General features: G+C 45.8%; 56 protein-coding genes, 1 tRNA gene, 1 pseudogene and 1 riboswitch (1 of these 59 running past the window's edge). Of the genes and pseudogenes, 12 read left to right on the top strand and 46 right to left on the bottom strand.

Going from position 1 to position 57,671, the window contains the following annotated elements; genetic code table 11:
• From AC6EJC_RS22375 to AC6EJC_RS22335, 9 genes are all read right to left on the bottom strand, one after another.
• Window positions 1-966, bottom strand: the 5' portion of a protein-coding gene (locus tag AC6EJC_RS22375) for an ABC transporter substrate-binding protein (RefSeq protein WP_444955853.1). The gene continues 327 nt to the left of window position 1, outside the view; only the first 966 of its 1,293 coding nucleotides appear in the window; the start codon lies at window positions 964-966; its stop codon lies beyond the left edge, outside the window.
• A 175-nt stretch (window positions 967-1,141) separates the two neighbouring features.
• Window positions 1,142-2,701, bottom strand: a complete 1,560-nt coding sequence (locus AC6EJC_RS22370; RefSeq protein WP_444955852.1) for a response regulator transcription factor — start codon at window positions 2,699-2,701, stop codon at window positions 1,142-1,144.
• On the bottom strand, window positions 2,679-4,526 hold the full coding sequence (locus AC6EJC_RS22365; protein ID WP_498475314.1) for a sensor histidine kinase: 1,848 nt from the start codon (window positions 4,524-4,526) through the stop codon (window positions 2,679-2,681). The genes AC6EJC_RS22370 and AC6EJC_RS22365 overlap by 23 nt, the downstream gene beginning before the upstream one ends.
• A 49-nt stretch (window positions 4,527-4,575) precedes the next feature.
• The gene (locus tag AC6EJC_RS22360; protein ID WP_076293115.1) at window positions 4,576-4,818 is read right to left on the bottom strand and encodes a hypothetical protein; all 243 of its coding nucleotides are present in this window, start codon (window positions 4,816-4,818) and stop codon (window positions 4,576-4,578) included.
• Window positions 4,819-4,857: 39 nt separating this feature from the next.
• Entirely contained in the window at window positions 4,858-5,724 is an 867-nt protein-coding gene (locus tag AC6EJC_RS22355) for an inositol monophosphatase family protein (protein WP_444955851.1), read from the bottom strand.
• A 174-nt stretch (window positions 5,725-5,898) separates the two neighbouring features.
• Window positions 5,899-6,900, bottom strand: coding sequence for a UV DNA damage repair endonuclease UvsE (gene uvsE / locus AC6EJC_RS22350; RefSeq protein WP_444955850.1), 1,002 nt, complete (start codon window positions 6,898-6,900; stop codon window positions 5,899-5,901).
• Between the two features lie 145 nt (window positions 6,901-7,045).
• Window positions 7,046-7,363, bottom strand: coding sequence for a hypothetical protein (locus tag AC6EJC_RS22345; protein WP_229523693.1), 318 nt, complete (start codon window positions 7,361-7,363; stop codon window positions 7,046-7,048).
• Window positions 7,364-7,460: 97 nt separating this feature from the next.
• Window positions 7,461-8,549, bottom strand: a complete 1,089-nt coding sequence (locus AC6EJC_RS22340; RefSeq protein WP_444955849.1) for a D-alanine--D-alanine ligase — start codon at window positions 8,547-8,549, stop codon at window positions 7,461-7,463.
• Between the two features lie 73 nt (window positions 8,550-8,622).
• Window positions 8,623-9,618 (bottom strand): amidase domain-containing protein, encoded by a 996-nt coding sequence (locus tag AC6EJC_RS22335; protein WP_444955848.1) that lies wholly within the window; start codon window positions 9,616-9,618, stop codon window positions 8,623-8,625.
• 418 nt (window positions 9,619-10,036) lie between these two features.
• On the opposite strand from AC6EJC_RS22335, the gene acnA reads away from it, so the two are divergent.
• Window positions 10,037-12,748, top strand: coding sequence for an aconitate hydratase AcnA (acnA, locus tag AC6EJC_RS22330; RefSeq protein ID WP_444955847.1), 2,712 nt, complete (start codon window positions 10,037-10,039; stop codon window positions 12,746-12,748).
• A 66-nt stretch (window positions 12,749-12,814) separates the two neighbouring features.
• Here the strand turns inward: acnA and AC6EJC_RS22325 are convergent, their stop codons facing one another.
• From AC6EJC_RS22325 to AC6EJC_RS22290, 8 genes are all read right to left on the bottom strand, one after another.
• The gene (locus tag AC6EJC_RS22325; protein WP_444955846.1) at window positions 12,815-13,171 is read right to left on the bottom strand and encodes a DUF1648 domain-containing protein; all 357 of its coding nucleotides are present in this window, start codon (window positions 13,169-13,171) and stop codon (window positions 12,815-12,817) included.
• Between the two features lie 151 nt (window positions 13,172-13,322).
• Window positions 13,323-14,324, bottom strand: a complete 1,002-nt coding sequence (locus AC6EJC_RS22320; protein WP_444955845.1) for an ABC transporter ATP-binding protein — start codon at window positions 14,322-14,324, stop codon at window positions 13,323-13,325.
• Window positions 14,237-14,971: an ABC transporter transmembrane domain-containing protein gene (locus AC6EJC_RS22315; RefSeq protein WP_444955844.1), complete on the bottom strand. Its 735-nt coding sequence runs from the start codon at window positions 14,969-14,971 to the stop codon at window positions 14,237-14,239. The genes AC6EJC_RS22320 and AC6EJC_RS22315 overlap by 88 nt, the downstream gene beginning before the upstream one ends.
• A 21-nt stretch (window positions 14,972-14,992) precedes the next feature.
• Entirely contained in the window at window positions 14,993-15,625 is a 633-nt protein-coding gene (locus AC6EJC_RS22310; RefSeq protein WP_444955843.1) for an SdpI family protein, read from the bottom strand.
• Between the two features lie 16 nt (window positions 15,626-15,641).
• Window positions 15,642-15,905, bottom strand: a complete 264-nt coding sequence (locus AC6EJC_RS22305; RefSeq protein WP_444955842.1) for an ArsR/SmtB family transcription factor — start codon at window positions 15,903-15,905, stop codon at window positions 15,642-15,644.
• 223 nt (window positions 15,906-16,128) lie between these two features.
• Entirely contained in the window at window positions 16,129-16,848 is a 720-nt protein-coding gene (locus AC6EJC_RS22300) for a hypothetical protein (RefSeq protein WP_444955841.1), read from the bottom strand.
• A 14-nt stretch (window positions 16,849-16,862) separates the two neighbouring features.
• Window positions 16,863-17,906 carry a radical SAM protein gene (locus AC6EJC_RS22295; RefSeq protein WP_444955840.1) on the bottom strand — a complete coding sequence of 348 codons (1,044 nt, stop codon included), beginning with the start codon at window positions 17,904-17,906 and terminating at the stop codon, window positions 16,863-16,865.
• Between the two features lie 332 nt (window positions 17,907-18,238).
• On the bottom strand, window positions 18,239-19,075 hold the full coding sequence (locus tag AC6EJC_RS22290) for a YitT family protein (protein WP_444955839.1): 837 nt from the start codon (window positions 19,073-19,075) through the stop codon (window positions 18,239-18,241).
• A gap of 508 nt (window positions 19,076-19,583) precedes the next feature.
• On the opposite strand from AC6EJC_RS22290, the gene AC6EJC_RS22285 reads away from it, so the two are divergent.
• Window positions 19,584-19,736, top strand: a complete 153-nt coding sequence (locus AC6EJC_RS22285) for a hypothetical protein (RefSeq protein WP_010348453.1) — start codon at window positions 19,584-19,586, stop codon at window positions 19,734-19,736.
• 124 nt (window positions 19,737-19,860) lie between these two features.
• Here the strand turns inward: AC6EJC_RS22285 and thiC are convergent, their stop codons facing one another.
• Together thiC and AC6EJC_RS22275 are read right to left on the bottom strand one after the other, a co-directional pair.
• Complete coding sequence (thiC, locus tag AC6EJC_RS22280; protein ID WP_444955838.1) at window positions 19,861-21,705, bottom strand: phosphomethylpyrimidine synthase ThiC; 1,845 nt, start codon at window positions 21,703-21,705, stop codon at window positions 19,861-19,863.
• 186 nt (window positions 21,706-21,891) lie between these two features.
• Window positions 21,892-22,004: riboswitch (TPP riboswitch) on the bottom strand.
• 151 nt (window positions 22,005-22,155) lie between these two features.
• The gene (locus tag AC6EJC_RS22275) at window positions 22,156-22,899 is read right to left on the bottom strand and encodes an IclR family transcriptional regulator (RefSeq protein ID WP_444955837.1); all 744 of its coding nucleotides are present in this window, start codon (window positions 22,897-22,899) and stop codon (window positions 22,156-22,158) included.
• A gap of 298 nt (window positions 22,900-23,197) precedes the next feature.
• On the opposite strand from AC6EJC_RS22275, the gene AC6EJC_RS22270 reads away from it, so the two are divergent.
• Together AC6EJC_RS22270 and AC6EJC_RS22265 are read left to right on the top strand one after the other, a co-directional pair.
• On the top strand, window positions 23,198-24,235 hold the full coding sequence (locus AC6EJC_RS22270) for an alpha/beta hydrolase (protein ID WP_444955836.1): 1,038 nt from the start codon (window positions 23,198-23,200) through the stop codon (window positions 24,233-24,235).
• Between the two features lie 255 nt (window positions 24,236-24,490).
• Entirely contained in the window at window positions 24,491-25,870 is a 1,380-nt protein-coding gene (locus AC6EJC_RS22265) for a Fe-Mn family superoxide dismutase (RefSeq protein WP_444955875.1), read from the top strand.
• A 13-nt stretch (window positions 25,871-25,883) separates the two neighbouring features.
• Here AC6EJC_RS22265 and AC6EJC_RS22260 read toward each other — a convergent pair whose 3' ends face one another.
• The 7 genes from AC6EJC_RS22260 to AC6EJC_RS22230 all read right to left on the bottom strand — a co-directional run bounded on the left by AC6EJC_RS22260 (window position 25,884) and on the right by AC6EJC_RS22230 (window position 31,414).
• Window positions 25,884-26,729, bottom strand: coding sequence for a lipoate--protein ligase family protein (locus tag AC6EJC_RS22260; RefSeq protein ID WP_444955835.1), 846 nt, complete (start codon window positions 26,727-26,729; stop codon window positions 25,884-25,886).
• A 174-nt stretch (window positions 26,730-26,903) separates the two neighbouring features.
• Window positions 26,904-27,497 carry a GTP cyclohydrolase I FolE gene (gene folE, locus AC6EJC_RS22255; RefSeq protein ID WP_013308743.1) on the bottom strand — a complete coding sequence of 198 codons (594 nt, stop codon included), beginning with the start codon at window positions 27,495-27,497 and terminating at the stop codon, window positions 26,904-26,906.
• Window positions 27,498-27,551: 54 nt separating this feature from the next.
• Window positions 27,552-27,806, bottom strand: coding sequence for a YneF family protein (locus AC6EJC_RS22250; protein ID WP_444955834.1), 255 nt, complete (start codon window positions 27,804-27,806; stop codon window positions 27,552-27,554).
• A 107-nt stretch (window positions 27,807-27,913) separates the two neighbouring features.
• Window positions 27,914-29,647 (bottom strand): tRNA epoxyqueuosine(34) reductase QueG, encoded by a 1,734-nt coding sequence (queG, locus tag AC6EJC_RS22245; protein WP_444955833.1) that lies wholly within the window; start codon window positions 29,645-29,647, stop codon window positions 27,914-27,916.
• Window positions 29,648-29,742: 95 nt separating this feature from the next.
• On the bottom strand, window positions 29,743-30,180 hold the full coding sequence (gene rnhA / locus AC6EJC_RS22240; protein ID WP_023986996.1) for a ribonuclease HI: 438 nt from the start codon (window positions 30,178-30,180) through the stop codon (window positions 29,743-29,745).
• A gap of 93 nt (window positions 30,181-30,273) precedes the next feature.
• A complete protein-coding gene (gene lepB, locus AC6EJC_RS22235) occupies window positions 30,274-30,858 on the bottom strand; it encodes a signal peptidase I (RefSeq protein WP_444955832.1) in 585 nt (194 codons plus the stop codon).
• Between the two features lie 130 nt (window positions 30,859-30,988).
• Window positions 30,989-31,414: a GNAT family N-acetyltransferase gene (locus AC6EJC_RS22230; protein WP_013369410.1), complete on the bottom strand. Its 426-nt coding sequence runs from the start codon at window positions 31,412-31,414 to the stop codon at window positions 30,989-30,991.
• Window positions 31,415-31,935: 521 nt separating this feature from the next.
• Here AC6EJC_RS22230 and AC6EJC_RS22225 point away from each other — a divergent pair.
• On the top strand, window positions 31,936-32,550 hold the full coding sequence (locus tag AC6EJC_RS22225) for a superoxide dismutase (RefSeq protein ID WP_226003260.1): 615 nt from the start codon (window positions 31,936-31,938) through the stop codon (window positions 32,548-32,550).
• A gap of 135 nt (window positions 32,551-32,685) precedes the next feature.
• Window positions 32,686-33,177: a DinB family protein gene (locus AC6EJC_RS22220; protein WP_444955831.1), complete on the top strand. Its 492-nt coding sequence runs from the start codon at window positions 32,686-32,688 to the stop codon at window positions 33,175-33,177.
• A gap of 99 nt (window positions 33,178-33,276) precedes the next feature.
• On the opposite strand, the pseudogene AC6EJC_RS22215 reads toward AC6EJC_RS22220, so the two are convergent.
• From AC6EJC_RS22215 to acpS, 3 genes and pseudogenes are all read right to left on the bottom strand, one after another.
• Window positions 33,277-33,369, bottom strand: a pseudogene (locus tag AC6EJC_RS22215) (AraC family transcriptional regulator); the annotation flags it as partial.
• A 226-nt stretch (window positions 33,370-33,595) separates the two neighbouring features.
• Entirely contained in the window at window positions 33,596-34,834 is a 1,239-nt protein-coding gene (gene mutY, locus AC6EJC_RS22210) for an A/G-specific adenine glycosylase (protein ID WP_444955830.1), read from the bottom strand.
• Window positions 34,835-34,838: 4 nt separating this feature from the next.
• Window positions 34,839-35,243, bottom strand: a complete 405-nt coding sequence (acpS, locus tag AC6EJC_RS22205) for a holo-ACP synthase (RefSeq protein WP_444955829.1) — start codon at window positions 35,241-35,243, stop codon at window positions 34,839-34,841.
• A gap of 195 nt (window positions 35,244-35,438) precedes the next feature.
• On the opposite strand from acpS, the gene AC6EJC_RS22200 reads away from it, so the two are divergent.
• Complete coding sequence (locus tag AC6EJC_RS22200; RefSeq protein WP_444955828.1) at window positions 35,439-36,266, top strand: alpha/beta hydrolase family protein; 828 nt, start codon at window positions 35,439-35,441, stop codon at window positions 36,264-36,266.
• A 212-nt stretch (window positions 36,267-36,478) separates the two neighbouring features.
• Here AC6EJC_RS22200 and nadE read toward each other — a convergent pair whose 3' ends face one another.
• The 3 genes from nadE to AC6EJC_RS22185 form a co-directional block, all read right to left on the bottom strand.
• Entirely contained in the window at window positions 36,479-37,288 is an 810-nt protein-coding gene (gene nadE / locus AC6EJC_RS22195; RefSeq protein WP_444955827.1) for an NAD(+) synthase, read from the bottom strand.
• 101 nt (window positions 37,289-37,389) lie between these two features.
• Window positions 37,390-37,824, bottom strand: coding sequence for a BrxA/BrxB family bacilliredoxin (locus tag AC6EJC_RS22190; protein WP_444955826.1), 435 nt, complete (start codon window positions 37,822-37,824; stop codon window positions 37,390-37,392).
• A 141-nt stretch (window positions 37,825-37,965) separates the two neighbouring features.
• Window positions 37,966-39,708: a two-component system sensor histidine kinase NtrB gene (locus AC6EJC_RS22185; RefSeq protein WP_444955825.1), complete on the bottom strand. Its 1,743-nt coding sequence runs from the start codon at window positions 39,706-39,708 to the stop codon at window positions 37,966-37,968.
• Between the two features lie 291 nt (window positions 39,709-39,999).
• Here AC6EJC_RS22185 and AC6EJC_RS22180 point away from each other — a divergent pair, with 291 nt between their 5' ends.
• A complete protein-coding gene (locus AC6EJC_RS22180; RefSeq protein ID WP_444955824.1) occupies window positions 40,000-41,265 on the top strand; it encodes a BaiN/RdsA family NAD(P)/FAD-dependent oxidoreductase in 1,266 nt (421 codons plus the stop codon).
• Window positions 41,266-41,490: 225 nt separating this feature from the next.
• Here the strand turns inward: AC6EJC_RS22180 and AC6EJC_RS22175 are convergent, their stop codons facing one another.
• From AC6EJC_RS22175 to AC6EJC_RS22150, 6 genes are all read right to left on the bottom strand, one after another.
• Window positions 41,491-43,161 (bottom strand): ribonuclease J, encoded by a 1,671-nt coding sequence (locus AC6EJC_RS22175; protein WP_348625242.1) that lies wholly within the window; start codon window positions 43,159-43,161, stop codon window positions 41,491-41,493.
• A gap of 132 nt (window positions 43,162-43,293) precedes the next feature.
• Window positions 43,294-44,724: a YfcC family protein gene (locus tag AC6EJC_RS22170; protein ID WP_444955823.1), complete on the bottom strand. Its 1,431-nt coding sequence runs from the start codon at window positions 44,722-44,724 to the stop codon at window positions 43,294-43,296.
• Between the two features lie 2 nt (window positions 44,725-44,726).
• Window positions 44,727-46,310, bottom strand: coding sequence for an amidohydrolase (locus AC6EJC_RS22165; RefSeq protein WP_444955822.1), 1,584 nt, complete (start codon window positions 46,308-46,310; stop codon window positions 44,727-44,729).
• 139 nt (window positions 46,311-46,449) lie between these two features.
• Window positions 46,450-47,163: a GntR family transcriptional regulator gene (locus AC6EJC_RS22160; RefSeq protein WP_444955821.1), complete on the bottom strand. Its 714-nt coding sequence runs from the start codon at window positions 47,161-47,163 to the stop codon at window positions 46,450-46,452.
• Between the two features lie 96 nt (window positions 47,164-47,259).
• Window positions 47,260-48,072, bottom strand: coding sequence for a PfkB family carbohydrate kinase (locus tag AC6EJC_RS22155; protein ID WP_444955820.1), 813 nt, complete (start codon window positions 48,070-48,072; stop codon window positions 47,260-47,262).
• Between the two features lie 28 nt (window positions 48,073-48,100).
• Window positions 48,101-49,069 (bottom strand): SIS domain-containing protein, encoded by a 969-nt coding sequence (locus AC6EJC_RS22150; protein ID WP_444955819.1) that lies wholly within the window; start codon window positions 49,067-49,069, stop codon window positions 48,101-48,103.
• A gap of 315 nt (window positions 49,070-49,384) precedes the next feature.
• Between AC6EJC_RS22150 and AC6EJC_RS22145 the strand changes: the two genes are divergently transcribed.
• Window positions 49,385-50,017: a LysE family transporter gene (locus AC6EJC_RS22145; RefSeq protein ID WP_444955874.1), complete on the top strand. Its 633-nt coding sequence runs from the start codon at window positions 49,385-49,387 to the stop codon at window positions 50,015-50,017.
• A 31-nt stretch (window positions 50,018-50,048) separates the two neighbouring features.
• On the opposite strand, the gene AC6EJC_RS22140 is transcribed toward AC6EJC_RS22145, so the two are convergent.
• The 4 genes from AC6EJC_RS22140 to AC6EJC_RS22125 form a co-directional block, all read right to left on the bottom strand.
• Complete coding sequence (locus AC6EJC_RS22140) at window positions 50,049-51,389, bottom strand: amino acid permease (RefSeq protein ID WP_444955818.1); 1,341 nt, start codon at window positions 51,387-51,389, stop codon at window positions 50,049-50,051.
• Window positions 51,390-51,599: 210 nt separating this feature from the next.
• On the bottom strand, window positions 51,600-51,899 hold the full coding sequence (locus tag AC6EJC_RS22135; RefSeq protein ID WP_444955817.1) for a spore coat protein: 300 nt from the start codon (window positions 51,897-51,899) through the stop codon (window positions 51,600-51,602).
• 17 nt (window positions 51,900-51,916) lie between these two features.
• Window positions 51,917-52,102: a hypothetical protein gene (locus tag AC6EJC_RS22130; protein WP_025686022.1), complete on the bottom strand. Its 186-nt coding sequence runs from the start codon at window positions 52,100-52,102 to the stop codon at window positions 51,917-51,919.
• A gap of 259 nt (window positions 52,103-52,361) precedes the next feature.
• Window positions 52,362-52,796, bottom strand: a complete 435-nt coding sequence (locus AC6EJC_RS22125) for a hypothetical protein (RefSeq protein ID WP_444955816.1) — start codon at window positions 52,794-52,796, stop codon at window positions 52,362-52,364.
• Between the two features lie 277 nt (window positions 52,797-53,073).
• Between AC6EJC_RS22125 and AC6EJC_RS22120 the strand changes: the two genes are divergently transcribed.
• Window positions 53,074-53,538 (top strand): MarR family winged helix-turn-helix transcriptional regulator, encoded by a 465-nt coding sequence (locus AC6EJC_RS22120; protein ID WP_013369372.1) that lies wholly within the window; start codon window positions 53,074-53,076, stop codon window positions 53,536-53,538.
• Between the two features lie 754 nt (window positions 53,539-54,292).
• Here the strand turns inward: AC6EJC_RS22120 and AC6EJC_RS22115 are convergent.
• Window positions 54,293-54,427, bottom strand: a complete 135-nt coding sequence (locus tag AC6EJC_RS22115; RefSeq protein WP_444955815.1) for a hypothetical protein — start codon at window positions 54,425-54,427, stop codon at window positions 54,293-54,295.
• Between the two features lie 181 nt (window positions 54,428-54,608).
• Here AC6EJC_RS22115 and AC6EJC_RS22110 point away from each other — a divergent pair, with 181 nt between their 5' ends.
• Complete coding sequence (locus tag AC6EJC_RS22110; protein ID WP_444955814.1) at window positions 54,609-54,950, top strand: IS3 family transposase; 342 nt, start codon at window positions 54,609-54,611, stop codon at window positions 54,948-54,950.
• Window positions 54,951-55,495: 545 nt separating this feature from the next.
• Here AC6EJC_RS22110 and AC6EJC_RS22105 read toward each other — a convergent pair.
• The gene (locus AC6EJC_RS22105; protein ID WP_444955813.1) at window positions 55,496-55,789 is read right to left on the bottom strand and encodes a hypothetical protein; all 294 of its coding nucleotides are present in this window, start codon (window positions 55,787-55,789) and stop codon (window positions 55,496-55,498) included.
• Between the two features lie 209 nt (window positions 55,790-55,998).
• Window positions 55,999-56,238 carry a hypothetical protein gene (locus AC6EJC_RS22100; RefSeq protein WP_444955812.1) on the bottom strand — a complete coding sequence of 80 codons (240 nt, stop codon included), beginning with the start codon at window positions 56,236-56,238 and terminating at the stop codon, window positions 55,999-56,001.
• A 169-nt stretch (window positions 56,239-56,407) separates the two neighbouring features.
• Between AC6EJC_RS22100 and AC6EJC_RS22095 the strand changes: the two genes are divergently transcribed.
• Window positions 56,408-57,304 carry a hypothetical protein gene (locus AC6EJC_RS22095; protein ID WP_444955811.1) on the top strand — a complete coding sequence of 299 codons (897 nt, stop codon included), beginning with the start codon at window positions 56,408-56,410 and terminating at the stop codon, window positions 57,302-57,304.
• A 249-nt stretch (window positions 57,305-57,553) separates the two neighbouring features.
• On the opposite strand, the gene AC6EJC_RS22090 is transcribed toward AC6EJC_RS22095, so the two are convergent.
• A tRNA-Pro gene (locus AC6EJC_RS22090) sits at window positions 57,554-57,627 on the bottom strand.
• Window positions 57,628-57,671: the final 44 nt, after the last annotated feature.

The following is a 57,671-nucleotide window of genomic DNA, read 5'->3' as shown; positions in this document are numbered from 1 at the left end:
CTCATCCTTCACCTGTGAACGGGCAGCAACCGTCCAGTACATCGTAGGCTGCATATATACGCCTTTTTCCATATTCGGCCCAAACATCGGAGCCAGTGCCATTGGGCGGTTAACGACCTGCTGTAAGCCCACATACTGATTGGACCACTGCCAAATGCCGATGCCTGTTCCTTTGACGATATCGGATTCCTCAAGAATACCCTTGGTCTGGTTCATGATTTCAGGAGGCGGGGTCGCCCCCTTCTTAATCAGCTCAGCCAATCCGCCGAAGAAGTCAACAAACAGCTTATCGTCGTCATACCCCAATCCTGTTCCTTCCGCATTGTAGAGAGACTTTCCTTGAGTACGCAAATAGTAGTGGAAGAAAATATCGGCAGCCATAGAGCTGTCAAAGTATACTTTATTGGAACCTGCCTTCAAAGCCAGTTCTTTGTATTGATCCAATGTCCAGTTGTCAGGAATTTTATCTATGCCCGCTTTTTTGAGCAACGCCGGGTCATACTGGAAACCCAGAACATTAACACCTGTTGGAATACCATATTGCTTTCCGGCAATTACGCCGGTTTTGAGTACATTTTCGGTCACATCAGCGACCTGAATTTTTTGATTCAAGTATGGCGCAAGATCCTCCAGTTGACCATTCTTCGCATATTGGCTAATGTACGAAATGTCCATTTGCACGATATCCGGCAGCTGATTAGCCGCAGCCTGCGGAGCGAGCTTTTTCCAATAGTCATCAAAAGAGGCATATTCGACGTCAATCGTTACATTTGGATTTTTCTGCTTATACAAATCAATGACCTTCTGCGTGTATTCATGACGCGTATCCGATCCCCACCAAGCGATCCGCAACTTTACTTTCCCGTCTGCACTTGTGCCCGAATTGCCGCCGCCGTCCGCTCCGCTACATGCCGTCGTCAAAACGAGCAGCATAGCCATGATCAGAAACCATCCCTTTTTGCCCACCTATCTCTCCCCTTTTCGCTGTTCTAGAAAGGAGCCGTGTTACAAGTGACAACGTATTTACGCAAAATTGATAGCGTTTACATTTGCTCCTGTTGTTATTTTCCCAAAAGCAGAGAAGCATTGGAATACACAAATCAGATTTCCTAAGTTAAAAAAACAGAGGGACTCCGCCCACTCATCCCCGTTCGTGTGATTTAATGTACTCGGAAGGCGTCATACCCGCCCATTTTTTGAACACCTGGCTAAAATATTGCGCGTTCCCCCCGAAGCCGAACCATTCCGCCAGTTCGAACACCTTAACGTCTCCCGTCTCCCGAATATGCTCAGCCGCACGTTCGATCCGATAACGGTTGACGTAATGTGAAAAGTTTTCACCTGTCACCTTTTTGAAAATCTTCCCTAAGTAGTCGGAATTCATATACAGCATTTGACCCGCCACTCCGTTCAGCGACAGATCGGATTTTCTGTAGTTTTGCTCAATAATGGTGATCATTTTATCAACGGTGGAAGATTGGCGGTACACATTACTTTTATAATAGATTGCGGTCATTCGTTCGGCAGCTTCCTGTACAAAAGACTTGAGACATGCCAACGTTTTTTGCTCTGCCAGCACGACCATTCGGCTCGTAAACGCCGCACGCTCCTCTTCAGGGCATATACGGATCATAGCGGCATAGAGCTGAAGCACATAGGAGCGCGTCACGGAGATTTCCAGCTTCATACGGGACAGGATGCCGAACAACCGATCCACTTCCTGTGCAACCTCCTCCGCATTTCCGGCTTTGATCAGCAGACCGAACTTCTCCTCGTCCAGCTCCAAATCTGCCATCTCCCGGGTATCCTCAGCCGCCAAATCCTCCTTTGTAATCAGACTGCCCTCCCCGGTGTAAAAACGGTGATTCATACAATGCAGTGTCTCCCGGTACATCCCTCGCGAATGCTGCATGCTATCCGACTCGCTAACCGCGAACGTTACCTCCAGCTTGTAAAAACGGTGAAACGTCGCACGTACCGCTTCGATCTGTTTCATAAGCTGTGACGTGTCATCCCCACTTTCCAGCACGATGAGCAGTTGTCCCTGCATGGTCGTACTGAGCAAGACATCATCCATTAAATCCGCCGCTATATTTTGCAATGCAAACAAATGCTCCGGCTCATGGGATTCCTCCACCCGCAGCAGCAGCATTCGAACCTGCTTATCTTGCAATTCCAGACCGAACAACCGCTCATAAAAAGCGATATCACGGCTACCGTAAGTTTTATAGGAAATAAACTCCTTCAAAAAATGCTCCTTCACATGAGGCAGCATACGCTGAAAATCAAGCTTCATCCGATTCACGAACTGTTTGCGTTCTTCCTGCTCCTCCCGCTCCTGCCCCAACTCGGTCAGAGCCTCATGAATTTGCCGCTCATTGCAGGGCTTCAACAAGTAGTGCTTCACCCCGTATTGCATGGCTCGACAGGCATAGTCGAAATCTTTGTAACCAGACAACAAAATGAAACGAACGTCTGGAAAATGCTCCGTCGTTTTGGCAACCAGTCCGATACCGTCCAGTCCAGGCATAGAGATGTCGCTGATTACAAAATCAGGCGGGCTGGCCTGAATCTGATCATAAGCCTCAATCCCATTACGTGCCGTACCAACCAGCCTCGTTCCCGCTCTGCCCCAATCAACCACCTGTGATATACCTTCCAAAATCATACGCTCATCATCAACCAGTAGCACCTTGTACACGACCCTGATCCCCTTTCACATATGGAATACAGACATGAATCGACGTTCCTGTTCCTGACTCGCTATGCAGCTCTATCCCCCACGGTGTACCAAATGTCAGGTTAATCCGTTCCTGAATATTCGTAAGTCCAATGCCCTGTCCACGAGTCGTGACCTGCCCGCTCCGCAGCTTTTCCAAGAAATCAGGCGTCATTCCCGGTCCGTCATCTTCAACTTGCAGAAACAGAGCCCCCTCGCTTTCTCTCGCAATAATAGCAATCCGACAGGGTTCAATCCGCGGCTCCAGCGCATAATGGATGGCATTCTCCACCAAAGGCTGAAGCGTTAGCTTCGGAATTTGCGCGTCCATCAGTTCTTCCGGGACATCCAGATGGAAAACGAGACGTTCATCGAAGCGTGTTTTTTGGATCGTTACGTAGCTCCGCACGATTTCCAGTTCTTTTCGAAGCGGAATCAGCTGCTCTTCAAAACTGACCGCACTGCGCAGCAGAAAAGCAAGTGCTTCCACCATTTCTGAAATTCGATCCTGCTTATTGGCCTTGGCGAGCCAGTTCACGGATTCAAGCGTGTTGTATAAAAAATGCGGATTAATCTGTGCCTGTAGCGCCTTTAACTCTGTTTCCCGCAGCAATAGCTGCTTGGCAACATTCTCATTAATAAGCTCACGGATACGGCGAATCATCTTCTTATACGTCCGATGCAGCAAGCCCACCTCATCCTGTGTGGAAAGGGGGACCGCGCCAAGCGCTTCCTCTTCCAAACGGTCGAGATCGCCTTTTTCTATTTTACGCATGTTCTGGATTAATTGAACGATCGGTTTGGTAATGCTGCCTGACAACCTAGCTCCCAATGCCAGTGCAATAAGAAGCATAATTACAAAAATAGCGCTTACAATTTCTTTGATGATCGTAATGCTACGAAACATATCATCGAAAGGGGTCATATGCAAATACGTCCACCCCGTATAAGAGGATTTGATTTGAGCTGCGAAAAAGGTCCCTCCTGAGTAGGTCGCAATCCCATAAGGCTGCTTCCTCCCAAGCTCGGCCTGAATCTCTCTCTCACTCAAAAGCGGTGTTTCGGGATAAATCATCCGCCTTCCATCTGTAATCATCAACTGTCCGTCACGGCCGGAGGTCTGCACACGATCAGCTACAATCCGGTCAATTCGCACACGAATCGCAAGCGTTCCGAGCCCATTCAGCGTAAAATTGGAATCGGTAAAGGATTTGAACTGCCGCGCTGCCAGCAAGGAGGAATGACCTGCCGCATACCATGCATTGGAACCATCATATTCGTCTGCCAGCTCCGACAGGGTGGACCGAAGCTCTTGGGGAATACCTTCACGGTTGCCCGCGCTCATGACCTGCCCCTCTTTGTCGATCACCATCATAGAATAGACATAGGTTTCAGAGCCGGCAAAGGCGACAAGCCTATTCGTTATTTTTTTACGCAGCACCATTTTGGCATAAGGTGACGTTTCCTTTTCCAGTTGTAGCAAATAACGTTGAAGCTGCTCGTCCGTTGTTACCTTGAAAGTAACTTTTTCAACATCCTTCAGCTCATTTTCTATGCCGATTGAAGAAATATTGAGTACTTCGGATGTCTTTTTGTACATTTGATTATCATAAATATGAAATACGTATTTAAGTATGACTGCAACAACCGCAAAATTAACCAGCATGAGCACCGTAATCAGCAGTACCATTTTATGATGGATTCCGGCATTTTTGTAAGCGCTCTTAAAATAGGTAATCAGTGAATGTCGCCTCCTTTGCTCGTTCTGCCCGGTCCAGCTCAAAATGGAGAAAACTTTATATATCATACAAAATACCCCATGCCTTGGTCATTCGGCAAGAGGTATTTGTGTTTGCTTAGCGTTGATCGGTTGGTTTCGATTTGTCCGCCTTGCTCATATATTCGTCGTATCGGTCATCAAGTTCCCGTGCCATACTCCGGTATTTACGCGTCTCCTCGACAATGGGATCAATATGAGTCTGAACCCGCACCTCATATTTAGGGCTGAGCCGTTCCCGTTTTTTGGCCTCATTCTCACGAATTTCGCCTTCCGTCAGCAGTTCACTGAGCTGGCGTTCCAATTCTTCGGATTGGCTCATCGCGATTTCCTCCTTCAGGATGATGGTCTCTACGTAGAATTATAACCCGGTTGCGTCTGCTTCTTTCAGCACTTGAATAAGTTGTGAATGAATAGCTGTATTCGTAGCTGCAATATGCCGTACACTCAGGTCATAAGGTCTGCCCAATGTATCCGTAATTGTGCCGCCTGATTCCTGTACCAGCAAAGCGCCCGCTGCCACATCCCACGCATTCAAACCAATTTCGCAATAAGCGGACAGCCGTCCCGATGCCACATAAGCCAGATGCAGTGCTGCCGAGCCGAGCGCCCGAATGCCGCGTACCTGAGGTGTAAGAACCTGCGTAATTTTCATATTCAACGGTTGTGCATACGTACGATCCGGCGGGAAACCGATGCACACCAGACTATCTCCCAGTGTTTCTTCTCTCGATGCTTGCATGCGATTGCCATGTACATACGCACCTTTACCTTTTTCCGCTACGAACATTTCATCACGGGACGGATCATAAATAACCCCGACAATCACCTCTCCACGGTGGGCCAAGGCAATAGATACACTGTAGTACGGCAGACTGTGCACAAAATTGGTAGTGCCGTCTACCGGATCAATAATCCATAAATATTCCTCTTCACGGGCAGCCTCTAAAGCGCGGGCCGAAGCTTCGGCTCCCGGCTCCACCCCCTCTTCACCCAGAATGGCATGATCGGGAAAATGGGTCAGAATCAATCTGCGAATCATCTGCTCTGCACCTTTATCTACCTCGGTCACGAGATCCGTCGGAAACTGCTTGGTATTCAAATGTTCAACAGTTCCCAGTCTGCTCTTAATCCATTCCCCGGCTTTGGATGCCGCATTAATAGCCACGGCAGTATAGCTTTTTCCTGATACGATATAGGGAACCTTTTCGTTTTCATGTTCATTCAACGTGTTCACTCTACTTTCTATATCATTGTTACGTGGTTTACGAATCTGCCCTACAGCGCAGTCTCTTAACCATCTCTGTTTCAGTACAAGTTTGCTAGTTTACACATTCTAGTATACACAATAAGCTTCAAAAAGTTTCTGTTTATGGGAACTTTATCCGCGAAATGCTACTTTCTAAGGCGTAATTTCTACGGAAGCTCCATCCAGCACTTTAACCCCATCATCTTCCTGAAGACGCAGTTCATTCATCAACCCGAACAACGCTTCATCCTTACGTTTGGCTTCAAGCATGACGTCAATCCGATCCGTATATCCGGCAATATTGCGCAAAAAGGTAAGCAACGGCTCCACCAGAACACCGTCCGCATGACCACGGGGGTCTTTTTCACTTTTGGGACTGGACGCATGGATTTTGGGCGGCAATGGATGATCAGCAGAAGATCCTGCTTGGGCCAATTCCCCTTTCCAGGTCTCCAAAATACCCGGCCATAGCTCCCACGGCTTCTCACCCTCGTTATTCACCCATTGATGATGAATATCGAGAACCATCGGTAACCCCGTCAACTTGCAAGCCTCCAGCGTTTCCACCGCATTGAATGTTTTATCATCATTTTCCAGTGTTAACCGTTTTCTTAACGAAAGCTCCAACGCACTAACCTGCTCTACAAAACGCTGACCTGAGGTCACCTTATCTCCGTATGCACCACCGATATGAATGTTGTTTTTGGCTTCCGCACCGAGTCCCATGGCCTCCAGCATCGCTTCATGGTGCTTCAGATCATTAATGGAGCTTTGCAGCACTTCAGGACGGGGAGTGCTCAACACTGTAAAATGATCCGGGTGAAACGATACCCTCATCCTATTCGCCTTGACATAGTTCCCGACCTCTGCAAAATCAGCCGCAAGCGCCTGAAATGGGTCCCAATCCCGCAGATCCTGATGGGTCGCGAGCGGAATCAGCTTGGATGAGAAACGATAGACCTGGATATCACTCGCGCGATTATGACGCAGCAGCCTCAATGTATTATGGAGATTTTCGGCTGCAATCCGTTCTAGCTTGCGGATCGCAGCTTCTCGGTCTCCAATTTTGTTAAAGCTAGCCATGGTCATGGTTTTAGAGGGGGATGCATTTTGCACGGTGACCGACATGGCTACATAACCGAACCTTACTATCATTGGTGTCCTTCCTTTCAGCAGTTCGCAGTAGATGGTAAGGCCGCTTTCGTTCTGTGACCTAAAACCCTTTTCTACTGATCATACCCGGAAAAGCACCTGCTGATTCGGCGCTATTGCACAAATTGCAAGAAGGAAACAGCTAGGATTACTGCTGTGCTCCAAAAAACATTTCATCCGCCAATGCGGTCTGAATTCTCGATTCCTCTTCATTCAGCTTACGAATGAGGATCATTTCAACCTCGGTCACTTCGTCGCCTTGAAAATTGATTTCGGCGATACAGCCCACAATCTGCACGATGGCTACTGCCACGTTGTCCACGCTGTAAGCGATGACCTTCTGGCCTGTCGGGAACACGCGCAGGCCGGATTTAACCATTTTGCCACGTCCATATTCCAGCAGTTCGTAAAGTTCTTGTTCGCTCTTGAATTTGCACACCGAGTTAAATTCAGTTTGAAAGCCCATGTGTAGCCGCCACCTTTCATGACTAAGGGTTTAGTAAAATCCCAAGTATATGCCATATATATGAACAAAAAGGAGAGTGATCAGCTCCCCTTTTGTTTTATGAGTTCTCGTAGTGCAACGCAGACCTGCGCTCATAACGCTCCAGTGCAAGGGCAATCATGCGGTCCAGCAGACTCGCATAAGATACGCCAGTTTCTCTCCACAGTAATGGATACATACTGAACGGTGTAAAGCCAGGCATCGTATTTACCTCATTAATAAGTATATGTCCGTCCGAGCGTCTGACAAAGAAATCGGCACGGGAAATCCCGCAGCCTTCCAGAGCGCGGAATGCTTGCAAGGCGGCTTCACGAATACGATCCGCCACTTCCTCGTCCAATGGTGCCGGAATGAGCATTTCCGATTGGCCATCCGTATATTTGGCAGCATAATCGTAGTAATCACTCGACGATACAATTTCACCCGGTACCGAAGCAATCGGCTCGTCATTACCAAGTACGCTGACCTCAATCTCACGGGCATCGACGTACTCCTCCACAATCACCTTCAGGTCAAATTGCAAAGCCAGATCTACAGCTTTTTCAAGCTCTTCTCGGTTACTGGCTTTGGAAATACCGACACTTGATCCCAGATTGGCCGGTTTGACAAAGCAAGGATAACCTAGCTCGGTTTCCATGTTTCGTATCAGATCGTGACTGGTCTGTGCCCACTGTGTACTATTAAAATAACAGTATTTCACTTGCGGCAATCCTGCATGCTCAAACAACTTCTTCATGACGCCTTTATCCATACCTGCTGCCGAAGCCAGCACTCCTGCACCGACATAGGGCATATCCGCCATTTCGAACAGACCCTGAATCGTTCCATCCTCGCCAAAGGTGCCGTGCAGCAGCGGAAACAGCACATCCAGCGTCTGCTCTCCGTACAGCTTGCCGAACAATGTATCTAATGCCGCCTTGGTGCCGCCCTCTGCGCGTTCCAGCTTCAATTGTTCTACAGAAGCCAGCGGTGCGCTTAATAGCGCCCCTCTACGCCAATCGCCAGCCTTCGTAATATAAAAAGGAATAATCTCGTATTTCTCATAGTTAAAGGCGTTCATTACCGCATACGCCGTTTGCAGCGAAACCTCATGTTCGCCCGATTTGCCACCGTACACCAGCCCTACGGTCAATTTTTGATTTGACATGCCTATCCTCCGCTTTCCTACTTTCGTCATTGTGCCTGATTTGCACCACTGTACCTGTTATCCATCATTTCATTTAAAAATAGTCGGCGATGTGATAAAAGCGATATACCGTGTTGTCCGTCCACGCATACGAATTTTTGTAGTCCCAATAACGATGTCTGGAGCTTACCGTATGTGCATTGACTAGCGGCATGCCGCCCGCATCAAAGGCCGTGACCACCGTGCTGTGCTGGAAGGTTCCGTCACCATCCCAATCGTAAAAAATGACGTCCCCCAGCATGAGCTGTTCCGGACGACTCACCTGCTCAGCGGTCAACCCCCATGAGCTGGAGCCCAAATACCGCTCCAGACTGTTGGAAACCGCCCAACTGTAGCTCCACAGCTCACGTCCGGCGACCCGTCCTTTATACCACCAGCCCGATTCTCTTTTACCAGTATAGTGGATCGGTGCTCCCCCTGCAAAGAGGCATTGCGAGATATAATTGGTACAATCCACATCAAAACCTTCAAACTCCGGGTTAAAGCTATCCCACCACTGATCTGCATAGGCCGCTGCTTCTTCACGGCGATATCGGCTGGGACGCGCTGATGAACCAAAGCCCAGCACACCGCGATTCAAAAGCGGCAGATTCCCTCCCTGATTAAACGAAGCCTGTTCAAAAGGAACCTCTCCCCCCGCAGGTTTCCTTTCTGCCGGATCGCGCTCAATTCTCGTCACCTGCCAGGCTTCACCCTCGCGTGTGAACGTCAGACGCTCCCGTTCAATTCGATCCTCCCGGTGAGTCATCCCGCCCTTCTCATAAAATAGTCGGACATGCAGTTGTACATCTACCACTGCCTCATCCGGGGTATCCTGCACAATTCGTAACGGCTTGGCGCGTGTCTCGCTGCGTAAGGGAACAGCGTCCCGTTCGTTGTACCACTGCTCCAATCTGGCCGCACGTGCTGCTCGTTCCATCCGCTGACCCACTTCCAGATACTCATCCGGTTGCGGTACACCATTCACCTCACTGCGATTGTATTGATTCACGTAAGCAAAAAGGGCCTGTTTCCATTCCCGCTCCCCCATCCCTATCCCTCCATATTCGTCCCGCTATCCTTTTCCGGGGATAACCGGAATGATGTATAACTTCCTTTCTTCCCTCTCTAGTCTGATATGCTCTCTATCTATAAGTATGAATCTCTAAAGCTTGGTATGAACATCGAAACGCGAGGGAGCGGAACGTTTTATTTTCCAGTCTGCAACGAATAATTCAGGCCAAAAAAACTTTACGGAACCGCCTGAAAACGGTATACTTAATCCAAAAGCAATCATTTTGAAATTAAGTTTCATCTAATGAAACGAATTACATTCATCTCAACCTCTAACACGCAATGAACCACTGAAGATGAAATTGAGAACGCAACCAATTTAAAGCAACTGTGCAACGTCGAAAAAACGACATCCCTATTTTCCCCCAAGCATCCACTTCAAGGAGGTAATACTTATGTCAGGAAAAGATCAATTCTCTATTGCCCGTAGTCTCGAAGTTAACGGTAAGCCTTATCGCTACTACAGTCTTAAGGCACTGGAGGAACAAGGAAAAAGTGGTATCGCCAAGCTGCCTTTCTCCATTAAAGTATTGCTGGAAGCCGCGGTTCGCCAATTTGACGGACGCGCCATCACTGAAGAACATGTACAGCAGCTGACAGGCTGGGCTGAGGATCGTGACACCAACAAGGAAATTCCGTTCATTCCTGCACGCATCGTGCTTCAGGATTTTACCGGCGTCCCGGTGGTTGTCGATTTGGCTGCCATGCGTGATACTGTGAAAAAAGCGGGCGGTGATCCGAAACAAATCAATCCGCTCGTCCCCGTCGACCTCGTTATCGACCACTCGGTCATGGTCGATGCTTTCGGCACCAGTGACGCGCTGGACTACAATATTAATGTAGAGTTTGAACGTAACGAGGAGCGGTACCGTTTTCTGCGCTGGGCACAAACGGCGTTCAACAACTTCCGCGCCGTACCGCCATCCACCGGTATCGTCCATCAGGTCAATCTGGAGTATCTCGCCTCCGTGGCCGCCACCAAAACCATTGACGGCGAAACGGTTGTCTTCCCGGATTCCCTCGTGGGAACAGACTCCCATACCACGATGATTAACGGCCTTGGTGTCGTAGGCTGGGGCGTCGGCGGGATTGAGGCAGAGGCGGGTATGCTAGGGCAACCGCTGTATTTTGTTACTCCCGATGTGATCGGCTTCAAGCTAACAGGCAGCCTGTCGGAAGGCTCTACCGCCACGGATCTGGCACTTACAGTAACGCAAATGCTGCGTAAAAAAGGCGTGGTCGGCAAATTCGTGGAATTTTACGGTCCCGGTCTGGCCAACATCAGCTTGGCTGACCGTGCGACGGTTGCCAACATGGCACCGGAATACGGCGCAACGATTGGCTTCTTCCCGGTCGATGCCGAGACGCTGGCCTACCTGCGCAGCACAGGACGTTCCGATGAGCAAGTAAGCCTCGTAGAGGAATATTACAAAGCCCAAGGCATGTTCCGCACATCCGATACGCCGGACCCTGTGTTCAGCGATACGATTGAGCTGGATCTGGCTTCGGTTGTACCGAGTCTCGCCGGACCCAAACGTCCGCAGGACCGTGTTGAGCTGAGCCGCATGAAAGAAACCTTTGAAGGTATTATCCGTACCCCGGTGGACAAAGGCGGCTATGGACTGAGCGATGAAAAGATCGCACAGAAGATTCCGCTGACCCATCCGGACGGCTCCACCAGCGAGTTGGGTACAGGAGCAGTCGTCATTGCGGCTATCACAAGCTGCACGAACACCTCCAATCCAAGCGTTATGCTCGGTGCGGGCTTGCTGGCCAAAAAAGCAGTGCAGCGTGGACTCAAAAAGCCGGGTTATGTTAAAACCAGCTTGACACCGGGTTCCCTCGTCGTGACGGAATACCTGCAAAAAGCCGGACTGATCGGACCGTTGGAAGCCCTCGGCTTCCATGTGGCAGGCTACGGCTGTGCGACCTGTATCGGTAACTCCGGGCCACTTCCTGACGAAGTGAGTCAAGCCATCACAGACCATGATTTGACGGTTGGCGCAGTCATTTCCGGCAACCGGAACTTTGAGGGTCGCGTGCATGCGCAGGTCAAAGCCAATTATCTCGGCTCACCGCCACTGGTTGTCGCTTATGCGCTGGCAGGCACGGTGAACATTGATTTGGTGAATGATCCGCTCGGTTACGATCAGGACAATCAGCCTGTCTACCTGAAAGACATCTGGCCCACTTCCGAGGAAATTAAGGAAGCCATCAGCCTGTCTCTCAGCCCGGATATGTTCCGTCGCAAATACGAAAATGTATTTACTGCCAACGAAAAATGGAATTCCATTCCGGTTCCTGAAGGCGAACTGTATGAATGGGATGAAAACTCAACTTATATTCAAAATCCGCCGTTCTTTGAAGGACTTCAGGATGGCGTGCAGGATATCAAGGAAATCCGTAATGCCCGTGTGCTTGCCCTGTTGAATGATTCGGTCACGACCGACCATATCTCACCAGCAGGCAACATCGCCCCTTCCAGCCCGGCAGGACTGTACTTGAAGGAGCATGGCGTGGAACGCAAGGACTTTAACTCCTACGGCTCCCGTCGCGGTAACCACGAGGTCATGATGCGCGGTACATTCGCCAACATCCGTATCCGCAACAATGTGGCTCCAGGCACCGAAGGCGGCGTGACCAAATATTTGCCTACGGATGAGGAAATGTCCATCTACGATGCGTCCATGAAATATCAGGCAGCCGATCAAAACCTGATCGTCATTGCTGGCAAGGAATACGGCACAGGCAGCTCCCGTGACTGGGCGGCCAAAGGTACGCTTTTGCTGGGCGTTAAAGCCGTCATTGCCGAAAGCTTCGAGCGGATTCACCGTAGCAACCTGGTCGGCATGGGTGTGCTGCCCCTACAATTCCAGGAAGGCTATGGCTGGTCCAGCTTAGGCCTCAACGGCCGCGAAACCTTCGATATCCTCGGCATTGACAATGACGTGAAGCCAGGTCAAGAGCTTACGGTTGTAGCCAAACGCGAGGATGGCACCAAGTTCGAGTTCCCGGTAACTGCCCGTCTGGACAGCACTGTCGATATCGACTACTACCACAACGGCGGTATTCTGCAAACCGTATTGCGTCAAATGATTCAAGAGTAACGAGCGAATGAATAATGAAAATCCCCTTCAAAATGCAGTGAAAACTGCAAATTGAGAGGGGATTTTTTATAAGCTCGAAGCATTCAGGAGAAAACATATGCCTATGATTGAAAATACGAGGGTTATAAGGAGTGTGAAGAGACCAGGCAGGCTTTTCATGATTGCAGAGCCTTCTTCGCTCTTGAACTGACGACTGAGATAAGGCTGGAGCATAAGCATAATTATAAAAGATAAGAGGCTAAGTCCACACAACAACCATACCTCAGGAGAAGATTTGTCAACAAAACGGTCAGCCACATCATTAAAATTGTAGTGGATTGCTACATTCCTAGGCATTCTCGGATACATGAAAAGGTAGATGATGAAAGGCAAAACAGAAACAAGAAAGGACAATACATTACAAATATTCAATCTATTTCGCATGGAAGTTCTCCTTTAGAGTTAAGGGCATTACGTCACTAAAGACGGTTATATTTAACTCAAAAAGTACTTATCCATTCTTTAGTATCTCCAAATAACATAATCTAAATAATCAACAAACGTGATTCTAACTAATAATTTCAGCAACTAAGATTTACAATGTAGAGCTCATATGCGAAATTTTCCTGTTTTCCAAATTAAACTCCGCAGATATCTTCATTTCATGGTTAACTTTGTGAGTTACTACTATAATGATTGTATCAGGATAATTCTGATGTAAGTTATGAAAAATAAGACTTTCATTCTTCAAGTCTAATTCTGAAGTAGCTTCGTCCAATATAAGGACACTTGGATGCTGTAACAAAGCACGTACTATCATTAAACGTTGAGTTTGTCCCCCACTTAACGAAATTCCATGAGGGCCAACAAGAGTATCGTACTGTGAGGAGAGAGCCATAATCTCATTATGCAGGCCACAGCTTATACACACCTCATACACTTTCTCTGTATCCACATTCACCAGACCGAATATAATATTTTCCATTATTGTGCCATTAAACAAAAAAAAGTCCTGCGACACAAACGCAAAGCGTTTAGCAATCTGTTCCGTTGAAAAAGTACTTAAATCAAGATTACCATATAAAATTTTCCCCTTTGTCGGTTTCAGAATACCGAGCAACAAATTTAGTATTGTTGTTTTACCAGCCCCGCTGGCCCCGTTCAAGCGGATCGTTTCCCCTATTTCTATTTTAAAAGATATGCCATCTAGCAAAGGGACACCTTCCTGAGTAACTAAGTTTACATTATTAAAAACAATCGGCTCCTTATCGGGTAAAACTTCTTCTACATCCGAATATTCTCTTGTAGGCCATAACAATACTTCTTTAATCCGAACAAGTGAAGCTTTCATAACCTGCAGTTGAGGTAATATTGAAGAAATTTGACTTACAGGTTGATAAAGAGCACCTATATAGCCATAGAAGGCAAGCAAACTGCCAATCGTTATTTTACCTTGATGAACTAAATATGTACCTGCAATTAAAATAGATAGTGGCCCCAGTAATGCGATCAAAGAAGATAGACAGGTAAAAAAATTTGACCATACCGTGACTTTAATAAAAATCTTTGCATAATTTTTAATGTGTAATGAATACAAACCATATCTTTCTTAAAACCTTGTTTTAGCTTAATATGCTTCATACCTGCAAAATCCTCATCCAAACTGGTTAGAATTGCAGACTTATTCTCTTGAAGCTGCATACTTAATCTGTGAAGTTTCCGACTAAGAAGTTGTATAGTCATAACAAAAAAGGGAATCGTTATAATTCCTATTAATGTTAATTTCCAGTTCAGATACATTGCTACCCCGATATATATTACTATGGTCAAGCTGTTTATTATAACATTTAATACAACACTTGTACATGTTTGTCCTACAACCTCGATATCATTTGTTATTCTGGTTAAATACTCCCCCCTTGGTATTCGGGTAAACATCGTATATTCCAACCTATAAATATGTCTATAAAGGTCTTCACGCATATCAATCATCATTTTTTGGATAAAAATAGAAGAAAAGTAGCTCTGCGTAATAGACAATAATACCTGCAAGATTGCAACACAAATGATGAAAAAAATAAGTGGAAATAAAACATCAATTCTTTTCTCTATTAAAACCTTATCCATTATAATCTTTATATAGTAAGGTCCAGGTGTAGAAAGTAACACTGAAAGAAACAATAAAAAAACGACTTGTAGTAGCTGAAATTTTCTTTTATATATATATTTCCTCATATATGACATAAGTCTCTGCCCTCCTGTCATTCATTGTTTTTTATGTTTACTACTAATGACAAGAGAAATAATCAAGCTGATAATTGTAGGTAAAAAAGAAGCAAGCACCATATATACATTAACTTGCAGCCCTAATCCTATAGCTATACCTAATAAGCCAAAAGCTATCCAAATATAAGCAGAGATACGATGTGTCTTTTTCCACGCGGTTTCATTTGAAAGTAGCCATGGAAACTTCAGACCAATTAGACGGTTAGGTGTCAATTTTGTGAATGTGGAACCTACTGTCAAATGTGAAACCGACGAAAATAATAAAACAATATTTAAAATATTAAAAACCAATTTTTCTGAATGTATAAGCATAAGAATAAAATATATTATATCCACTGCAACAAATACACTTGAACAAACCTTTCGATAAGGAATTAAATTATTTTCAGAAAATTGCTCTCTATTTTTTGAGTATCTTGGGTATAACGTTACAATTAAAAAAGTAATAATCATAACTCCTAAAGGTATATACAGAAAAGGTATACGATATGTAGTTGAAGGAAATGAAGGAGAAAAAATAAAAAAATTAATGATATGCAGTATAATAAAGAAAACAGAGACATGAATCCATGGCTTTTTAAACTCTTCTTTTAAATTGTAATTATTCACCATAAATATTCCTCATTCCTTAATTGGTTTTTGTAAATTTTATTGAGATAAATGCTATAAATTCTTCAAGTACAGATAAGCTTGCAGAGTAGAAGATAAAGGTTCCAGCTCTTCTTTTTGATACCAACCCGCTCCGATATAATATCTCCAAATGATGACTTAACGTAGAGTCAGGAATATTTATTCTCTGATTAACCTCCTTTACTGTAAGGTCTTGCTGAATAAGGATAGAAATAATTTCTCTTCGTGTTGGATCAGCCATTGCTTTGAATATATCCTGCATAACCCCCACCTCTAATTATTTTTTCTTAACTAAATTAAAAACTGTATTTCTAGAAATATGGTATTACTATAAATAAGTAAATATTTAGGTTCATGACACTTTAATGTAACTAAGGGGTTGGACATTAAGCAAAGACTCACTAGTAATAAACATTTTTATCCACACCCCTTAATTAATTTCTTTGTAATACATTAAACTGTAATAAACCAAAATATTGAACTTGTTACATAATTGGATTAATAGCTAGTTTTTGTTGCAATCCAGGAAATAGTTCATTTAATTCAACATTAAACTGATCTATTAGAACCCCGTCCACCTTTGCCGCAAATTCAGAATCTGCTAATAGCTCTGCCATTGCTAGCACTGAAGGAGTTTCTTTTGAAAAATTTAAAGACTGAAATTTTTGGGATGCAGCCCCATACACCTTTACTGAAGTGACTATAGCCAATCCAATAGCAGCAGCAGCAGTTACTGCTAAACCTACTTGTGCTATTACTCCCAACGAAGTATAAACAATTGCTGGAGTTACAGCTACAGCAGCAGCAAGTGCTTGAGGCTCAGCATCTGCATCTGCCTTAATTATGAATTTATCAGAAAGCATTCTGTTTTTTTTCAGTACCTCCACAAATTTAACAGCATTACGGTTAAGTATTGACTCACCAATTTCAGGTTCCGCAGATATGAGCAACTTCCTAATGTCATTTCTATCTCGGTCAATATCAATATATCCTATGCTGATTTTTTTGAAATATGCCTTAGGATTTTTGAAAAACTTCATGAGTGACTGTTGCGAACTCATAATAGATTCTATACATTCTTCTAATTTTGTGGGCTGTTGTAAATCGGTGAAATTTAGCTTAAAATCCATGTTTCCCTGTTGTGCAACTGTAACATTTAATCCGCTTAAAGGCTTTTGGTATAGTCTTGTTTTTTCACTTTTCATTCTCATTTCTCCCTCTAGGATATTTTTACTGCTTGTAGGTAATACTTTCGCTTTACATAATACCTGAATAACACTTCATCTTTTATCTCACTCCAATATTTGAAAATCACCTCCTTAACAGATTCATTCCCGTAAATTACAGCACAGGCTTGACAGTTATGAGTTATAGTCGCATCAAATCTTAATGTTGGTGCTTTTGTAGTTGCAAAATGGTATATTCGTTCCGGACCGTCTACCCATATCCATAATTTTAGAAAATCCTCAAACTGTTTATTATAGAGTTCTTCTAAACTTTCAGATTTAAATTCTCCAATTTTCATTTCTCTAATGTGCTCCATCGTTATGCCACAACAACTTGCAAGTTGCATATTTGGAGTTAGTGCCAAATTAGTTAGGATATTATCGCACCCTTCAAAAGAATCCATTGATTTGTAATTTCTCTTAGCTATATCAAGCGGAACGATTTCTCTCTCTTTGAAAAAGGGAACCCATACATTGTTAATAATTCGAATGTTATATCTGTGCTGATCACGACTCATGAAATCTTTGAGTTCTGGATGATTGACGGCATCTTCATATTTAAAAGTTGAATTTTCAAATCCTTCTACCACAATAATGACCTTAATACCAAACCTAGCAGCTTGTATGGCACCATTCACAATATTATCAAAAGGAACAAACTCCTGATGGTCGTTGCCAGTAGAAAAATTCAGTTCCTTTAATCCTGCATTCCTAAGAGGCTCTATTCTTCTCTTGGCAGCCTGAGTGGTGCTAGCCCAATATCCATTACTAACACACCTTGTATTAAGTCCCAAAGAACTTGCACACTTGACGGCCTCAACCAAATCATTACCTAGCAGAAAACATTCTCCACCTGAAAAAACTACTCCTCTTAAAGTTTCAAAAGTTTCTTTTCCTTCCTTGATAAATGCAATAATATCTTCCAATGGAACTCTTTGATTTAAATGTGGCCCACATTCGAAACAACACTCTTTACAAGCAGCAGTACACTTATAGGTTCCTAGAACAGTTAACGTATTCGGTGCAATCAAGCTCATAAGTAAGGCCTCCTGTTTCCTTTCATATTTAAAATTCCGATAAATTAAGACAACTATCTCAACGAAAATGTAAAATAAAAGAATTAAAATGAATATATTTCCATAAAATATATATTATTGTCTGATCATAATACATATTTTTCAAAAAAAATAAGAGATCAAAGTCACATTCACAATATTTTTTTACAAATAATGGATTTGCTTATGTTCCGATAAGAAATTATTACCTACTAATTCGATTATTGAAATAAACATCACAACAGCAAAAAAGCCGATCCTCTCAGGACCGGCTTCCAACTGTGTTCTCCTATAACCTTACTTTCGCACGCGAGTTACTTCGAAATATCCAGAAAACCCTCTCCAAACACGTCCCGCACGTCATGAATCGTGATAAACGCTGCTGTGTCGATGGCTTTCACAATCTTTTTAAGCGCCGACACCTCTTGTTTACTAATGACGATATACAAAACTTCTTTTGGATTTTTAGTGTAATATCCGTGGCCTGACAGGACGGTAACTCCACGGTCCATTTGCGTAATAACCATCTCCGCAATTTTGTTTTGATGCTCCGAAATGATCATGACCGCTTTTTTCGGGTTCAGTCCTTCGATCATGAAGTCCATCACCTTCGTACCGACGTACAAAATAACGATGGTCAGCATCAATTTTTCCGGCCCAATAATAAAATAGGAAGAGAATGCGACAATCAGATCAAAAAACAGCAAGGCATAGCTGATATTCCAATCCAGATATTTGTTGGCGATCCGGGCTAAAATGACCGTTCCCGCCGTTGTCCCGCCCACCCGCACGATCAAACCAATTCCGATACCCACCAAAACCCCGGCAAATACGGCATTAATCGTCGGCTCATGCGAATCAATCCGCCAGTTGGCCGTTAAATGTAAAAACAACGAGTTAAAAGCGACCGCAATCACGGTGTACAGGGTCGTTCTCTTGTCCAAAAATTTATATCCGACAATCAGCAGCAAGCCATTGATCACCAGGTTGACGATCGAAGGAGACCACTGAAACAGATAGTACAAAATGATCGTAACCCCTGTAACGCCCCCCTCGCCAAACTCATTCGGGATCACAAACAGATTAACAGCTAGCGCGAAAAAAAACGCACCCAGAATAATAAATGCAATGTCTGCAATTCTTTTTTTCATATATGTCATGGTCCTTTCTCAAACATTTCAAAGGATGAATCGCCAGATGGATTGGCTGACTTTGGTTGCCAAAATACGCTGACAACCAGTTCATGGTATCTACTACCAAACATAAAGTCAATACAACTTTGACACTTTAATTCGCCACCAGACTGCCTTAATCCTGACTTCAGGATTTCGCAAAATCCTCCTTATACAAGGTTATTCGACAAAAAAACACAATCCCGACTACTAAACTAAGAAAACGGGCCTCTGGCCCTTGTTTTGAACCTAGGCACATTCTCCCTCAGAATGACCATACACCTAATCCGTATTTTGGACACATATGACCATCTTCCTGTTTTATGTAAAAAGCGTTTTACTTTGCAAAAACGTGGTTATAATGGTTGAAACATTACCATGCAAGCTACCTGATATTACGACATCAAGTACATACAAATAGTCCTATACAGACGTTCTAAGCAACTCAATCTGAATTTGACAATATGGAATTGGAGGAATGATCCACATGAATACAATGAACTTAACTGTACACACCCTGATGCCCTTTCACCACCAATACCAACGTGCCAACGCGGTGAGTATGCAGAAGAAAGAAGATAGCTCGGAGAAAAAGCTCAGCTTTCAGGACATTTTGAATGAGAAAATGGGTAAAAAATAAAGTAGCCGTTTATCCGGCTGTATGATCTCTCTTTACATAAGCTAAAAAGCCGTGGCTTCCTACATCGTCTGTAGAGAACCACGGCTTTTTGTTATTCATACGTTCCTAAACTCATACGTTCATTTTACTGCCCGCCATCCCGATACTGCTCTGCTTTCTCACGCATCCCGGCGGCTACCGCCTCTTCGGTGTTCAGCCCCTTATCCGCCGCATAGGCGCGAATGTCCTGCGTGATCCGCATACTGCAAAACTTGGGGCCGCACATCGAGCAAAAGTGTGCTTCCTTGGCGCCCTCTGCCGGTAGCGTTTCATCATGGTAGGACAAAGCTCGCTCAGGGTCGAGCGAGAGATTGAATTGGTCGCGCCAGCGGAACTCAAAGCGTGCCTTGGACAAAGCATCATCCCGCTGCTGCGCCCGTGGATGCCCCTTCGCCAAGTCGGCAGCATGTGCCGCAATTTTGTAGGTAATGACACCCTCGCGGACATCATCCTTGTTCGGCAGACCCAAATGCTCCTTCGGCGTAACATAGCACAGCATAGACGTCCCGAACCAACCGATCATCGCCGCCCCGATGGCTGAGGTAATATGATCATATCCGGGCGCAATATCCGTCGTGAGCGGTCCCAAGGTATAAAAAGGAGCTTCCTTACAAATCTCCATTTGTAAGTCCACATTCTCCTTGATTTTGTGCATAGGGACATGTCCCGGCCCTTCAATCATGACCTGGACATCATGCTTCCATGCGATTTGCGTTAGCTCGCCCAACGTTTCCAGCTCTGCAAACTGTGCTTCATCATTCGCATCATAAATACTACCCGGACGCAGTCCATCCCCGAGAGAAAAGGCCACATCATAGGCTTTCATAATTTCGCAAATTTCATCAAAATGCGTATACAAAAAGTTTTCCTGATGGTGCGCAAGGCACCAGGCTGCCATGATCGACCCGCCCCGGGACACAATTCCCGTCATTCTGCTCGCCGTCATCGGAATATACCGCAGCAACACGCCCGCATGAATCGTAAAATAGTCTACGCCCTGCTCCGCCTGCTCAATCAGCGTATCGCGATACAACTCCCACGTCAGTGCCTCTGCTTCACCGTTCACCTTTTCAAGTGCCTGATACAGCGGTACAGTTCCAATCGGCACCGGGGAATTCCGGATGATCCATTCGCGCGTCGTATGGATATTGCGGCCCGTGGACAGGTCCATAACCGTATCCGAGCCCCAGCGCACAGCCCAGGTCATTTTCTCCACTTCCTCCTCGATGGAGGACGTAACCGCAGAATTACCAATGTTCGCATTGATCTTCACGTGAAAATGACGTCCAATCACCATCGGCTCACTTTCCGGATGATTGATATTCGAAGGCAAAATGGCTCGTCCAGCCGCCAACTCCTGCCGTACAAACTCGGGCTCTACCCCTTCGCGGATAGCCGCAAATTCCATTTCGGGTGTAATGATCCCTTGCCGCGCATAATGCATTTGCGTCACCGTGCGCCCCTGCGAAGCACGAAGCGGACGGTTGGTCACGCCAGGAAATTCAACCGTCTCCCGTTTGGAGCCGGGCTTTAGTCCATTATCCTCCGGCTTGACGGCGCGTCCCTCGTAAGCCTCCACATCGCCCCGTTCCAGTGCCCAAGCTCGCCGTAATGGAGGCAAGCCCTGACGGATATCGACCTGATAGTTTTCATCAGTCATCGGACCGCTCGTATCGTACACTCGCAATGGCTCATGATGCTCCGTACCCTGCGGCGTATGCGTGGGGTGCAGCGCGATTTCACGCTCTGGCACGGCAATGTCCGGCCGTGAACCTTGAATATATACCTTGCGGCTCCCCGGAAAGGGCTTTACCCCACCGGCTTGCTCCGCGTTTGTCTTCTCTGCTTCTACTTCCCTTGTTCCTGTCAACCTTACTTCTGCTGATTTTACTTCTGTTCCTTTTGTTCCTTCTGTTTCTGTCGGTTTCATTGTCCATTCCTCCCGTTTCGTTGAAATGACACACCGATCCGGAAACCATTCTGAGGGTGGCTGATCTATGCAAAAAAGCCGGTTCCCCAGGGAACCGGCTAATCTAACGAGGCAGCTATCCAGACAGTGCGCACGTGGAATAATCATATTCCAATGCGCTACCGTAGACAGCAGCTGCGTATACATTTCAATGGCCGATTACTTCCCTACGCTGGTATGATCCAGATCAGGTGCAAAGGGTCCGGAATCTTGCACGATTCCATCTCAGCCCGGCATTACAGGCTCCCCCAGTAACTGTGATACTTCTATTCACATGAGGCGGCTATAACAGTCATCCCGCCATCCTTATCAGACTACTTTAAATTTATTGCTTTGGCAACCCTTCTATGCTCCCTTTTACCAAGGAGGCGCTCCAAATCACTCTGATTGCTTCAACTTTATTCATTCCTGTTACGGAAGCATAAGCCCCATTTCCTTCGCCGCTTCGATCAAAATCGGAGCAAAATCATGAAGCGTCTCCGGCGCAAGTCGGCTGACCGGACCGGATACAGATAAAGCCGCAGCGACCTGTCCCTTCCGGTTCACAATAGGCGCGGCCACAGCAGCAGCTCCTGGCTCCCGTTCTTCATAGCTGGTCGCATAGCCCTTCTCGCGAATGTCCTGTAACTGGGCTTTATAGACCTCGGGGTCTACCGAGGGCGGCCATTCATCCCCGCTTAGCAGGGCTTCCAGCTCCTGCGGCGGCATAAAGGCCGCCAGCACCTTGCTGGAGGCCCCCACAGCCAGCGGCATACGCGCACCCACAGGCGCAACCCTGCGGATCGCCTGATTGCTCTGCACGGCTTGTATGCGAATACGCATACTGCCGTCCCGTAAGTACAAGCTGACCGTCTCGCCCAGACGATCACGTAGTCCTTCCATTGCAGGCTGTAACAACACCGCCGGCTCGTCGCTTTGGGACAGATGTGTGGAAAGCTCCCATATGCGGAAGCCAAGCCGATATTTTTCCGTTTCAGCATTTCGAACGACAAAGCCCCGATCCTCCAACGTAGTCAGCAGCCGATGAACAGTGCTTTTATGTAGACTAATTCTGGAGGCAATCTCCGTCAGGCCAAGATCCGAATCTGCGGTAAAACACAGCAGTATATCAAGTGCACGCTCTACAGCGCGAACGGTTAATTTACGGTCTTCCATCGTGAACCGCTCCTCTTGTATCCATATTCGTTTCACACTATGAAACATGGTTACATAAATTATATAGAATAGTCGCGGCTACTGTAAACCGATGTTTTTGTGACAACCATATTACAGAACGAGAACAAACATCGACAATTCTTTGCATCATTTTTACTTTTCCGGTTCGGGCGTTGACTTTGGATAATACCCATCATACGATAATAGGTATCTATATGGATATACACTACCATTTTCAAGTGGAATTATACCTAAATTCTATGAAACGAAGATCAATTTTATATAAGGAGGCTCTTACATGATTTCGACATCCCAGCGCAACTCTCAGCTACAGACCGCTGTTCAGGAGCCGTCCACCCCACTCTTTAATCCCCGTCTGCTGCGGTTCAAGCACGTTGTGATTGCTCTGCTGCTGTCGGTCGTCTTTTTTCTGTTGTTTTGTTTTATTGCCCTGCATGCTTACATCGCATGGGTGCTTACGAATCCCACCGTCGCACCGTTGTACTCTAATCCGATGCAGGCCAAAAGCATGCCTTATGAGGAAGTCAGCTTCCCTGCCAAGGATGGTAGTCGCATGGTACAAGGCTGGTATATCCCGGCGGATCAATCGCGGAAAACGATTATTTTCAGTCATGGTTACGGGGCTAACCGCGAAGAAAGCTGGATTCCAATGTATGATCTGGCGCATTATGCCCACCGTTTGAACTTTAATGTGGTCATGTTTGATTACGGATTCGCGTCACAAAACAGCAAAGCAGTCGCAACCGGAGGTAAGGCGGAATCCCAGCAGCTTCTCGGGGCGATCCAGCTTGCGAAGCAACGCGGCTCGTCGGAAATTATCGTATGGGGCTTCTCCATGGGGGCAGGCACCGCTCTTCAGGCGGGCTTGCAAACCAAGGATGTGGACGCGATGATTTTGGACAGCACCTTCCTGCTGGAACCGGATACGCTGTACCATAACATTCACAATCAAATTAATCTGCCACGACATCCTTCTTTGGAAATTCTGGAGTTGCTGTTTCCGGTCTTGAACGGCACCAGCTTGCATCAGATTCCATATCAGGAGGTTAAAAAGGAGAACTATCCGTTCCCGATCATGTTTGTGCATGGTACACAGGATGAAAAGGCTCCTTATCCCATTGCGGAAAAGCTCGCTGCCAATCAGACCAACCCGCTTTCCAGTGTATGGATTGTCAAAAACGGGATACATGAGCTTATTTTCAGAGAGCACCCCCGTGAGTATTTGCGGCGGGTATCGACGTTTCTAAGCAGTGTGCAGGAGCTGGAGGACAAGAAAACCATCGCTGATGCCCATAAACAAACGACTACGAAGTAAGGAATTTATTTTTGAAAAGCTGTATTCTATTCTTCGTCTTGAAGAAGCCTGCCTATGGACACTTAACCCGTGCCGTAGCCAGGCTTCTTTTTTGTTTCCCGTGGGTATTCATTGTTCTGCGTAACAGTTATGACCTGATTGAAGGAGTTTATAGACATATATCCGATGAGACAGCGAATATACTGGGTACGTATGCATCCGGGGCAGATCTGCTAGATCCACCGGGTAGCCATAGTGGGACGGGAGGTAAAAATGATGCTGAGTACTTATGGGTCTTTCCTGCCCTTACGTGTGCTGGAGGAAATTCGGCATTGGAAGCAGCAGGAAAGTTGGCATGTGGAAGTGATTAAGTCCGCTACTGAGGGGCTGGAGCCTGCATATGTGCAGTTGCTGGATGATTGGCGAACTATATTCGAACAGACGGAACGCACCGCCATAGAGTTGCTTGAGGAGCAACGGAGCGCACTCGATCCGGCAGATCAGGCATGGCATCATCAATGGAAACAAAAGTCGGGTGCTCCACAAGCACATACACACCAGCTAGCAGAACAATCAGAACATACAAGGGGATCAGATGCATCATCATCTGGAGAGATACTATTGTCAGAGTCAGCCTTGAACTCGCAGCCGGCCTCACAAGAATTAAATCGTCGATTGGACGATTTGCTGCAAACCGCAAACCGTCAGTCACAGGAGTATGTACGGCAGCTCAGTCTGCTGACCGAGCACAGTCATGCGTTGCGTCAGCAGCCAAAATCCGCCGGAGTTGTATTACATGCGGCGCATGAAAGCCAATATTTCCTGATCTCGACTACCCCCTTCCAAGAGCCCGGCTCCATCGCGCGGGCCGCTAGGTTGTATCATGTAGCGGCAGAGGGTGAGGATTACCCGGAGGAAGCGTTGCGAGAGCGGCAGGCGGGCATAAGGGGAGAAGGTACATGGGCGACTAAGGGCGTCCAGTCCGGCCAGACGCAACCTTCGGCAACGGAAAAAACCTCACCCGGCCGCCCTGTTCCTATTGGTGGACATCGGCTACCGCCACTCCCTTACCCCTATAATGCACTTGAACCGTACATTGATGAAAAAACGATGCGTATTCACCATAACAAGCATCATTTGAGCTATGTGAATGACCTGAATAAAGCGGAAAAGAAGCTGGAAGAAGCCCGAAAAACAGGTGATTTTGACCTCGTAAAGCATTGGGAACGAGAACTGGCATTTAACGGTGCAGGTCATTATCTGCATACTCTTTTTTGGACGATCATGAGTCCTCAAGGCGGTGGAAACCCAAGTGGGCCGCTGGCTGAACAGATTAAAAAGGATTTTGGCAGCTACGATGCATTCAAAAAGCATTTCAGTTCGGCGGCCGAGAAGGTTGAGGGCGGCGGCTGGGCGATCCTGGTGTGGAGTCCGCGCGCGGGACGGCTTGAAATTTTGCAGGCCGAAAAGCACCAGAATCTGACTCAGTGGGAGTCCATTCCGCTGCTGGCGATTGATGTGTGGGAACACGCATATTACTTAAAGCATCAGGCCGAACGCAACAAATATATCGAAGACTGGTGGCATGTCGTCAACTGGCCAGAGGTCGAAGAACGCTATACCCAAGCCTCTAAACTGAGATGGCAGCCATTCTAAGCTAAAGATAAAACTACACCTGCAAATCATATCGCTCTCTGAGTGCTGCCATTTGCTCGGTCAATCCTTCTGGCTGTACCAGCCAGCCATCGGCAGGCAAAATGGCAGCCCGGTTCTCGACGACACGGCGCAGAGATGCCGTGTACGCCTCGACAGACGGCACTCCAGCCAGCTCTGCCAGGCTACCCATCGTTGTCGGATTCACCCGGGGGTAATCCGACTGCTGCACGCCCGCCGGCGTATCTCCGGCTGCCTCCGTATAAAACTGCTGCACCGCCTGTGCACGCTCTGCACCATTGCCCTCAATCATCACGAAGGCTGTGATGATATACGCCTTGGCTTGACGTCGCTGTGCAATGCCGCAAAACTTGCGGCCCCGGACGCTGACATCGTAATCACCGGGACAGAAAGACCCGGTGATTTCTCCGGTCTGCGCCTCGGCAGACCACGGGGCCAATGCATCGGCAATCAGCCCCGCCATGAGCCGAAAATCCTCATGCAGGCTGATGGCCCGCTGCGGATTCGGCAGGATCAGGGACAGGTTCAGTACCCCCCTGTCCAACATGACGGCTGCTCCGCCCGATGGGCGCACGCATACCGACGTTCCCGCGCTGCGCACTCGCTCCATCGCCTGTGGGGCATAGGGTAGCCTGCGATCCCGGTGACCAATCACAAGCGCTGACGGATGCCGCCATAGATGCAAAATGGGCGCAGCACCTTTCCCTACTTGCCGACAGGCCAGCTCCTCCCAGGCCAGCGGAGACAAAACGTCCTCCTGAGTGGTCGCGAGTGGCGCTTCAAACCATTGCAACTCAGGCAAAGCTGTAATTTTTTCTGTTGATTTATGTACATTATCCATACGTTATCCCCTATCTTAAAAATAACTGTTATCCATAGGTTAATCGTAATTTTTAGGGCAGCTATGCTGCTTTCTCCACCGTCCACCTATCCTGATGTTAACAAAAAAAGGTGGCTACGCCTATGCGTAAACCACCCTTTTTTGTTCATCACATAACCGTCACGCGATGTTCGATCAATCCTTGAGCAGCGACAGGAACTCTGCGCGTTGCGCAGCATCATCGCGAAACGTACCGCGTACCGCAGATGTTACCGTTTTGCTACCAGGCTTTTTGACACCTCTTGCACACATGCACAAGTGTTCGCCTTCCACGACCACCATAACCCCGTGAGCGGAGACCGCTTCATTTAAAATATCAGCGATCTGCGATGTAATACGCTCCTGTACCTGCAATCGGCGGGTCACCGCCTCCACCAGACGGGCAAGCTTGCTCAGTCCTACAATTTTGCCGCTGGGGACATAGCCGATATGCACTTTTCCGAAGAAAGGAGCCATATGGTGCTCACACTGACTGTAATAGACGATATCCTTCACAATCACAAGCTCCTCGTGATTCTCGTCAAATGTCACACCCAGAGCATCCCGAGGATCAACCTCATAACCCGCAAATATTTCCTCATACATGCGCGCTACGCGTGCCGGTGTTTCCAACAACCCTTCACGCTTGGGGTCCTCACCGATCAGTTGTAAAATCTGCTCCACATGGTACTCGATTTTATCCCGGTTATCCGCAGCTTTGCGGTTAATATAATCTTTTACGCCAGCCACAGTAATCCTCCTCTATGCAGCAACCTCATGCGGTATCCGTGCTCACGTTGCTCATTATTTCCGACGGCCCTGATTTTTACGCGGACCAGGCTGATTTTTGGAGAACTGTTGGTTCTTCATCATCTGCTGGGCTTTTTGCATTTGTTTCCCATTCAGGTTGTAACCCATCTGTTTGGCCATTTTTTGCAGCGTTTCAGGGTCGTTTTGCATCTTTTCAAGCTGTTTGCGAAGATAATAAGCACCGATGAAAAATCCCCCGACCAAACCAACAATCAGGGTAATGATCGGAATGACAATATTCCACACCACGAAGTCGTCACCTCTGTATATTTATATGAAACATCTTGAATTACACACGAACCTATCATAGCAAAACATGGGACAGCTAGCAAATCACATTTTGCAAACATATGTCCTCATTCTTTCTCCAAATCCAGCAGCTTCATCTTGACTGGCAAGCCTCCAGCATAACCGACCAAACTTCCGTTTTCACCCGATACCCGATGACATGGAAACAGGATGGGTAACGGATTTTTATTATTTGCTTCCCCAACAGCACGTACCGCCTTTGCTCGGCCGATCGATTCCGCAATATCTTTGTAGGACACACTTTGCCCGTACGGAATATTTTGCAGTGCACGCCATACCTGTTCTTGAAAAGGAGTCCCTCTCAAATCATAGGCTATACTAAATTCCCGTCGTTCTCCCGCAAAATATTCACGCAGTTGATCTGCGGCTTCGCGCAGTTTGTCAGGTTCCTGCACATAGACATATTCCCCAATCCATGTCCGGGCCCATTGCTGAAGCAGTGCTTCCCTCGCATGAAAAACGCCATAGTCTATTCGGCACAGCCCCCGATCTGTAGCGCACAGCGTCAAAGTGCCCACAGGTGTCTCCATTTCATCATAATAAATCGTAGTTGGACCCTGCGAGTCCTCGATCATTAATTCAGAATCCTTTTGCTGTTCTGCCTGCTTTTGTTCCTCCAGTTTGGAATGCGCTTGTGCGATCATTTCGCGTACTTGCTCATGTTGTTCCTTCTCTGATGCTTGCTTGATCGCTGTCATAGCGTTTTCCCCTCCTATTCGACTCAAAGCCCACGCCGCCGTGCCTCTAAGCTCAGGACGCGGATCATCCAATAAAACCTCCGTTAATTTGGGCACCGCGCTGATATCCTTGAAATTGCCGAGTCCAATGACCGCATTGCGTTGAATCGGCTTCTTCCCCCGCCAAGCCGCCGCACTTTGACCAAATCGGTCTTTGAATTCACGATTGCTCAAATCCAGTAACGGCAGCAGCAACGGCTTCACAATTTCGGGATCGGGTGTAAGCTCCGGATGATGATCCCAGTTAAGGCCTCGATTTTTGGGACATACGATTTGGCACGTATCACATCCATACAGCCGATTCCCTATTTTCAGCATAAACTCCTCATCCAGAAAGCCCTTGGTTTGCGTCAAAAAGGACACACACCGCTGGGCATTCAGCTGCCCCGGACCCACAAGCGCGCCCGTAGGACACGCGTCCAAACATTTGGTGCACTCCCCGCAACCATCCGTTACCGGTTCATCTGGCTGAAAAGGAATGTTCGTCAACAGCTCACCTAGATAAATCCAGGATCCCAGCGTCGGTGAAATCATCATCGTATTTTTGCCACTAAAGCCAATGCCTGCGCGTTCCGCAACAGCTCGATCCGACAGTTCCCCGGTATCCACCATGTTTTTCAACATTGCATCAGGCACTCGCTCACTGATAAAAGCCTCAAGCTTTTCCATCGCTTCGCGCAGTACCAGATGATAATCTTTCCCCCAGGCTGAACGCGCCAAAATACCACGGTACTTGCCCTTGTCCGACTTCGGCGGGTCCTTCATTTTGGAAGGATACGCCACCGCAATGGCAATCAAAGATGCTGGCTGTGAGCCATACAGCTCCGGGTAGATCCGCTTATCAATATCCGGCTCCTCAAAACCAGATTCATAGCCTTTAGCCCGATGCTCTTCCAATATAGCTTTCAGAGACAGAAAGGGGTCGGCGGATGCGAACCCGATGGAGTCGATACCCAGCCCTGGAGCCGCCTCAATAATTTCCTGCTTGAGCGAAGCCCAAGTCGAAGCGGTTCCGGCAGCCGCCCGAGTCAGTCCGCGTTGCATCCGATACTCACCTCTCTTCCACTTTTTATCATTACAGATATGAGGATTTGCAAAATTCTCATATCTCAAATTTCAACAGAAAATAGCAGCAGATGCTACCGTAAATTTTTAACAGCACTGGTCGCCAGAAAATCACAGCGATTATTCAGTTCATTGTCACTGTGCCCTTTAACCTTCACATATTCAACTTCATGCTTACCCATCAGTTCCCACAGTTCTTCCCATAGTTCCTTGTTCTCCACTGGCTGATTTTTACTGTTGCGCCAGCCATTACGAAGCCAATTTTTAATCCAGCCCTGTTTGAAGCAATTGACGACATAGGCAGAGTCACTGTGTACTTTCACATGGCAAGGCTCCTTGAGCAGCTTCAGTGCTTCAATCACAGACTTGATCTCCATTCGATTGTTTGTCGTCATTTTCTCGGCACCTGACAGCTCCTTACGATGCTCTCCATACAGCAAAACGATCCCCCAGCCCCCAGGCCCCGGGTTTCCCGAGCAAGCGCCATCGGTATATACCATCACTTCTTTCATATTTCTCTTCCTTTCCTGATCGGTAACCGCCTGATCCGTCATGGTCCTGATCGGTTCGCACGTGTTCCGCATTGATTTCAGACTATAGTTGCTCTATAGCCACTTCCATTCAGATATCGGCCAAAATATAAACTCTGCACGCCCCAGTAAATCTTGAGATTTAATGCTGCCAAAATAGCGGCTATCCTTGCTTGCAGCAGTATGGCGGTTATCTCCCATGACAAAAAAGTGCTCCGGCTCCACCGTAAAAGGACCGTAATCACCATCCTCCACGTCCGAGTTGGTGTAAGGTTCATTTAGCAGCTTACCGTTCACATACAAATGATTATGCTCAACCCGGATTACATCTCCGGGAATACCTATTACTCTTTTCACTAAAAATCTTGGGCTGGATAGCTTGGAATCGGGATCTTTTAAAATCACAATGTCCCCCCTGCCCGGATCATGAAAATTATAAACCAGCTTGTTAACGAACAAATGCTGGCTTTCCATTAGCGTCGGCTGCATCGAATGTCCTCTAACCGTGGACAAATTAAACACGAACAGGTTCAGAAGCAGCAAGACGACCATCGCGATCAAAAGAGTGATTAACCAATCGCGTATGTAACCCCAGCGACCTGCTTGTTTGGACGTTTCCGGAGAAGGAAGCGGGCCTGACGAAGGAGTCAAAGCGTCCATAATTAACCTCCTCAACCCTGTTATAAATAGAAAAGCATATCCCGTACCCGATTGCAACGGTTACTCAGATATGCTCTAAATGTAAATATTATACTTAGTGATATTCAATTCTCTTTATATCGATTGCCGATTAATGTGGCGCCAAGATACTCAGCTTCTGAAAAGCCTGTAAAATCTGGCTTGCTCCGTAACCCATCGCTTCGTACAAAGGCATGGCCGCGCTGTTATGCTTGTCCCCTGCTACCCAAATACGGCTAACTTTACGTTGCTGAAAACGCTGCTCCATGGACTCTACAAGCGATTTGCCGATTCCCATCCGACGATGATCCGGGTGAATAGCAATACGATAATAACAACCATGATTCTGATCAATCGTGCCGATCAGGGCACCAACGATCTCTCCCTCTTCTTCTGCAACGACGATCAAACCGGAATCCCACGAAAGCTGACGGGCAAAAGCACCCACCGTCTCTTTGTAGCACTCCTCTGACAAGGCAATTTGCATGAGTTCCGTTACTGAATTCACATCACTTAATTGAAAGGAACGAACGTGCATAAGTAATATCTCCCTTTTCGTAAGCATAATAAAAAAATTGAGACAGCACCGTCATTTTTACATAAATCCTTAAAGTTCTTATCATGGTGTTAATCACTAGGCATTATGATAAAAATGCATACGATCTGCTATATATGAAATGAAGAACAGGAAAAGGGTGTGTGCCCTCAAGTTCGTCATGTCATAGACATGACAGAATATAGCAGACGACAAAAAAGCCGAAATTTCTGCTTCCTTGACCATTAAACCATACTTTTAGACGGAATACATCCCTTTTTCTCATGTAAGCGCTGTATATGAAGCGTTTACATTTCAGGAGCTCATATTTGCCTCTTATTACCTATGTATTGTGTATTCCAATCGGGTTTTTGGACATGCTAGCTACCAGGCCGTATTTCCCAGTTTGCTATTTTACAAACAAAAATGTTGATAAAATAGGCTGAATGCGGTTTAATATAACTATCGAGGGTATTATTACATAGGAACACTTACCCAACCATATAACCAGGAGGGATTTTACTATGGCATTTCAATTACCAGAACTTCCTTACGCAAAAGACGCACTGGAACCGCACATTGATGCACTGACAGTAGAAATTCACCATGATCGTCACCATAACACATACGTAACGAACTTAAATGCAGCTCTGGAGAGCGCTCCTGAACTGCAAAGCAAAAGCCTGGAGGATCTGATCTCCAATCTGGACAGCGTACCTGAAAGCATCCGCACTGCGGTTCGCAATAACGGTGGTGGACATCACAACCACAGCCTGTTCTGGGAAGTTATCGGTCCTAACGGCGGCGGACAACCGACAGGTGCTATTGCTGAAGCAATCAGCAACGAGCTGGGTGGCTACGACAAATTTAAAGAAGACTTCACTAAAGCAGCTACAACACGTTTTGGTAGCGGCTGGGCTTGGCTGGTTGTCGGCAAAGACGGCAAACTGGCGATCACTAGCACTCCAAACCAGGATAGCCCACTGTTCGAAGGTCTGACTCCGGTACTTGGACTGGACGTTTGGGAGCATGCTTACTACCTGAAATATCAAAACAAACGCCCAGACTACATTGCAGCATTCTACAATGTTATCAACTGGGATGAAGTAAACAAACGTTACGCGGCTGCGAAGAAATAAGCCAGTAACAACATCTCTATCCTATAATAAAGGGCTGTCTCAAAAGTAGATTTTCTACGAATGAGACAGCCCTTTTGGCATTCCATGGTAAACTGGTGGAGATGTTTCTTAAATACAATCTCTGGAGGTTCATGGATGCAGACTTTTTTTCGTTACAACTGGATGATTCGGGAACAATGGTACCGCTGGTGTGAAGAGGTGCCGCAGGAGGAACTGCTTAAAGAACGGGTCGGCGGGGTTGGCGGCATTCTGAAGACGCTCTTTCATATCGTTGATGTGGAATGGAGCTGGGTTCAAACGATTCAGGGCAAACCCGACTTTCAGGAGGACTTCTCTCGGTATGATACGCTGGACAAAGTCCGCGAACTGGATGCGAAGTTTCGAATCGATGTCGAGCCGTTCGTGCTCTCCTGGCATGAAGGTCTGGAACGAAAAAGGTTTGAAGATCACCTCCCGGACGGCAGGATTGTGATTGATGCCTGGGGCGAGGTGATGCGCCATGTCATTGCCCACCAAATCCACCATATTGGGCAATTGTCCATATGGTCCCGTGAGCTCGGTAAGCCTCCGGTTTCGGCTAATGTAATCGGCAAAGGACTGATTGAGAGTGATTGTGGCGTCGATTAGATTTAAACAGCGTAAATGTATATTCATGTGAACACAGGGCCGTCCTCAGTAGTTTTAACTGCTGAGGACGGCCCCTTTTTCTTTTTGATATGTTTCGCATTAGGTAAGAACTGCTTGCCGCTGCACACTCATCTGATACTGCTTAGGCGTAATGCCATATTCCTTTTTAAATAGACGAATAAAGTAGGAAACGCTCTCCTAATTCAAATCAAAAGCGACCTCCGTTACGTTTCTGTGGTGGAGCCATTGTTTGGCGAGCTGCATCTTTTGATTCGTAATATAGTCAAGTGGAGTTAACTCTTAACAACGAATGATGAATAGGCATCGCCTTTACGTATCGTTATTTTTATGAGATGTCAGGTTGAACGAAAAAAGAACCAAAAAGCTGCTGGGACTTCTCCCAGCAGCTTTCGGGGACCTACACCAAGGTCCCTTTTTGCTTCGCATAATACTCGGTGATCAGATCGAGGAACACCTTGGGGAACGCCAAGGTGGCCATATCCTTCTCGCTGATCCAGCGGTACCCCGCTGGCAGCGCATTGCGCCTGTGCTCCGCATGCTCTGCCAGTGCAATCAACGCCCCCGGCTTCGCTCCGGTGCTGTAGCTTGCCCGCTGCTCGGCAGCCAGCGGTTGTCCGCCCGCCTCCCCGGCAGGGACGGCGACCTCTTCACACTGGAACACACGCAGGTTCCAGTGAATGTGGCTGAACGTGTGCTCCGCCTCACGTACAAACCGCACCGGGCGCGCATGCACGCCCTCTGCTAGCAGATGAGCCGCCAGGTGATCCATGGCTGGCTCATCTGGCACTGGGCCGTTGTAGCCCTCCGGCCCGGCAAGCTCGTGCGGCAGCTCCCACATGCGGGCCAACAGGCCCTTGGCCGGGCGCTGCCGTACGAGCAGGCGGCCGGCGTTCGCGCCGCTGCCCTCAATGAGGGCGACAGAACGTGGCTCCAGCCGAGGCGGCTTCGCCTTGGTCTTGACTGGCAGCGTCTCCTCGCGACCTGCCAACCTGCCCGAGCAATGCTCCATGACCGGGCAGGTCAGACAATGAGGCGACTTCGGCGTGCAGACCAGCGCCCCCAGCTCCATCAGAGCCTGATTAAAATCGGAGGCCCTTCCTTCGGGAATCAGCTCCCGTACCAGACTTTCCATATGCGCCCGCGTGCTGCCCTTCATAATATCCTCTTCAATGAGAAAATAACGCGATAGCACACGCATCACATTCCCGTCCACAGCAGGCTCTGGTCGATTGAAGGCGATACTCATAATCGCCCCCGTCGTATACGGGCCTACTCCTTTCAGTGCAGCGACAGCTTGTGTATCATCCGGCACCTGCCCACCGTGAAGCTCAACTACTTGTTTTGCCGCAGTTTGCAAATTCCGGGCCCGCGAATAATAACCCAGCCCTTCCCACAGCTTAAGCACATCCTCCTCGGGTGCTTCCGCCAGCGCTTCAATTGTAGGAAAACGTGCAATAAAGCGATTAAAATACGGAATGACCGTATCCACACGCGTCTGCTGAAGCATAATTTCCGAGATCCAGATATAAAAAGGATTCCGATGGCGGCGCCACGGCAAATCACGTTTGTTTCGTGTATACCAATTCAACAGTTCAAAGCTGAAATAACGCTTTTGTTCCAATGTATTTGTAGTCATCACATCACGTCTCCTTATATTCGACAATCACAAAAGCAGAGGCAATGTTAGGCTGATGTGTAATACTCAGGTGAATGCTGTAATTCGACTCGCCTGTAGATGGCAATCTCAGTCTATCCCACGCGGACGAAGACAAATAAACGGCTGGCTTCCCCCCAGGTTCCGGTAAAATATCCATATCACCGAATCCTATAATCTGCCCAATTCCGCACCCGAAGGCTTTCGTTATCGCTTCCTTTGCGGCAAAGCGCCCTGCTACGAACTCAGTTAGCCTACCCTTGCGTTCCACAGCAAGCTCACGTTCTGCCGGGGTCAACACCCGATTCAAAAAAGCATCTGCATATTTACCTGCCAAAATATCAGCCATACGGCTTATTTCCAACACATCATGTCCAATTCCGTAGATCATTTGGGTATTCCCCGTCCTTTTATTACTTTACTGGATCTATTGTAACAGTGCGTCCACACCATGGCGAGTCACAAAGGCGTAAAAGCAGCACCAAAATATGTTAAAATAAGAAAGGCTATAAGAAAAGCTATAGGTGATGTTTGAAATTCAGCTGATATGCCCATTTAAAAAATCCCCGTAGAAAGGAAGGATAGGATGTCAGAAACCATTGTTGTTGAAGCAGGTACCAAAGCAGGAACAGATGCGGTGATCCGGGCTTCCTGGTTTCCCGCTAAAAATACAGCCAAAAGCCTGCTCATCATCGCTCATGGCTACAAAGGATTTAAGGATTGGGGCATGTTCCCCTATATAGCAGAAGCATTGAGTATGGATAACCATGTTGTGACCTTCAACTTTTCACATAATGGCATAGGTGAGGATCTGGAGAATTTTACCGAGCTGGAAAAGTTCGCACGCAACACCTATAGCCGCGAACAAGAGGATTTGGAACTATTGCTATCCAATCTGAGAGCACGCCACGAATTCAGAGAATTGCCGTTGTTTCTGTTAGGACATAGCCGAGGCGCGGGAAGCTGCTTCGTATACGCTCTGGATCATCCCGGCGAGATTGCTGGTGTCATTTCTTGGAATGGCGTGACAGATTTGGACTTGTTTACTTTACCTCAAAAAGAAGAAATGCGCGCTAAGGGGCGCAGCTATGTGCAAAACGCCAGAACCGGGCAACAGCTTCCGCTGGATGCTGTCATTCTGGACGACCTGGAGCAAAATCGCCAGCGTTTTGCCATTGTAGACAGGCTTGCCAACAGCCAGCTCCCAGCCGTACTTATCCAGGGAACCGAAGACTCCAAACGTCTACGGGAAGGCTCTGCCTTGCTCACATCCGTTCGTCCCGACATTGAGTGGGTACAAATTCAAGGCGGCAATCATACCTTCAATACCGTTCATCCATTCCAGGGAGGCAGTCTTCCACTGGATCAGGCGATTACCGAAACCCGCCGCTTCATTGAGTGGATCACCACTTAGACTATAGCTCCTTCAATACAAACGGCGATCCGCCGGGCGGATCGCCGCATTTATTTACTTCAGGATTTTGCAAAATTCGATTCCAGTCGCTCCAAGTGCAATATATAGACGAACTAGACCATTTCGATCTATATATTGTTTATTGAAAATCGCTTATTGGATTTTTGCAAAATCCTCACTTGAGCATTTTACAATTCCATAATGATTAATGCTTAAACTCCTGGGATGCTTGTCCGCTTATGTGCTGTACGTGTGAAGAAGCTTTCCAGCTTTTCGCGTGCCGCCGGGTCAATTTCCTTACCTTCCAGGTAGTCGCTGTTTGCTTCGTAGGAGATTCCCAGTTCTTTTTCATCCGTCTGGCCTTCCCACAATCCTGCTGTAGGCGCTTTGTCCAAAATGGCCTGCGGAACTCCAAGATAGCTGGCCAGCAAACGCACCTGACGTTTGTTCAGCGTGCTAAGCGGCGTAATATCGACCGCACCATCGCCCCATTTGGTATAAAAGCCTGTGATGGCTTCTGAAGCATGATCTGTACCGACGACGAGCAGATTCAGCTCATTCGCAAGCGCGTACTGGACCACCATACGTGTTCTTGCCTTTACATTCCCTCTCACTTGCGGAGTAATGGAACGCTCAAGACCGATATCCTTTAACGTATGCTCCACTTCCACGGCAACCTTGTCCACGGCTTCCTTAATATTCGTTTCCCCGGCATATTTCAGGTCGAACGCTTTGGCAACCGCGTAGCTATGCTCGATATCTTCTTGTTGACCGTATGGTTGGAATACACCCAGCGTTTTATATTCTTCCCCTTGCTCCTGCGTCAGCTCATCTGTAGCCTGCTTGCACAAAGCGGCTGCTACGGCACTGTCAATTCCGCCACTGATGGCGATCAACAGCCCTTTGCTTCCCGTTTTCGTTACATACGACTTGAGGAAATCCACACGCTTACGGACCTCCGCCTCTACGTTAATCGTAGGCTGTACTCCCAATTCAGCAATAATCTGTTCCTGCAAACTCATCAGATAAGCACCTCTTTTTTAGGAATTTCCTTCACAAGCCAACATGCAAAAGCCCCGGCAAGTTTCGCAGGCGAAAAATGCGGGGCATAGCTTGAGCAGTCTTACCGGCAAAAACGGTCAAATGCACTGGTCAAATCAGCAGCGATTTGATCTGCAGAACGATCCTCCACCTGGTGACGCTCAATGAAGTGTACCAGTTCGCCGTCTTTCAACAGCGCGATGGAAGGGGAAGATGGCGGATACGGTGCGAAAAATTCGCGAGCCTTCGCCGTTGCTTCCTTGTCCTGTCCAGCAAAAACTGTATACAGATGGTCCGGCGTAATATCATGCTTCAGCGCTTCAGCCACACCCGGGCGGCATTGGCCTGCGGCACAACCGCATACCGAGTTCACAACAACCAGCACTGTACCTTTAGCATCAGGCAGCTTGGCCTCCACATCTTCTGGAGTACGCAGTTCCTGAATCCCAAGATTCGTCAGTTCATCGCGCATCGGCTGAACTGAATCTCTCATATATTGATCGAAAGACATAGACATATTCTTTCACTCCTTTTCGAAAAATCATGTATACTACGTTTCTAATTTCATCCTTTGCCGTAGTAAAGGCATGGACATCTAATCCTCATTATACAATCTTTTTCACGTAATTTGCAAAAATCCGGCTATATATTTTCACAATTATTTCTGTATCGAATTCATGGCAGGAGGCTCAGAATGATCCCGGTAAGTCGGAATGGTTCTGCGTAATCGGACTTTAAACTGCGTGCCCATTCCCTCCACCGAATCTACGGCAATCGTACCGTGGTGACGTTCCACTATACTTTGACATAAGGCCAGACCCAGACCTGTACCTTTCGTTTTGGTTGTGTAAAAAGGCTGGAACAGCTTTTCAAGCTGTTTTTGCGGAATTCCCGGACCTGTATCTTTTACTTCCAGTTCCACGAAATCCCCTTCCTCATGAGTAGAAATGGTTAGCACCCCCTTTTCCCCCATAGCTTCCATCGCATTACGCGATAGATTAAGCAGTAATTGCTTCATTTCCTTAGGGTTCAAATGCAACATCGTCACATGATCCTCCAGCTTCAGCTCAATCGTCTGCCCCCTCAAGTTCGCATCTGCCCACAATAAAGGCGTCAGTTCGCGAATAATATCATGCAGATGACATTGCTCCTTCTCGACAATCCGATTCTGGGCCAGTGAAAGAAAATCGTTAATAATCCCATTCGCCCGATCCAGTTCCTCCATCACAATACGGTAGTAATGGCCTAGGGAATCTGGACTTTTTTCACGCATAAGCTGTAAAAACCCGCGCACAACCGCCATCGGATTACGTATTTCATGAGTAATGCCCGCTGCCATCTGTCCGACCAGACTGAGCCTCTCGAAATTGCCTAGCTCACTGCGCAGCGTCTCCAGCTCTGTAATATCCTGCAAGGCGATAATGACGCCTGTCGTTTGGTTAACATGTTTATCCCGAATAGGAAGGAAACTTGAGAAGAATACTTTGGGAGTAACATGGATAAAATCAGCACCCGCCTCTCCTTCTAATGCTTTCGCAACTCGTTCGTTGACCACAGGAGAAGCGCTAAAACCACCGTACAACGAGGTCAATGGACGACCTACTACCTCAGGCAGCGTAATGTAGGGATCGAAGTCCCGATAGAGTTCCAGCATCGTTTTGTTCATATGTATAACTCGTTCTTCGCTGTCCAGAGTAACAAGAGATAACGGCATCAGATCCATGACTTGACGCAGCTTATCCACTTCAATTAAGTATTTGCTCGTAAACTCGGTCACATCACGCCGCAGCGCCAGCTTCTCAAAGGCATTATGCATCAGACTCACGACCATAAAACTTGCCAGCACACCTACTGCAATATTCCAAAACGTTGTAAATAAGTCAGGAATGTATACGGAAATATCCTGTTTGCCCCACAGTAGCGGGAATAACGCCTTAAACAGCATATCAGCCACAACATATGCAGAAATCAGAAGCTTTTTGTCCAACAATGTTCCTCTTTGAAAAAACTTGACATGCAGTAACATAAAAGGAAAAAGGATAAAACCAGTGCCCACATACATCGGGGACATTTCTGTCGACTGGGCTATCATCAGGACACCCGTCAGTGCGGAAGCGGCGAGCACGAAGGCAGTACGTCGTCTACCGTACATGATGCCAACTGCAAGGGGAATAATACCCAGATTGGAAGGTAGACCATATGGAGACTGATATTGAAAGAGTGAACATAGCAATATGGCTGGCAAGCAACACAAGTAAAGTATTCCTTGATTAGGTCCAGGGAGTAGATTGCCTGCCCAAACCTTTTTCTTATCCCCATAATCCGTTAATATAGAGAAAAAACCCGCCGATATAACGGCAAGGAGAATCTGGAGCACACTTTCCTTCAACGCAATTAACAAGGACTTTTCCCCCTCATCATCTTTCCTTGACGCCGTTAGTTGAATTAAAGCACAGGCTACAATATATTACAATATATGTGTTAAAATCCCGGTGTAGAACGACAAAATCTGCTAAATACCGGATGTATATAAAAGAACCGTTTTTACGTGTTTCAAATTCCTGGAAAATGAAAGATATACGTGCTTACTGTGCTCAAAGGCTATCTAAAGCGACGGTATTACGATATGATGAAAAACCTGTTACGCCATTCTGAATTTTTTGAAAATTTGTCGACGAAAAGGAAGAGGTCTATGACTTACGACGTTATTGTAATCGGAGGCGGCTCAGCCGGATTAATGGCCGCTGCTGCTGCCAGCGGTGAGGGCGCCAAGGTGCTTTTACTAGAAAAGGGAAATAAACTCGGGAGAAAGCTCGGGATCTCCGGTGGAGGACGTTGCAATGTCACGAATGCAAAAGAGCTGGACGAACTAATTCGGCATATTCCCGGCAATGGCCGTTTTCTGCACAGTGCGCTGGCAGCTTTCGGCAATCGGGATATCATCGCCTTTTTTGAACAGCTGGGTATAGCCTTAAAGGAAGAAGACAACGGGCGTATGTTTCCAGTGACAGACAAAGCCAAAACAGTTGTCGATGCTTTGATCAACAAGGTACGCTCTCAAGGAGTCGAGATTCGGACAAGCTGCCCTGTTCAAGAGGTTATTTACAAAGAAGGTCATACGGCTGGCGTGCGGCTGCGTTCCGGTGAAATCCTACGTAGCCGTAACGTCATTGTAGCCGTCGGTGGCAAGTCCGTCCCGCATACAGGCTCGGAAGGTGACGGCTATGCGTGGGCAGAGCAAGCGGGGCATACCATTACAGAGCTGTATCCAACAGAGGTTCCGTTGACGTCAGGCGAGACGTTCATCCAGACGAAAGAGCTTCAGGGACTATCCTTACGCGACATCAGCCTGACCGTATGGAATGCGAAGCAAAAGAAAGTTGTCGTCCATGAAGGAGATATGATTTTTACACATTTCGGTCTATCTGGCCCAACCGCTTTGCGGTGCAGTCAGTTTGTCGTTAAAGGGATGAAAAAGGATAAGGTAAACACGGTGTTGGTTACTCTCGATTTGCAGCCTCGCAAGCATGCCGATGAAGTCTACCGCGAAACGCTGGAATTGGCATCGGCCGATGCTAAAAAAGCGATCAAAAACGTGCTTAAGCCTTATTTACCGGAACGCTTGATTCCATTGTTGCTCCAGCAAGCCGAGTTGCGCGAGGACTTGACATATGATCATATTCCCAAGCAACAATGGCAAGAACTTGCCCACCGAATCAAGGCGTTTCCAATTCGTGTGAACGGTACGCTCTCTCTGAAGGAAGCATTTGTTACCGGGGGCGGTGTGAATTTGAAAGAAATTAATCCGAAAACAATGGAGTCCAAGCTGATGCCTGGATTGTTCTTCTGTGGTGAGATTCTGGATATTCACGGTTACACCGGTGGTTATAATATTACAGCGGCGTTTACGACAGGGCATACAGCAGGAACCCAAGCGGCTTTAAACGAGATGCTGTAAGAGTGTGGAGACACTACGCGTAGGCTTTGATCTTACGATCGCTGTCGCTTCTCCAGATTCAAATCCTCCGCTTCGCTGCATACCACCACTGCATCCTCGTTTTTTGGGGAAGATAGGAAAGGGGAATGAAAAAGACTTAAATCAGTTGTATTGCTGATTTAAGTCTTTTTTGGGTTTATGGCGTATTGAACAAGATCCATCTTGTTTTGACGTTTGCCGCTATTCCTAAACCTCAATAATGATAGGTAAAATCATGGGTCTTCTCTTGGTCTGACTGTAAATAAACCCACCCACATCATCTTTTAGCATCTGCTTAATCAGACCCCACTGACTCATTTCGGTTTCTGTTAATTCGTTCACTGTGGACATGATCGTTTCGTGGATTTGTTTCATGAGATCTTCGGAATCCCTAACATATACAAATCCCCTTGAAATGACCTCGGGGGTTGCGAGCATTTGTTTCTCGTTTTTACTCAAAGTCATCACAATAATCAGCATTCCGTCTGAAGAAAGTTTTTTGCGGTCTCGCAGTACAATGTTACCTACGTCACCTGTCACCAGCCCATCGACCAGACTATTCCCAGATGGTACTTTGGGACCGAGGGATGCCCTTCCTTCTTCGATTTGAATGGTCTCCCCGTTACGGACGATGAATACATTTTCCATAGGAATTCCCACAGACTCTGCAAGCTGACGATGACGATACAGCATTCTAAATTCACCATGTATAGGAACTAAGTACTGTGGTTTCATCAAAGTCATCATTAATTTTAACTCTTCTTGACTGCCATGACCGGATACGTGCATCCCTGTGGCGCTGCCTGATCCATAAATAACCTGTGCACCCAGCACATACAAATTGTCAATCACCTGGGAAAGATTCCGCTCATTCCCGGGTATAGCTCCCGCGGCTATGATGACAGTATCACCGGGCAAAATTTCGATTTTGGGATGCAAGGAATTGGCTAGACGGGACAGTGCGGCCATTGGCTCGCCCTGACTTCCTGTACATAAAACTGCGATTTCTTCTGCGGGAAACCGCTCTGTTTCTCCCGGCTCTATCAACAAGTCCTCAGGCATGTGCAAAAAGCCCAGCTCCTTAGCCACCGATACCACATTTACCATGCTGCGTCCGAGTAAAACCAGTTTTCGGCCTGTTTCTACTGCTGCGTCAATGACTTGCTGGACACGGTTCACATTGGAAGCAAACGTGGAGATAAATACTTGCTGCTTTGCTCTGGCGAATGCATCCAGAATATGCCCGCCAACCAAACGTTCTGAAGGAGTAAATCCCGGTCTTTCCGCGTTTGTACTTTCGGAGAGAAGCACTTTAACCCCTTTTTTTCCGATTTCCGCCATCCGATGAAGATCCGGAAAAGGTCCGCTTACGGGAGACATATCAAATTTGAAGTCACCGGTATGGACCACATTTCCTTCCGGTGTCTGAAAAAAGACGCCCAGGCAATCCGGGATGCTGTGGACGGTGGTGAAAAAAGATGCCTGGATCGTGCCTATATCGATGGTTGAATTCGCATCTATAAGATGAAGCTCAGCATCACGCAAAAGGCCGTGCTCTTTTAGCTTAATCTTAAGCAATTCGATGGTGAGCTTTGTCCCGAATACGGGAATATTGATCTGCTTCAGCAAATAAGGAATGCCCCCGATGTGGTCCTCATGTCCATGAGTCACGATGAGCGCTCTGACTTTATCCTGATTTTCCAGCAAATAGGTGACATCCGGTACAATGAGGTCAATACCAGGCAAATTTTCATCAGGAAACTTGGAGCCACAATCGATAACGACAATATCCTGATCGTATTGGATGAAATACATGTTTTTCCCGATTTCATTCACACCGCCTAGAGCAGCAATGAGTAATCTATTATCAGCAAGCATCAAGTTTATTTCCTCCTTAGGAAAATGCTATCCATATTATTCATTTTCCCCGCAAACTTATGCACCATACAGGGAAAGAAGTGAACAAAAAAACCCTTGTCTCTAAAAGACAGGGGTTCTGTGCTTGATTTATTAGATACCCACCGCAGCCGAAATAGCAGCAAAAATAGCAGCAACCAGCCACAGGATCGGGAATAGCTTGAAAATTACCTTCAGCCACTGTCCAAAGCTGATCCGGGCAATGGCCAATCCCGCCAGCAGTACTCCGCCCGTCGGTGAAATGAGATTGGTTAACCCGTTACCGAATTGGTACGCTGTGACTACTGCTTCACGATTGATGCCTACAAGATCGCCAAGCGGTGCAAGTACAGGCATGGTTAGTGCAGCTTCCCCCGAAGAAGAGGGTACCAGGAAAGTAATAATATTATGCGCAACCAACATAATGGTGGTGAACAAGTAACTTGGCAATCCTTCTAGGATGCCTGCGAGTGCATTCAATACGGTATCGATAATCATACCCTGCTCGGCGATGATCAGAATTCCGCGGGCGAGACCTATGATCACTGCAGCATAGATAAATTCTCCACACCCTTTTACAAAATTCTCAGCTATTTCCTTCTGACTCATTTTAGTAACTACCCCGACAAAAATACCGAGCGCGAAGAAAAGAGCGCCGATTTCAGTCATATACCAGCCTTTGGCCAAAATTCCCCAGACAATTGCTCCAAGCGTTACAATAAACCCACCTATAATTAATTTGTCCCGAAACGTGAAGACGACGTCCTCACCTGTATTTTCTTTTATAAAATGCTCGCGGTTTATAATATCACTCTGAAACACAATGGACTTCTCGGGATTTCGCTTAACCCGGTGCGCATACCACATCGTAAAGGCAATAGAAATCATAGTAAATACAAGCCATTCAATAAATCTCAGCCAAAGCTGAGGATTCCCCTCCACTCCTGCTATCCCTTGGGCAATCAATACTGAAAATGGATTAACAGTCGAACCGACATACCCAATTTGCGTTCCCAGAAATAGAATAAGAATAGCAGTCATAGAATCGAAACCCAGGGCAAACATTAACGGAATAAAAATCGCATAAAGCGGAATAATTTCTTCACTCATCCCAAAGGTAGAGCCTCCGAGACTGAATATAACCATGGCAATTGGAATAAGCAGAATCCCCTTATTCTTCAACCGTCTGGCAAGAGCTGTCAGGGCACGGTCAATGGCTCCCGTCTGCAGTATAATCCCGAAGGAGCCGCCCACAATAAGGACAAAAGAGACCACATCGGCGGCATTGATAATCCCCTCAATAGGAGCGCTTAGGATTTGGGGGAGTCCCTGCCTTAGATCACCATTCTCACCAGTTTTGGGTACAGTGTGATAAGTTCCCGAAACGATCGCCGTTTTGGTCACACCGTTCACTGTCACTTCATGACGCTCAAATTGTCCGCTGGGCACAATCCATGTCAATACGGCGACTGTAATAATAATTAAAAATATTAATGTATAGCTATGGGGCAAGGATAACTTCCATTTCTTTTTCTCGATGTTCATGTTTATCCCTCATTCCAAGAATGGTTATAAGTAACCTTCCCTCCCATAATGGTCAGTATCACTTGGGCATCCCTGATATCACCAGCGGATGCTTTAAGGAGGTTGCGGTCAAAAACGGCGATGTCAGCATATTTCCCAGCCTCCAGCGTACCTGTGACCTCTTCCATATAACAATGTCTGGCTCCATTAATGGTCCATGCCTTTAAAACTTCGGATGGCGGCATCCCGCAATCGGGATACCAGCCTCCAGCAGGTGATCGGTCCGGAAATAACCGATGAGAAGCTGAGTACAGTGAATCGGGAACACTGGTGATAAATAAGGGCAGATCAGTCCCAATGGTTATCGGCACGTTAGCTTCCAGCATGGATTTATAATTATAAAATCGGTTTTCATTATCTTTGCCTACCACAACAGGCATATAAGACTCTTCATAGGAAGGATTCAGCAGCAGGATTTGGGCGTAGACTTCGGCAAAAATTTCGTTCTCGCCCATTCTGATTAGATCATCTGGATGAGGATACTCTATATCACTGATAGAATGCCTGATATGGTTATTACCTTGCTGCTCGCGGCATTTTTCAATCATGGATACCGCTTGGCGAATCGCAGCATCACCTTCTGCAGTTAGGCAGCATTTGATACCTTGGCTGTCCGCTTCCAGCACAGAGGCTTCAATCTTTTTGTAGTCAACCGTCCTCAAAGTCGTTACTCCCGGCATATCTGCGTAAGGTTCCAGCATGTCCCCCGTATGATCTGCTACGACACCGTCAAGCATCAGCTTGTATCCTTGGAAGCGAATGAGGTCTCCATTATAAAGGGCTTTGTATTTGATACCGGTGGCAATATCAAGCGGTTCAACGACCGGTTCAAGCGAAAAATGAAATCTGAGCGGCAGTTCACCCGTTTCTTTCAATTCTTCTAGAATCGGCAGCAGCTCGCTATGCTGGTCAAAGCCAATATCTTTTATGGAAGTAACTCCTCGTGCAGCCAGCACGCGGCAAAACTCCATAAACTCTTGTTTGACAAGGCTGTGGTCCTGCATCATAGCTTGGAGCAGCAAAGCGCGTGCCTCAGCACTGCATTGATCCGGCGAAAATTGATATTTCTCCTGAGCCAATCGGTTCATCCAGCAGTAGTTTTTATTTAGGTTAATGGCAATTACCGCCCGATCAGGGAACAAGTCGTCCAACAAGCTTTGCTCAGGCAGGCTGCCCCAACTTTCTTCGCTCCATCCGTAAGCGGTTACATCTTTCCCTGGCGGAAGGTTGTTTGCCGCTTGTAGCATGAATTCCACTGCTTCTTCGATCGAGGCTGTATGAGTCAAATCCACGCCTCGATGCATCGACATATATCCGGTAAAAAATACATGGTTGTCATGAATTCCTGGCATGATAAAGGCATCACCCAAATCATAGACAACTGTTTCCGCTCCTATCCAAGCTTGTGCTTCTTCGGGTCGCCCCACTCCCGCAATACGTTCTCTTTGCAGTGCAATAAACCCAGGCGAAGCTTCATTTTCCAAGCCATTAAAAATAGCATTGGACAGTAGAACTTTGTCCGCTAATGTGTCATTCTTCCCCTGCACAGTTCCACCACCTCATTATTTATCCGCCTAATAACACAACATAACGTAACATAACGTTATAATACTGCTTCTGCTTCCCCTCATCGGGTTGAAGCAGAAGCTGACCGTACCTGAATAACCTTGCATAACAGGCAACGGATTATATTGAGAATTGATAACGGTCTCCGATGATGTACTGCTTACCTACATGAACCGGGCTTCCATGCTGATCATAAATAATCGTATGCATGTAGAACAACGCCTGCCCGATGGCCGTCTCCAGCAGCTTTGCCTGGTATTCATCCGCCAAAGTGATTTGTAATATCGTCTCTCCTGGTTGGTTAGGATCGATGCTGTATTTATGACGCAGCAGTTCGTATACAGACCCCTCCAACTGCTCTTCCATTAGAAAAGCAAATCGGTCATAAGGATAATAATTATTCTCCAGCATTAGCGGTTGATCACCGGCGTATCTTTTGCGCTGAATATATAGCACTTTTTCGCCTTGTGACAGCTGTAACTGATGTGCAATTTCCTCATCCGCTTCTACGATTTCACGTTCTGTGACCACACTGTGTGAAGCGAGGCCGTTGGATTTGCAGGCAGCCGTAAAGCTGATGACATGTTCAATCTTCCGTCCAATTTTGGGTACATTGACAAAGGTACCTTTTCCTTGGCGTTTGGTCAGATAACCTTCATCAACCAATTCGGCAATTGCTTTTCTTACGGTAATTCGACTTACATTGTAGGTCTCGCTTAGCTCAGTTTCGGTCGGTATACGGCTTCCCTGCGTAAATGTTCCATTATGAATAGCGGTTTTGACCGCTTTTTGTAATTGAATATATAATGGCTCTGCTTGGTCTGAATTCAACATAATGTGCCCTCACTTGTCATATAACGTTATATTACTCCCACTTAGAGTATCAAATGTTACATATTCTTACAAGTGAAGATATTCGAAAATAATTTGTTAGTAACGGACGCCGTATCCGAAAGAACCTTCTATCAGACAGCTCTGGGCGGCAACCCTCGAGCCTTCTGCCATAGCGTCCTGAATATTACCGTTTTTCAAAAAGCTCAGTAAAAAGGCGGTTATATATGAATCTCCTGCCCCCATGGTATCCACAGCGTCAACGGAATCCGGCATTTGAAAATAGAACTTAGTCCCATCATAGGCGATAGACCTGTCACCGCCGCGTGTGGCTACCAGAATTTGCCCCTCTTTTTTTCGATTGGAGCGGATATAGTTCTGTGTCTCTTCATCCGTCATATGGCTGCAAGAGAAGAAAGCGAAATCGGCATGCGCAATATATTGCTCCACCTGTGCATCTGCGAAATCATCCGAAAAGTCAAAAGAAAGGGGGATTCCCAGCGTCTCCAATTCAGGTAGCAGGTGCCCTGTATGACTGTACAAGCCGGTGTGAATAAGGTCGAATCCGCCAAGGTAGGCCTTGTCATCTTCGCTCAGCTCCAGCGGATGGAGACGTGTAACTCCTCCCTCATTGCTGCCCAGAAATACTCGGTCTCCGTCTTCCAGGGTTACACGTGCGCAGCCGTTCTCACCGCTGTGATATCTGCACCGTGAAATGTCGATGTCAAGCTCACGGAGGATGTGTTCTACATGCTGTGCTTCGTTATCGTCTCCGAATACTCCTATAAAGGCAGCATCTATGCCCGCTTTTTTGGCAAACACACTGAAGTTAAGCGCATTGCCGCCAGGGTACATCATGCGCAGATGAACATATTTATCTACCACATTATCGCCAATGCCTAGTACTTTCATGATGGTTTCCTCCTGTTGGTAAGTGCACTTAGTAAGCTACTTTGCCCATATAACGGCGAGTTTCCAGTGGGTGATTGCGTACATTTGCGAGTGCTTCACGATAAACACATACAATGCTGTAAAATAAAACCGGATTAAAAAACTCTACGACCTCGTCGGCAATGGTTCCGATTCCAAGCTCCTTCGCATCGATCACTTCCACTTTCTCGGCATATTGATTCAGGAAAGTCCGTGCCCGCTCATCCAGCGCCCGTGTGCGTCCTTCGTTGATCATCAGGATAAATGGAGTTTCCTTATCCGTTACTTCAAACGGGCCATGGAAGAATTCACCGGAGTGGATAGAAGCCGCATGAAGCCACTGCATTTCCATCAGCGAGCAGATGGCAAATCCGTAGGCATGTCCATAAGAAGCTCCGCTGGTCAGGATATAAAAGAGATCTTCATTGCGATATTTGTCAGCGAATACACTGGCACGCGGTTCAACTTGCATTTTTGCCCGGTTAATAATTCCATTGATTGCCCCCAAGCCGTTCTGGAAAGCTTGGTAATGAACATAGCCTTCAGCGATTTGAAGCAGCTCAACAGTAAGTTCCAAAATAATAGCCATCGGGTTATTTTTGACATCGCTCTCATCTCCCCACTCGTAGAGGAATGAATAATCGGAATAGTTGAGCAGTGTCGCTTCACTATTGTGGGTTAAGCCGATGGTATAAGCGCCTTTCTCATTGGCTGATTTAGCAGCCGCAACCGATTCCGGCGTATTTCCTCCATGGGAGCAAACGATGACTACTGAGTTTTCACCTAACCGTTTTGGGAGCGCATGCACAAATTCATTCGCCGTATACATCCCTGCTACCAGTTTCTTTGCTTCACTATCCAGAAAATATTTTGAGGGGTACATATCGACTAGTGAGCCCCCGCAGGCTACTAAATAAACTTCAGAAATCTCCCCACTCGCTTGTTCATAAATCGTCTGAACCGTCTGATGTACATTCATTGTTATCTCTCCTTTTGTATAACGTTATATAACGTATTGTTTACGAGATAAATATAAGCGCTTTCAATAAAAGTGTCAAGCCCAATTATTCGGTTAAATAAACTTTTTTTATAACCTGTCATTAAAAAAGCTCTAATCCTTTTGTGCACGGAATTAGAGCTCCTTTTTGGATTTAATTCATTGGTAGTGTTGGCAATAACGAGGCTACCCCTACAATATACGTACAAAAAAATGGTCTAACAAATGGGTTTGTCCGAATAAACTAAAATAGACAAAAACATAACATCCAATAAATACTTAAGGAGGAAAAACAGCATTAATACAATTATCGGATATGTTTTTCTTGGTCTTTCACTTTCGGCCCCCATCGGACCGATCAATGCCGCACAGTTGGATCGAGGTATTAAGAATGGGTTTTGGCACGCCTGGTTTATCGGGCTTGGTGCAATAACCGCAGATATAATTTATATGCTGCTAGTCTATTTGGGAATGATCCACCTTCTTAATGCCCCGTTTGTCAAAGCATTTTTATGGATGTTTGGTTTTTTCGTACTTGTGTATACAGGTATTGAAAGCATTAAAAATGCAGGCGTGATTTCAGAATCCGAATTAAGGGGAAGTGGTAGTACATTAACTAACTCATTTGTGTCGGGCTTCCTAATGTCATTATTTAATCCACTTTCCATCCTTTTCTGGCTTGGCATTTACGGATCAATACTGGCAAACGTCGCTAATACATATCCAGTACAACAGCTATTGATCTATAGCGGAGCCATTATATTAGGCGTACTGCTCTGGGATGTGACCATGGCTGCAGCTTCAAGTATTTTCCGTAGATTTCTAAAAGCTAGTGTACTTAAGGCCATCTCATGGCTATCCGGATTATCTCTTATTGGTTTTGGCTTTTATTTTGGTGTACAGGCATTGCAATTACTATTTTTCCACTAATACCTCGTAATACCTCTCGGCTTTGACATGATTACTTGGATGCGTTCGTATGCTTTCGACGAACCCGTTGTACAATGAAGTCACATATTGCAATCAACAAGACAAGTAGTAAGCTGATATAAAAACCTGGGCGGCTAAGTTTATGAAAAAAAGATCCGACCACGGCTATAGCTATCAACAATAATCCGATCCAGCGCTTAGTGTTACTTGATTTGCTCGACTCCAGTAACTTGCCTGAAGATAGCAAAATAAAGCACCAGTTATACAGCAGCATTAAACCCGCTGCAGTTGTGATATATTCATATACTTTTCCCGGCAACAGCAATGACAACACGATTGCTGCGATTAATCCAACGGAGATCAAACTAAGTGCATAAAGAGGATATTTATCCTTCCACTTCCGTGAAAACAGTGTGGGCGCATCTCCTTCCTGTGCAAGGGTAATCATCATAGAAGTCTCTGCGTATAGAGATGCTGTCATCGTTGAGAACCCAGCAATAATAAGCACTCCGTTAAATAAATGAGGCACAAAGGCCAGATGGTCGCTGCTGAGCGCAAGCACAAAAGGACTTTCCTTCGGATTAAAGGCACTTAATGGTACCATAGACACAGCCAGCCCAATAGAAAGCACATACACCGCAGCCAGCGTAATCAGCATCACTTTTCCGGCTTTGGGTGCTTCCTCCGGATTTTGAAGTCGGTTAGACATAATTCCGAGCACTTCAATACCTCCGTATGCATAAAAGGCAAAGATAAAAGATGACCATAATCCCATGCCACCGGTTGGGAAAAAGTCTTTGTAACTGATGGGGAACTTCGGATTATATTTTCCTCCTCCAATCCAGCCTGCCAAAAGAGCAACCGCTAAGACCAGAAACATAACAATAGCCGCTATCTTAATGATGGCCAATACATTTTCAACACGATCAAAACCCTTATTGCCAAAAAAAATAATCACAAGCCCTAAGATCCCAAAGCCTGCCGCAAATATCCACATCGGTACCCCAGGGAACCAAAAGCGTGAAAATATAGATAGTGCGGTTAGTTGACTCCCATTAATAAGCAGCTCCGAGAACCAATATACCCAACCGCTGCCGAAACCTGCCCAATTTCCAAATGCTTTTTGGGCATAGGAACGGAAAGAACCCTGTTCTGGATGATCTGCCGTCATTCGCGAAAGGGCATCAAACACGACATACGTTCCAACCGCTGCCAAAAAGTATGCAATCAGCACGGCTGGGCCACCAATGGAAATCGCTAAGCCGGACCCGAGGAAATATCCTGTTCCAATAGTACCTGCAACCCCTAACAAGCTAAGCTGCCACCATTTTAATTTTTGATCTTTTTGCTTACGATCCGAAGACTTACCCATAAAGAGAATCACCCTATTCCTGAATTTGAGAACGAGTTCTCCGTTTTAAGATTGCCGATTTCACCATATTTCATGTGGAGCATGACTTTCTTTATCAATAAAGAAGCACCAGCAAACCCGGTCAAGGTTTACTAGTGCTTTTTAATATATAAAACTGGCCAAGGCCATTTGAAAATAAGTCGTTAATTGGGTTATGTGAAGCTCGAACTATCAAACTTTGGGTAAAGAAAGGGCCTTGTCTGCATTTTGAATATCCATTTGTATTTGCTGCTCCGGGTCATAAGCGTTATAGTAACCATTGTTCTTCATGTAATTAAAGATTTGTTCATGAAGATTAACAGCTTTGTTCAATTGATCACAAAGAACGTTTCGAACTTCCGAGCTGGTTGACTCTGTCAGCGCAAGAGCGTAGTTCTTAATTCCACTTTTAGCTGCAATTAACAAATCAGAAGCAATCACCTGATCCGTCATTCCGCTCATTCCAGTCATGTTTTCAATAATAGAATTCACGTTAATCCTCCTTTAAATTACACCAGCAGATTTTTAAGCTGTTGAATATCTTGTGTGCCGCCATTGACATCCTGCTGCAAAATATTTTTTAAGTTTGTGTCTGATACCAAAGGAATCATGGTTTGACTTTTTGTGAGGCAAGTCGTTTTAAACGTAAGCAGCTCATGTAATTCCAATTTTTCGTGAACTCCTAATTTTTGCAAGGTCAAGACCTCCTTTCTGAAAATTGTTATTCCCTGCTGTCGCCGCTATTTATGCATGACCTAAGCAACACCTAATATTTCACAGAACGCGAACTCATCCCAAAAAAATGCCATTAATCAAAAAAAAATCGAGGATATAAAAAGAACAGTCATCAATTAAAAACAACCCAATATATGAGTAAAAGCTCCTTCAAGACCACGATATCAATGGTTTTGAAGAAGCTTTTTATTCCAAAATGAGCGGCACTGTAATGGGAAGTCAGATATGGATGCTGCCGGAAAAGCCATCCACTTCATCCTCCGGTTGTTGATCAGAGCTCACGTTATGCTCCTCGATCGTATTGGCATATGTTTGGGAGGAACCATTTTTATATGCTTCACTCCAATCTTCGTTGATGATGTGAGCGGGAATAATCCAATCATCTGGACTATAGCCCGGATTTTGTGCGCCGTCACTTCTCTGCAGACCCGTAATTGTGCCCGAGTCGGAAGTGAGATTCCCTGTCTCAATCATGGCCCCTTCATAGGCTTGGCAAATCTCCAGTGCAGACAGTATATCCTGGTTTTCAATATGAACACTCAAACCCGTATCACCGTTCGTGCTGGCCGAGTATCCGACTTCTTTTAATGTTTCACAGGCTTGGACAGCCTGCTGCGGATCACGAAATTGAAAATGGAAGGAACCTGTATCCATGTGCCTCATCTCCTCTGTGGTACCTTATTTGGTAATTTAGGTTCATGCTATTTTTAATATATCCAACCGGGAACATATTTTTACATTCAAATCCTTTATTTTTCAAAAATTTACTTTAAAGCTTTGAAATTAAATAGTTAAAAAAGCAGCTACTGTGACAAATCGCATGTTTTCCCTGCGTAAATCCCTTTATGCTAGTAACAAGGGTATGGTTGCCCGGTCATCCGAGCCGAGCGGTCAAAGGATGCCCAAATCCATACATAAAGGCGGAATGAAGATGATAGATTACCGAACATTGGTGACACAGCAATCCATGCATTTATATAGCGTGTTTGCCAAGTCATTCAAAAGTGTAAACGAACATGCGGTTGCTGGCATCAAAACGGTGGGCTTCAACCCAACGGCCTTCGCTGTGATGGAAGTTTTGTATCACAAGGGCGCGCAGCCGATCCAGCAAATTGGAGCGAAGCTGCTATTGCAAAGCGGAAATGTCACTTATGTTATCGACAAGCTGGAGAGCCGCGGCTATTTGCACCGTCACCCGTGTGACCAGGATCGTCGGATTATATATGCAGAATTGACGGACGAAGGACAACGCGTCATGGACGAAATTTACCCTGACTATACACGTCAGATTGAACGCGCCTTTAGCGGAATCAGCGAAACCGAAAGAGATCAACTCATCGGCTTGCTCAAAAAATTGGGCCGCAGCGCTGATAATCTGTCACCTTATCACAAATAGAATGAATAGTAATTTTAGCAAATGATCGTTTGTGAAGAAACGAACAATCTTATAGCTGTGCTAAAAGAAAATTAAATTTACACCAGAAAAGTCCACTCTTTTATAATAGGGTGGACTTTTTATGTACCTGTAAAGGTGAAAATTATACATAAATCACAGAGGAAATATTGATTAATATTTTTTTGATTCGAGAAATTTTTTTTATCAATTTAATAATAAAATTCGTTGTGTGGTGGGGGAATTTAGTTTTGCATAAAACGCTGCCTAATATAAAAACAAAAAAGACTAGCCAAAAAGCTGGAGGATTAAGTTTTCATACTTCTGCTGGTTTCTATAATTCTAAATTGAAGGAGGATATTACATGAAAAGTACAGGTATGAAACGTCCCTAGATACGTTAGGCCGAATCGTGATTCCTAAAGAAATGGCACCTCTATGGAGATTGAGATTGGCGATCCTTTAGAATTTTATATGGACGTTGAAACAGTTTTATGGACAGTATTTCTCAGTTAAAAAAATTATTATAGGGTATCGTTCGGAGATCCTGATTCACTTGTTTTCCGAACAATCAAACCACCAAAAAAAATGCCTGGCATAAATAAGCAGACATTTCATCCTCATGTATTTGTGGTATAATGGATATAAATAAGAGTAGCCGCGATGTTAGCGCATCACGGCTACCCGGACAAAGGCCGATGGGCAACCACGGCGAGAGATTCATATCGAAATGAAAAACCACCGGTTAGGGAGCCAACCTATCGCCGGTGGTTTTTCTTGTCTTTACGTGTTTTTTTCTGTTTTCCACTGCCAAGCAAAGTCTTCATGCCAGCAAAAATGCCAACCACTTTTAGCAGCACATCCAGAATTTTCACCAAAAGATCAAGTAACACAGCGTCACCCCCTTTCGGGTAGCTTCGCCGTGTCATTCCCCACCGGTTCCCTTGTCCCACTCATTATAGCATATCTTGGAATCCTGCTGAATCAGTAGAGTTCATAGTCTTTCAAGAATGCGGCACTATCCGTTGAAACCTATTTGGTTAAATTCGTCTATCTTAAAACGACTTAAGGCTGGTGTTGGATACGTTGAAAAAGGCAAGAAAACGGCAGAATATCTCTGGGATTCTCCTGCACAGCGACCAAGGATTCCAATATACCTCTCGCCAATATCATAACCTGCTCAAACGATACGATATCCGAGCCAGCATGTCCCGAAAAGGAAACTGTTGGAACAATGCATGTATGGAAAACTTCTTCAGCCATTTTAAAACAGAGTGTTTTTATCATCACTCCTTTCATTCGCCAAAGCAAGTGAAGCACGCTGTACAACAGTACATACATTTCTACAACCATGAACGTTTTCAAAAGAGACTAAACAACCTAAGTCCCTACGAATACAAGACTCAGGCTGCTTAAATATGGCTTTTTAATAACTGGCTACTTGACAGGGGTCACTTCATTATATGGGCGTTCTTTTTTAATTTGAAGGGGATAATATACAAACTCATCTAAAAAACAGCCTCATTAAAAGTAGAATAACAATTGTTTGCTTGTGATTGACTGGATTAATGAAATAAACAAACCAATAAAAAAATCGTTAAATTAACTGTACAAAAGATGCTTTTTTCGACTCCCGCTTTTTTAAACAATGTGCCATAACTAAAAATTAACAGAAAAGCACTCATAGAGACAAATAACAGCGTTATGATTAAAATTATTGCAAAGAGGTTTTCTTCCCCAATAAGATCAGGAGCCGAATATTTACCCATAAAAAATCCAATATAATAAATACAAGTAGACACCATCATGATTTGATAAGGTAGCAATAATGCCAAAATAAAATGAATAAGGAAACTGAGATATAAATATATTTTGTTCATTTATCTCCTTTTCGGTTGCGGTTCAGTTGGTTAAACTCTTGTATCTCGTTTGTTGAGTATACTTCACCGTTGATGCTCTGCTTAAGTGAAGTATGGAAAGTGATCACACATAAAATGAGTTAACGTATCCTTCAAATTCCTATGCCGTTTCATATATTGGAACAAGATATCCGAGGTGAGTACGGTTTTAGAATCTTCGATACTAATAGTCCAGCACGATGGCTCCTCAGGATTATAACTAAATTCCCTAACGATGCCGTATGCTACACCTAGCTCGTCAATCATCTTGTGTAAAATCTGATGGATCTCATCAGTCACTTGATCGATATTAATATCACTCTGTTCCTGATCCTTTTCCTCATTCCAGTCGCTCATTGGATATAACCCCCAGGCATTGATAACTTTATTACATTACGACGAAAATACGGATTGCCTTTTTCAGTTGGCTTATTTTCATTCAAAAAACGAACATGATCCAAATGGCTTCAGAACACGAACAATTGAGCCGTGGAAAATGCCAGGCGCAAGTAGCGCTAAAAAAGACGTTCCGGTTTTCCCAGAAACGCCTTTATTCATTCGCCTTATTAGACACTCTTTTTGGCTATAAAAAACTTCCTGAATAGTAAAGGAGACAAGATCAGCAAAATCCCTATCAACAAAAAAATGGAGCCGTACAAATAGAGATAAAAATCTTGGGCCGGAATTAACATACCCATCTTGTAAATGGATTCACCACGGCCACGGGTCGTAAGAATATCAATCGCCTGCTCAGTTACAATTAGACCAGCGATTATCATAATAAAAAATACTACTGCTCTTTTCAAATTCCACTCACCTCCCTCTATAAGATAGTATAGCTGTAAAAGCTAGTAAAGAAGAAAAAAACAGGCTCCGGCACTCATATAGTTGCCTAAATATGTATACAGCTTTTTTAGGGAATTTCATGTAAATATTGATACGAAATCTATTATTATTCGATAGAAGGAATAATCTATGAAAAAGAACAAAATATTTTTTGCATCAACCTTGTCTGTTAGTTTGTTGGGAGCTGTTGCCGTGTTGAGTGCGATCTTTGCAAGTTCAAATGTAACAGATTCTGCAAATACATTCACTACTGCGACCCAAGATGCTGGTACAACAACTACTAGTGACCATGTCATAACTCTTCGAAAATCAAGAGATGTTTTTAATGACACGTTCAACAGAAAAGATCCAGTATCACGCTTTAAATTAGATCCTGGATACGGGCGTCTAAAAATTCTTGTGAAAAATACAGGTGATTCAACCATTACTTTTAGCCTGGTGCATACAGACAGTAGAAAATTATATATTACTAAGACTATTGGCGCTCATAGCAGTTTGAACTGGGATAGCTTAGATTCTTTTTCACAAGGGTTACGCTCGGGAAATTATGAAATACAATGGAGAGCTGACGGCGACATTGTGCATGTCACAACATGGGGTGTGTCAGGAACTGATTCTGCAAATACCTCCACTACTGCGATCCAAGATGCTGGTACAACAACTACTAATGACCATGTCATTACTCCTCAGAGCTTGGGAAATTCTTTTAACTTTGCTTTGGGAGGAAGTGCAACTGCACCAGGTAGCTTTGAGGTTCCTAAGGGTTTTGGGCATGTGAAATTGCGCATTAGAAACTATGCTAATGCTCCGGTTGATTTTACTTTAGAGCACAACGATTCTAGTAAAGTGTATGTTGACGACCAGACAATCAGAAAAAACAGTGAAACTGTTTGGAGAAGTATTGATGGCGGAATTTCGGACGGTATGCGTTCTGGACGATATACAATTCAGTTCCGCGGTGGTTCAAACAAAGTTAATGTGGAAGTATGGGGCGTAGCTAGTTCCCTGCCTTCAGAAACAAAATAATAGCTGAACAAAACAAAGAAGCTCCAGACCGATGAAGGTCTGGAGCTTCTTTGTTTTGTTTCTCAAGGTCACGTCGTAAGATCGATCCGGGCAGAACCAACCTCTCATCACTCGATCTCTATTCACCCTGCCGATGAATATAACCTTTCACAAAAATATGACCCAACTGAAGCCGTTTTAATGAATACACATTAAGTCAAAAAGGGTGTCTGATAATCAGACACCCTTTTTAACATTTACGAAAGGTTATCGGGATGACACGATTTGAACATGCGACCCCCTGGTCCCAAACCAGGTGCTCTACCAAGCTGAGCTACATCCCGAAATAGATGCCGGTGAGAGGACTCGAACCTCCACGGTTTCCCTC

The organism is Paenibacillus sp. TY11 (genome assembly GCF_059772165.1).
Note: the sequence above shows the minus strand (reverse complement) of the source record. Positions and strands in the feature narration are given on the sequence as shown.

Coding starts and splice junctions, on each gene's coding strand:
- AC6EJC_RS22365 (WP_498475314.1), bottom strand. CDS start 4,526: ATGATATATAAAGTTTTCTCCATTTTGAGCTGGACCGGGCAGAACGAG.
- AC6EJC_RS22360 (WP_076293115.1), bottom strand. CDS start 4,818: ATGAGCCAATCCGAAGAATTGGAACGCCAGCTCAGTGAACTGCTGACG.
- uvsE (WP_444955850.1), bottom strand. CDS start 6,900: ATGATAGTAAGGTTCGGTTATGTAGCCATGTCGGTCACCGTGCAAAAT.
- AC6EJC_RS22345 (WP_229523693.1), bottom strand. CDS start 7,363: ATGGGCTTTCAAACTGAATTTAACTCGGTGTGCAAATTCAAGAGCGAA.
- AC6EJC_RS22340 (WP_444955849.1), bottom strand. CDS start 8,549: ATGTCAAATCAAAAATTGACCGTAGGGCTGGTGTACGGTGGCAAATCG.
- AC6EJC_RS22335 (WP_444955848.1), bottom strand. CDS start 9,618: ATGGGGGAGCGGGAATGGAAACAGGCCCTTTTTGCTTACGTGAATCAA.
- acnA (WP_444955847.1), top strand. CDS start 10,037: ATGTCAGGAAAAGATCAATTCTCTATTGCCCGTAGTCTCGAAGTTAAC.
- AC6EJC_RS22325 (WP_444955846.1), bottom strand. CDS start 13,171: ATGCGAAATAGATTGAATATTTGTAATGTATTGTCCTTTCTTGTTTCT.
- AC6EJC_RS22315 (WP_444955844.1), bottom strand. CDS start 14,971: ATGTCATATATGAGGAAATATATATATAAAAGAAAATTTCAGCTACTA.
- AC6EJC_RS22310 (WP_444955843.1), bottom strand. CDS start 15,625: ATGGTGAATAATTACAATTTAAAAGAAGAGTTTAAAAAGCCATGGATT.
- AC6EJC_RS22305 (WP_444955842.1), bottom strand. CDS start 15,905: ATGCAGGATATATTCAAAGCAATGGCTGATCCAACACGAAGAGAAATT.
- AC6EJC_RS22300 (WP_444955841.1), bottom strand. CDS start 16,848: ATGAAAAGTGAAAAAACAAGACTATACCAAAAGCCTTTAAGCGGATTA.
- AC6EJC_RS22295 (WP_444955840.1), bottom strand. CDS start 17,906: ATGAGCTTGATTGCACCGAATACGTTAACTGTTCTAGGAACCTATAAG.
- AC6EJC_RS22290 (WP_444955839.1), bottom strand. CDS start 19,075: ATGAAAAAAAGAATTGCAGACATTGCATTTATTATTCTGGGTGCGTTT.
- AC6EJC_RS22285 (WP_010348453.1), top strand. CDS start 19,584: ATGAATACAATGAACTTAACTGTACACACCCTGATGCCCTTTCACCAC.
- thiC (WP_444955838.1), bottom strand. CDS start 21,705: ATGAAACCGACAGAAACAGAAGGAACAAAAGGAACAGAAGTAAAATCA.
- AC6EJC_RS22275 (WP_444955837.1), bottom strand. CDS start 22,899: ATGGAAGACCGTAAATTAACCGTTCGCGCTGTAGAGCGTGCACTTGAT.
- AC6EJC_RS22270 (WP_444955836.1), top strand. CDS start 23,198: ATGATTTCGACATCCCAGCGCAACTCTCAGCTACAGACCGCTGTTCAG.
- AC6EJC_RS22265 (WP_444955875.1), top strand. CDS start 24,491: ATGCTGAGTACTTATGGGTCTTTCCTGCCCTTACGTGTGCTGGAGGAA.
- AC6EJC_RS22260 (WP_444955835.1), bottom strand. CDS start 26,729: ATGGATAATGTACATAAATCAACAGAAAAAATTACAGCTTTGCCTGAG.
- queG (WP_444955833.1), bottom strand. CDS start 29,647: ATGCAACGCGGACTGACTCGGGCGGCTGCCGGAACCGCTTCGACTTGG.
- rnhA (WP_023986996.1), bottom strand. CDS start 30,180: ATGAAAGAAGTGATGGTATATACCGATGGCGCTTGCTCGGGAAACCCG.
- lepB (WP_444955832.1), bottom strand. CDS start 30,858: ATGGACGCTTTGACTCCTTCGTCAGGCCCGCTTCCTTCTCCGGAAACG.
- AC6EJC_RS22230 (WP_013369410.1), bottom strand. CDS start 31,414: ATGCACGTTCGTTCCTTTCAATTAAGTGATGTGAATTCAGTAACGGAA.
- AC6EJC_RS22225 (WP_226003260.1), top strand. CDS start 31,936: ATGGCATTTCAATTACCAGAACTTCCTTACGCAAAAGACGCACTGGAA.
- AC6EJC_RS22220 (WP_444955831.1), top strand. CDS start 32,686: ATGCAGACTTTTTTTCGTTACAACTGGATGATTCGGGAACAATGGTAC.
- mutY (WP_444955830.1), bottom strand. CDS start 34,834: ATGACTACAAATACATTGGAACAAAAGCGTTATTTCAGCTTTGAACTG.
- acpS (WP_444955829.1), bottom strand. CDS start 35,243: ATGATCTACGGAATTGGACATGATGTGTTGGAAATAAGCCGTATGGCT.
- AC6EJC_RS22200 (WP_444955828.1), top strand. CDS start 35,439: ATGTCAGAAACCATTGTTGTTGAAGCAGGTACCAAAGCAGGAACAGAT.
- nadE (WP_444955827.1), bottom strand. CDS start 37,288: ATGAGTTTGCAGGAACAGATTATTGCTGAATTGGGAGTACAGCCTACG.
- AC6EJC_RS22190 (WP_444955826.1), bottom strand. CDS start 37,824: ATGTCTATGTCTTTCGATCAATATATGAGAGATTCAGTTCAGCCGATG.
- AC6EJC_RS22180 (WP_444955824.1), top strand. CDS start 40,000: ATGACTTACGACGTTATTGTAATCGGAGGCGGCTCAGCCGGATTAATG.
- AC6EJC_RS22175 (WP_348625242.1), bottom strand. CDS start 43,161: ATGCTTGCTGATAATAGATTACTCATTGCTGCTCTAGGCGGTGTGAAT.
- AC6EJC_RS22170 (WP_444955823.1), bottom strand. CDS start 44,724: ATGAACATCGAGAAAAAGAAATGGAAGTTATCCTTGCCCCATAGCTAT.
- AC6EJC_RS22160 (WP_444955821.1), bottom strand. CDS start 47,163: ATGTTGAATTCAGACCAAGCAGAGCCATTATATATTCAATTACAAAAA.
- AC6EJC_RS22155 (WP_444955820.1), bottom strand. CDS start 48,072: ATGAAAGTACTAGGCATTGGCGATAATGTGGTAGATAAATATGTTCAT.
- AC6EJC_RS22150 (WP_444955819.1), bottom strand. CDS start 49,069: ATGAATGTACATCAGACGGTTCAGACGATTTATGAACAAGCGAGTGGG.
- AC6EJC_RS22140 (WP_444955818.1), bottom strand. CDS start 51,389: ATGGGTAAGTCTTCGGATCGTAAGCAAAAAGATCAAAAATTAAAATGG.
- AC6EJC_RS22125 (WP_444955816.1), bottom strand. CDS start 52,796: ATGGATACAGGTTCCTTCCATTTTCAATTTCGTGATCCGCAGCAGGCT.
- AC6EJC_RS22120 (WP_013369372.1), top strand. CDS start 53,074: ATGATAGATTACCGAACATTGGTGACACAGCAATCCATGCATTTATAT.
- AC6EJC_RS22105 (WP_444955813.1), bottom strand. CDS start 55,789: ATGAGCGACTGGAATGAGGAAAAGGATCAGGAACAGAGTGATATTAAT.
- AC6EJC_RS22095 (WP_444955811.1), top strand. CDS start 56,408: ATGAAAAAGAACAAAATATTTTTTGCATCAACCTTGTCTGTTAGTTTG.